Origin of the sequence: Terriglobus roseus, assembly GCF_900105625.1 — a bacterium.
In the GTDB taxonomy this organism is placed as follows: Bacteria; Acidobacteriota; Terriglobia; order Terriglobales; family Acidobacteriaceae; genus Terriglobus; species Terriglobus roseus_B.
Genome location: NZ_FNSD01000001.1, coordinates 1,554,232 through 1,611,902 on the forward strand (window position 1 = coordinate 1,554,232; position 57,671 = coordinate 1,611,902).

The 57,671-nt window shown below is 60.9% G+C and carries 48 protein-coding genes and 1 pseudogene (1 of these 49 running past the window's edge); 27 read left to right on the forward strand and 22 right to left on the reverse strand.

Annotation, left to right across the window (positions count from 1 at the left end; all coding sequences use genetic code 11):
• From BLW03_RS06330 to BLW03_RS06350, 5 genes are all read right to left on the reverse strand, one after another.
• Nucleotides 1–332 carry the 5' portion of a hypothetical protein gene (locus BLW03_RS06330; protein WP_074652844.1) on the reverse strand. Its footprint begins 805 nt before the window's first position, so 332 of the gene's 1,137 nt are visible here — the first part of the coding sequence; its start codon is at nt 330–332; the stop codon falls past the left edge of the window.
• Nucleotides 329–2,902: a M56 family metallopeptidase gene (locus BLW03_RS06335; protein ID WP_074652845.1), complete on the reverse strand. Its 2,574-nt coding sequence runs from the start codon at nt 2,900–2,902 to the stop codon at nt 329–331. The genes BLW03_RS06330 and BLW03_RS06335 overlap by 4 nt, the downstream gene beginning before the upstream one ends.
• On the reverse strand, nt 2,899–3,324 hold the full coding sequence (locus tag BLW03_RS06340; RefSeq protein ID WP_074652846.1) for a BlaI/MecI/CopY family transcriptional regulator: 426 nt from the start codon (nt 3,322–3,324) through the stop codon (nt 2,899–2,901). The genes BLW03_RS06335 and BLW03_RS06340 overlap by 4 nt, the downstream gene beginning before the upstream one ends.
• Before the next feature lie 158 nt (nt 3,325–3,482).
• Complete coding sequence (locus BLW03_RS06345; RefSeq protein WP_074652847.1) at nt 3,483–4,397, reverse strand: bestrophin family protein; 915 nt, start codon at nt 4,395–4,397, stop codon at nt 3,483–3,485.
• Complete coding sequence (locus tag BLW03_RS06350) at nt 4,394–5,068, reverse strand: carbonic anhydrase (RefSeq protein WP_074652848.1); 675 nt, start codon at nt 5,066–5,068, stop codon at nt 4,394–4,396. Before BLW03_RS06350 ends, BLW03_RS06345 begins: the two co-directional genes overlap by 4 nt.
• A 266-nt stretch (nt 5,069–5,334) precedes the next feature.
• Here BLW03_RS06350 and BLW03_RS06355 point away from each other — a divergent pair, with 266 nt between their 5' ends.
• Together BLW03_RS06355 and BLW03_RS06360 are read left to right on the forward strand one after the other, a co-directional pair.
• A complete protein-coding gene (locus BLW03_RS06355; RefSeq protein ID WP_074652849.1) occupies nt 5,335–6,252 on the forward strand; it encodes a ferritin-like domain-containing protein in 918 nt (305 codons plus the stop codon).
• A 63-nt stretch (nt 6,253–6,315) separates the two neighbouring features.
• A complete protein-coding gene (locus BLW03_RS06360) occupies nt 6,316–6,849 on the forward strand; it encodes a hypothetical protein (RefSeq protein ID WP_244501983.1) in 534 nt (177 codons plus the stop codon).
• A 65-nt stretch (nt 6,850–6,914) separates the two neighbouring features.
• On the opposite strand, the gene BLW03_RS06365 is transcribed toward BLW03_RS06360, so the two are convergent.
• Nucleotides 6,915–7,931 carry a M23 family metallopeptidase gene (locus tag BLW03_RS06365; RefSeq protein ID WP_074655814.1) on the reverse strand — a complete coding sequence of 339 codons (1,017 nt, stop codon included), beginning with the start codon at nt 7,929–7,931 and terminating at the stop codon, nt 6,915–6,917.
• Between the two features lie 202 nt (nt 7,932–8,133).
• Here BLW03_RS06365 and thiL point away from each other — a divergent pair, with 202 nt between their 5' ends.
• Nucleotides 8,134–9,111 carry a thiamine-phosphate kinase gene (gene thiL, locus BLW03_RS06370; protein ID WP_083350365.1) on the forward strand — a complete coding sequence of 326 codons (978 nt, stop codon included), beginning with the start codon at nt 8,134–8,136 and terminating at the stop codon, nt 9,109–9,111.
• On the forward strand, nt 9,108–9,695 hold the full coding sequence (locus BLW03_RS06375) for a hypothetical protein (RefSeq protein ID WP_074652852.1): 588 nt from the start codon (nt 9,108–9,110) through the stop codon (nt 9,693–9,695). The genes thiL and BLW03_RS06375 overlap by 4 nt, the downstream gene beginning before the upstream one ends.
• Before the next feature lie 513 nt (nt 9,696–10,208).
• Here BLW03_RS06375 and rsmD read toward each other — a convergent pair.
• Nucleotides 10,209–10,796 (reverse strand): 16S rRNA (guanine(966)-N(2))-methyltransferase RsmD, encoded by a 588-nt coding sequence (gene rsmD / locus BLW03_RS06380; RefSeq protein ID WP_074652853.1) that lies wholly within the window; start codon nt 10,794–10,796, stop codon nt 10,209–10,211.
• A 55-nt stretch (nt 10,797–10,851) separates the two neighbouring features.
• Here rsmD and BLW03_RS06385 point away from each other — a divergent pair, with 55 nt between their 5' ends.
• Both BLW03_RS06385 and rsmI read left to right on the forward strand, forming a co-directional pair.
• Entirely contained in the window at nt 10,852–11,973 is a 1,122-nt protein-coding gene (locus BLW03_RS06385) for a site-2 protease family protein (protein ID WP_074652854.1), read from the forward strand.
• Entirely contained in the window at nt 11,966–12,841 is an 876-nt protein-coding gene (gene rsmI / locus BLW03_RS06390) for a 16S rRNA (cytidine(1402)-2'-O)-methyltransferase (RefSeq protein WP_074652855.1), read from the forward strand. The genes BLW03_RS06385 and rsmI overlap by 8 nt, the downstream gene beginning before the upstream one ends.
• A gap of 187 nt (nt 12,842–13,028) precedes the next feature.
• Here rsmI and BLW03_RS06395 read toward each other — a convergent pair whose 3' ends face one another.
• Complete coding sequence (locus BLW03_RS06395) at nt 13,029–13,475, reverse strand: hypothetical protein (RefSeq protein ID WP_074652856.1); 447 nt, start codon at nt 13,473–13,475, stop codon at nt 13,029–13,031.
• A gap of 139 nt (nt 13,476–13,614) precedes the next feature.
• Here BLW03_RS06395 and BLW03_RS06400 point away from each other — a divergent pair, with 139 nt between their 5' ends.
• The 5 genes and pseudogenes from BLW03_RS06400 (at nt 13,615) to BLW03_RS06415 (ending at nt 17,824) form a co-directional block, all read left to right on the forward strand.
• Nucleotides 13,615–14,571 (forward strand): PLP-dependent cysteine synthase family protein, encoded by a 957-nt coding sequence (locus tag BLW03_RS06400; RefSeq protein ID WP_074652857.1) that lies wholly within the window; start codon nt 13,615–13,617, stop codon nt 14,569–14,571.
• A gap of 15 nt (nt 14,572–14,586) precedes the next feature.
• Nucleotides 14,587–15,015, forward strand: coding sequence for a M67 family metallopeptidase (locus tag BLW03_RS06405; protein WP_074652858.1), 429 nt, complete (start codon nt 14,587–14,589; stop codon nt 15,013–15,015).
• Between the two features lie 181 nt (nt 15,016–15,196).
• Nucleotides 15,197–15,454, forward strand: a pseudogene (locus tag BLW03_RS21325) (MoaD/ThiS family protein); the annotation flags it as partial.
• Nucleotides 15,455–15,505: 51 nt separating this feature from the next.
• A complete protein-coding gene (gene moeB / locus BLW03_RS06410) occupies nt 15,506–16,708 on the forward strand; it encodes a molybdopterin-synthase adenylyltransferase MoeB (RefSeq protein WP_432279823.1) in 1,203 nt (400 codons plus the stop codon).
• Between the two features lie 168 nt (nt 16,709–16,876).
• Nucleotides 16,877–17,824 (forward strand): hypothetical protein, encoded by a 948-nt coding sequence (locus BLW03_RS06415; protein WP_074652860.1) that lies wholly within the window; start codon nt 16,877–16,879, stop codon nt 17,822–17,824.
• A 6-nt stretch (nt 17,825–17,830) separates the two neighbouring features.
• On the opposite strand, the gene BLW03_RS06420 is transcribed toward BLW03_RS06415, so the two are convergent.
• A complete protein-coding gene (locus BLW03_RS06420; RefSeq protein ID WP_074652861.1) occupies nt 17,831–19,882 on the reverse strand; it encodes a TolC family protein in 2,052 nt (683 codons plus the stop codon).
• Nucleotides 19,883–20,168: 286 nt separating this feature from the next.
• On the opposite strand from BLW03_RS06420, the gene BLW03_RS06425 reads away from it, so the two are divergent.
• Entirely contained in the window at nt 20,169–20,627 is a 459-nt protein-coding gene (locus tag BLW03_RS06425) for a DsrE family protein (protein ID WP_074655815.1), read from the forward strand.
• Nucleotides 20,628–20,686: 59 nt separating this feature from the next.
• Here BLW03_RS06425 and BLW03_RS20580 read toward each other — a convergent pair whose 3' ends face one another.
• The 4 genes from BLW03_RS20580 to BLW03_RS06445 all read right to left on the reverse strand — a co-directional run bounded on the left by BLW03_RS20580 (nt 20,687) and on the right by BLW03_RS06445 (nt 24,370).
• Complete coding sequence (locus BLW03_RS20580; protein WP_074652862.1) at nt 20,687–21,109, reverse strand: transcription elongation factor; 423 nt, start codon at nt 21,107–21,109, stop codon at nt 20,687–20,689.
• A gap of 68 nt (nt 21,110–21,177) precedes the next feature.
• Nucleotides 21,178–22,476, reverse strand: a complete 1,299-nt coding sequence (locus BLW03_RS06435) for an alkaline phosphatase family protein (RefSeq protein WP_074652863.1) — start codon at nt 22,474–22,476, stop codon at nt 21,178–21,180.
• Nucleotides 22,477–22,580: 104 nt separating this feature from the next.
• The gene (locus BLW03_RS06440) at nt 22,581–23,882 is read right to left on the reverse strand and encodes a homoserine dehydrogenase (RefSeq protein ID WP_074652864.1); all 1,302 of its coding nucleotides are present in this window, start codon (nt 23,880–23,882) and stop codon (nt 22,581–22,583) included.
• A 2-nt stretch (nt 23,883–23,884) separates the two neighbouring features.
• Nucleotides 23,885–24,370 carry a nucleoside deaminase gene (locus BLW03_RS06445; RefSeq protein WP_074652865.1) on the reverse strand — a complete coding sequence of 162 codons (486 nt, stop codon included), beginning with the start codon at nt 24,368–24,370 and terminating at the stop codon, nt 23,885–23,887.
• Between the two features lie 38 nt (nt 24,371–24,408).
• Here BLW03_RS06445 and allB point away from each other — a divergent pair, with 38 nt between their 5' ends.
• The 8 genes from allB to BLW03_RS06485 are packed head-to-tail and all read left to right on the forward strand — an operon-like array spanning nt 24,409 to nt 32,143.
• Nucleotides 24,409–25,764 carry an allantoinase AllB gene (gene allB / locus BLW03_RS06450; RefSeq protein WP_074655816.1) on the forward strand — a complete coding sequence of 452 codons (1,356 nt, stop codon included), beginning with the start codon at nt 24,409–24,411 and terminating at the stop codon, nt 25,762–25,764.
• A gap of 55 nt (nt 25,765–25,819) precedes the next feature.
• Nucleotides 25,820–26,350, forward strand: a complete 531-nt coding sequence (gene uraD, locus BLW03_RS06455) for a 2-oxo-4-hydroxy-4-carboxy-5-ureidoimidazoline decarboxylase (RefSeq protein ID WP_074652866.1) — start codon at nt 25,820–25,822, stop codon at nt 26,348–26,350.
• Nucleotides 26,347–26,685 (forward strand): hydroxyisourate hydrolase, encoded by a 339-nt coding sequence (gene uraH, locus BLW03_RS06460; RefSeq protein WP_083350367.1) that lies wholly within the window; start codon nt 26,347–26,349, stop codon nt 26,683–26,685. Before uraD ends, uraH begins: the two co-directional genes overlap by 4 nt.
• 23 nt (nt 26,686–26,708) lie before the next feature.
• Complete coding sequence (gene pucL, locus BLW03_RS06465; RefSeq protein ID WP_074652867.1) at nt 26,709–27,554, forward strand: factor-independent urate hydroxylase; 846 nt, start codon at nt 26,709–26,711, stop codon at nt 27,552–27,554.
• A complete protein-coding gene (locus BLW03_RS06470) occupies nt 27,551–28,774 on the forward strand; it encodes an allantoate amidohydrolase (RefSeq protein ID WP_074652868.1) in 1,224 nt (407 codons plus the stop codon). The genes pucL and BLW03_RS06470 overlap by 4 nt, the downstream gene beginning before the upstream one ends.
• Entirely contained in the window at nt 28,771–29,520 is a 750-nt protein-coding gene (allE, locus tag BLW03_RS06475) for a (S)-ureidoglycine aminohydrolase (protein ID WP_244501984.1), read from the forward strand. The genes BLW03_RS06470 and allE overlap by 4 nt, the downstream gene beginning before the upstream one ends.
• Nucleotides 29,517–30,773, forward strand: coding sequence for a M20 family metallo-hydrolase (locus BLW03_RS06480; protein ID WP_074652869.1), 1,257 nt, complete (start codon nt 29,517–29,519; stop codon nt 30,771–30,773). The genes allE and BLW03_RS06480 overlap by 4 nt, the downstream gene beginning before the upstream one ends.
• A gap of 17 nt (nt 30,774–30,790) precedes the next feature.
• Nucleotides 30,791–32,143 carry an aldehyde dehydrogenase family protein gene (locus tag BLW03_RS06485; RefSeq protein ID WP_074652870.1) on the forward strand — a complete coding sequence of 451 codons (1,353 nt, stop codon included), beginning with the start codon at nt 30,791–30,793 and terminating at the stop codon, nt 32,141–32,143.
• A gap of 73 nt (nt 32,144–32,216) precedes the next feature.
• On the opposite strand, the gene BLW03_RS06490 is transcribed toward BLW03_RS06485, so the two are convergent.
• The 5 genes from BLW03_RS06490 to BLW03_RS06510 form a co-directional block, all read right to left on the reverse strand.
• The gene (locus BLW03_RS06490) at nt 32,217–35,081 is read right to left on the reverse strand and encodes a TonB-dependent receptor (protein WP_244501985.1); all 2,865 of its coding nucleotides are present in this window, start codon (nt 35,079–35,081) and stop codon (nt 32,217–32,219) included.
• A gap of 96 nt (nt 35,082–35,177) precedes the next feature.
• Entirely contained in the window at nt 35,178–36,470 is a 1,293-nt protein-coding gene (locus tag BLW03_RS20585) for a DUF5666 domain-containing protein (protein WP_170834981.1), read from the reverse strand.
• 205 nt (nt 36,471–36,675) lie between these two features.
• On the reverse strand, nt 36,676–38,439 hold the full coding sequence (gene treZ / locus BLW03_RS06500) for a malto-oligosyltrehalose trehalohydrolase (RefSeq protein ID WP_074652871.1): 1,764 nt from the start codon (nt 38,437–38,439) through the stop codon (nt 36,676–36,678).
• Nucleotides 38,440–38,513: 74 nt separating this feature from the next.
• A complete protein-coding gene (treY, locus tag BLW03_RS06505; RefSeq protein WP_348270835.1) occupies nt 38,514–41,240 on the reverse strand; it encodes a malto-oligosyltrehalose synthase in 2,727 nt (908 codons plus the stop codon).
• A gap of 159 nt (nt 41,241–41,399) precedes the next feature.
• A complete protein-coding gene (locus tag BLW03_RS06510; protein ID WP_139285123.1) occupies nt 41,400–43,283 on the reverse strand; it encodes a glycoside hydrolase family 15 protein in 1,884 nt (627 codons plus the stop codon).
• A 216-nt stretch (nt 43,284–43,499) separates the two neighbouring features.
• On the opposite strand from BLW03_RS06510, the gene BLW03_RS06515 reads away from it, so the two are divergent.
• The 7 genes from BLW03_RS06515 to BLW03_RS06545 all read left to right on the forward strand — a co-directional run bounded on the left by BLW03_RS06515 (nt 43,500) and on the right by BLW03_RS06545 (nt 54,648).
• On the forward strand, nt 43,500–45,647 hold the full coding sequence (locus BLW03_RS06515; protein WP_074652872.1) for a maltotransferase domain-containing protein: 2,148 nt from the start codon (nt 43,500–43,502) through the stop codon (nt 45,645–45,647).
• Nucleotides 45,644–48,883: a maltose alpha-D-glucosyltransferase gene (gene treS, locus BLW03_RS06520; RefSeq protein WP_074652873.1), complete on the forward strand. Its 3,240-nt coding sequence runs from the start codon at nt 45,644–45,646 to the stop codon at nt 48,881–48,883. The genes BLW03_RS06515 and treS overlap by 4 nt, the downstream gene beginning before the upstream one ends.
• The gene (locus tag BLW03_RS06525) at nt 48,880–50,133 is read left to right on the forward strand and encodes a hypothetical protein (RefSeq protein ID WP_074652874.1); all 1,254 of its coding nucleotides are present in this window, start codon (nt 48,880–48,882) and stop codon (nt 50,131–50,133) included. Before treS ends, BLW03_RS06525 begins: the two co-directional genes overlap by 4 nt.
• A 48-nt stretch (nt 50,134–50,181) precedes the next feature.
• A complete protein-coding gene (locus BLW03_RS06530; RefSeq protein WP_074652875.1) occupies nt 50,182–50,910 on the forward strand; it encodes a hypothetical protein in 729 nt (242 codons plus the stop codon).
• An 86-nt stretch (nt 50,911–50,996) separates the two neighbouring features.
• The gene (locus tag BLW03_RS06535; protein WP_074652876.1) at nt 50,997–53,312 is read left to right on the forward strand and encodes a xanthine dehydrogenase family protein molybdopterin-binding subunit; all 2,316 of its coding nucleotides are present in this window, start codon (nt 50,997–50,999) and stop codon (nt 53,310–53,312) included.
• Nucleotides 53,309–53,791: a (2Fe-2S)-binding protein gene (locus BLW03_RS06540; protein ID WP_074652877.1), complete on the forward strand. Its 483-nt coding sequence runs from the start codon at nt 53,309–53,311 to the stop codon at nt 53,789–53,791. Before BLW03_RS06535 ends, BLW03_RS06540 begins: the two co-directional genes overlap by 4 nt.
• Complete coding sequence (locus BLW03_RS06545) at nt 53,788–54,648, forward strand: FAD binding domain-containing protein (protein ID WP_074652878.1); 861 nt, start codon at nt 53,788–53,790, stop codon at nt 54,646–54,648. The genes BLW03_RS06540 and BLW03_RS06545 overlap by 4 nt, the downstream gene beginning before the upstream one ends.
• On the opposite strand, the gene BLW03_RS06550 is transcribed toward BLW03_RS06545, so the two are convergent.
• From BLW03_RS06550 to BLW03_RS06565, 4 genes are all read right to left on the reverse strand, one after another.
• Complete coding sequence (locus tag BLW03_RS06550) at nt 54,645–55,142, reverse strand: HNH endonuclease (RefSeq protein WP_074652879.1); 498 nt, start codon at nt 55,140–55,142, stop codon at nt 54,645–54,647. The genes BLW03_RS06545 and BLW03_RS06550 overlap by 4 nt on opposite strands.
• Nucleotides 55,143–55,190: 48 nt before the next feature.
• Complete coding sequence (locus BLW03_RS06555; RefSeq protein WP_074652880.1) at nt 55,191–56,249, reverse strand: alkene reductase; 1,059 nt, start codon at nt 56,247–56,249, stop codon at nt 55,191–55,193.
• A gap of 72 nt (nt 56,250–56,321) precedes the next feature.
• Nucleotides 56,322–56,885 (reverse strand): LOG family protein, encoded by a 564-nt coding sequence (locus BLW03_RS06560; protein WP_074652881.1) that lies wholly within the window; start codon nt 56,883–56,885, stop codon nt 56,322–56,324.
• 188 nt (nt 56,886–57,073) lie between these two features.
• On the reverse strand, nt 57,074–57,379 hold the full coding sequence (locus BLW03_RS06565) for a hypothetical protein (RefSeq protein WP_139285124.1): 306 nt from the start codon (nt 57,377–57,379) through the stop codon (nt 57,074–57,076).
• Nucleotides 57,380–57,671: the final 292 nt, after the last annotated feature.

The window sequence follows — 57,671 nt, forward strand, 5'->3', positions numbered from 1 at the left end:
TGCCATCCTTTTACACTCGGGCTGGTGACCGTCCATGCAGCGCCACCCTTCCAAGGCGGCGGCACGAGCGTGAAGATGCGGCCCTTCACACTGCATCTCTCCGACTGCGGGATGGCCAGTCGCCCCAGAGCAACGAGGGCCTCTTGCGACCCACCATTGCCGGCAACCGCAGTGAAGCCCGGTACCAGAACCGGATAAGCAGCCACCTCCTGCAGATGAACCGCAGGCGCCGCGCCCCCGTGACCGCGACCACAGCCGCCGAGCGCTAAGAAGCCTGACGAGGCGATCACTGCCATCGTCAAGCTCAGACCCTTGTGAAGAGTTTCGCTCACAGGATCGCGGAGTTCACTTTCACCAGAGTGTCCGTCGCTACGGGGACTCCGTTACCTACCGCAGGCCGGAAGGTCCACTGCTTCACTGCATCGATCGCGGCAGTCGACAGAGGCGGATCCGGCGACGTCATCGCCTGCACGGCATCCACCTTGCCCGTGCTCCCTATCTGAACGCGCAACGTCACCAGACCATCCGAGTAAAGGCGCTGACGTGCCTCATTCGGCATGACCGGGTCGACGCGCGTCAGCAGTACGGGAACTTCCCGCAGTGTCGATGGTCGGCCGGGCCAGACGACTTCTGCGGCAAACGAGAAGTTGACCGTGATGGTGGTCTCCACCGACATCGGCTGACCGTTCAACAGGTAAGGCCGGTAGGTCCACTGGCGGACAGCATCCAGAGCTGACTCTGAAAGATCCTTATCCGGCGAACTGATCACGGCGAGCTGCTCCACCTTACCCGTCTCGTCGATGATGGCGTGCAGCACGACCGCGCCAGAGACATGCGCATCCTTCGCACTCTGCGGATACTTCGGCTGGACCTTGTTGAGAACCTGCCCGGCCATGATGCCTGGATCAATCTTCCGAGGCTTGGTCGCATCCTGGCCGGAGGCCATTGCCCCGGCTGGCTCCCCGGACATCGGCGGCATCTCGTTTCGAGCCATCAAGCGCCTTGCCTCTTCCACCTGCCTGCGACCTGACTCGAGTTGTGCCTGGATCTTCGCCTTGAACTCAGGAGATTCGAATTCTGCGCGCATGCGCTCCGCCTCAGCGCGCTGCTTCTCAAGCTGCGCTTTGAACTCCGGCGATTCAAACTGTGCGCGCATGCGCTCTGCTTCCGCACGCTGCTTCTGCATTCGTTCCTTGAACTCAGGCGATTCAAACTGCGAACGCATACGCTCTGCTTCCGCACGCACCTTCTCCATACGAGCTTTAAATTCAGGCGAATCGAACTGCGCACGCATGCGCTCGGCGTCAGCGCGGATCTTCTCGGCGTCCTTCGGGTCGATCTTCAGATCCTTCAGCGCCTCCAGTTGTGTACGCAACTGCGGGTCGAGCTTTACATCTTTCAGTTCCGTCAGATTGAAAACGACCTGACGCGCAGCAGGGCCGCTGGCCGCCGCAAGCTGCTGCTCCGCGGTAGCGATCACCGCCTGCGCCGTTGCCAGCTTCTTACGCTCTACATCGGAAGATGCACTCTTCTGCGCATCGGCCAGTTGACGGCGCGCGTTCTGCAATTGCTGTTGTGCATGTTCCCCGCCAAGCAGGCGCGGTGCGTCCGCAGTCACAGTTGAAGCGAGTGGTGTCGCCTCCTGCGAGCGTGCCAGCGCGGGCTGCACCTGCACCATCGCTGCCGCCATCACAACAATCGCACCGAGACCTACCGCCGCAACGCCACGCAGGGCGCGCTTCGCACCGGTTTCCGGCGGATTCAATTTCATCATCGTCTGCATACGTTCCTCCATGGCTCCTGCCACGCCGAACAGTGGGAGGCCCGCCGTCGCAGGCCTCCTGCCGTGTTGCAGGCGACCGCCGCGAAGGGCCGCCCGGTATCCGCCACGGGGGCGAACTTCGCTGTCAAACAAACCCAATCCGAAGAAGCCGAGGCCGAACAGTCCTAGCCCCGCAGGCACACCGCTCAGACCACCGGATCGTTCCGCTACCTGCAGCAGTGCGTGCGCATAGCCGCTCGCCGAACCCAACCTCTCGGCCGCTTCCGCGTCGCACGCCATCTCACGCGTCTGTCGAACTCGTCGGGCTGTCCACAGCGCCGCAGGATGGAAGCCAACCGGCAACAACAACAACGAACACGCAGCATGCAACACGGGATCACCCCGCCGCAGATGCGCGAGTTCGTGGGCCAGGACTGCCTCGATCTCGGAAGATGACATCTCCGCCGCAGAAGCAACCGGCATCAAGAGCGTGGGCCGTAACACTCCCGCCAGTGCCGGCCCTGGAAGATCTGCCGTCAGAGCAGCAAGCGGCGCCTCACAACCGATCGCGTCGCACTGCCTGTGGAGTGCTTGCGCAATCGATGACGGTAATGGCTGCGTGTTTTCGGCACGAACCAGCGATCGCGTACGTCGCCATCCCATGATGAGACGCGAAGCAAATACCAGCAACACCACTGCGTAGACCATCGTGATGCTTCGCGCAATACGCGGTGAAAGCGTAAAGGCGAACGGCGTGCGCGATAAGATGTGTCGCTCAAAAGCCAGCTTCCACACGGGTTGCCGCTGCATTGGCGGCAAGTCACCGAACTCGACGCTGACACCATCGGTCACCACAATCGCCGTGGCGTCTCGTGAGGCAGCCACCGCAGCACGTTGCGCAAGCACCGTCGATGCGAACGGGACCAGGACGCACATGGCCAGCGTTACAACCCACAACACATGCGCCACGCGAACATGCGGCCGACCAATGCGAACAGCCATTGCCGCAGCGCACGCCAGTAATGGAACCTGCCACAACGCATGCAGCGCGAAGGCTGCAACGTCCTGCTCCATGGCAAATCCCACCCCCGTCCAAAAGGCGTACAGCAGATGCATCCCGCCCATATCCGGGCCGGTCATCCCCGGGCCTCTTTCGCCGCCGCCTCTGCATTCTTTTCTGCAGCCTGCAGCGCCTTGCGTGCGCGCTGAAGATCCTCCGCACCCACCTGCCCGGCGTCCACCATCGCCAGCAGCATCGCCTCAGCAGATCCGCCGAACATGCGCTTCACAAGATCACTGATCGCAGATCCTGCGGCGCGTTCGCGCGTCACCGCTGCTCGATAGCGATAAGCCCGCCCCTCCGCCACGCGCTTCACGCGGCCCTTGCGCAGGAGCACCTGCAGCATCGTCTGCACGGTGTTGTAAGCAAGGTTTCCAGCCAGTTGCGGCACCACCTCTGAGGCCGTGCTGGGCCCGGCCGACCACAAGACCTGCATGATCTCAAGTTCAAGCGGCGTGAGCGCCTGCTTATCGACTGACTTACTTACGGTGGCTGCAGACATAAACGGAGCGACCTCCTAAGACTTTAGGAGTACATTGCGCCTGCGCCCTGCCCGCTGTCAACTAAAACTTTAGGAGATCTTTTCCCCCGGAGAAAGTTCCACTGTGCAAAAGAAAAGGGGGCGTGACCGAAGTCACGCCCCCTTTGCAACAACTCGACCTACCAGAGAACGCCCTGCACCGGCTGCAACGGCTCCGGCAGCGAACGTTCTCCCAGCGCCTGGCGCAGGTTGATTTCAATGGTTCGCGACATCGAACTCAACGGAATGTCGTAGATAGTGTTCTCAAACGGGTCCTCAAGATCGCGGCCGATCTTGTCCAGCGCAAGGAAGATGAAACCGACGAGAGTCGATCCAAGCGGCGTGAACCAGCCCATGCTTTGCACCAGTCCCAGTGGGAGCAGAAGGCAGTAGATCTTCACAAAGAGCTGCGGGTAATAGTCGTACTGCTTTGGCATCGGCGTGTTCTTGATGCGTTCCGAGCCTCCCTGCAGATCCCCAAGATCTTCCAACGACCGGTCGAGCGCGGACCACTGCAGACTGTCGATCCAGTCCTTTTCCAGGGCCTCGCGTACCAGGTTGCTCTGCCAAATGCTGATCGTAAGCGGAATGCTCTTTTGCTGCTTCAGGGTGACCAGGTCTTCCTCTTCGAGCAGACCATGCAACTCGTCCAGCGGAGGCAGGCCACGCAGTTGCTGGCGCAGCGCGTGGACCCAGGCAATCTGCAGGTGCACCATGCGGCACTGCATCGTCCGCACCGCCTCAGCATCTGCAGGCTTCTGCGGCGCAATCGCAGTCAGCACCTGGCGCGTCCAGGCGCGTGAGTTGTTCACGATGCCACCCCAGATCGTCCGGGCCTCCCACCAACGGGCGTAGCTGCTGTTGTTTCGGAAGGCCACGATCAGGCCGATTGCCGATCCAAAGAGAGCGAGTGGAATATGTGGCAATGCCACCCAGTTCCAGTGCAGGACCTTGAACAGAAAAACGATCGCGAGGTCGTAAAGGAAGAGCGTCAAGAGTGGCAGGCCAACGTAGCTGATCAGGTGGCGGATCTGTGGTCCGCGTGGCACGATCATGCTAGCTTCTCCTGATTCACAGGTGCTGTCGCGGTATCGCGTACAGAGACAAACTTGTTTTCCGCCTCATCAAAAATACGAACGTCGCCGCTCGCAATGTCATAAACCCAGCCGGAGATCGAGAGGGCTCCGCGAGCAAGCGCACCAGCGACCGAAGGATGAGTGCGCAGGTGCTGCATCTGCAGCAGGACGTTCTGCTCTGTCATGGTTTTCAGGGAGGTCGGACCATCATCCACGGTGGACGCAACGCGCTTTGCAGCATCTGCATTGCGCAGCCAGCTCTTGACGGTGGGCATGGCATCCAGACTGCCGGCGTCGGCCAGGATGCCCTTCATGGCACCGCAGTCCGTATGTCCGCAGACGACGGCATGACTCACCTGTAGTGCGTCGATCGCGTACTCAATCACGGCGCTGACGCCGCCCATCATCTCGCCATACGCGGGCACCATGTTGCCCACGTTCCGCGCCACGAAGATCTCTCCGGGGCTGCTTGCAGTCAACGCTTCCGGATCGATGCGCGAATCTGCGCAGGTGATCAGCAGCGTGTGGGGTTTCTGCGGATGTGTCGCCGCGTACTCGTATTCAGCCTGCCGCGCGGGATAAGTCTCACGCTGAAATTGCAGGATGCCCTCTCTGAGTTTGTCCAGGGTGTGGTCGTTCTTCTCGGCCATGCGTGCTAATCCTCCGAAGTCTCCAATGACTCTATACGCCCGCGGGTAGCCGCGCGGGGGGCAAAAGATTCGTTCAACGGATCGTCTCACCGGGATCATCTGCTCGCCGCCCGGGACACATCCCCCTGGAACCTTTGACGTTCCCAGCAACATTCGGGGCAGTTTCGTCTTCTAAGTCCCCAACGGCCCTGCCCGGTAAGACGCACGAACGCTGCCTTTGCGCGGTGTCTGTTCCCTGTCCGCAGTCCGTAAGGAGAGAAGCACCCATGGCCGCACTTGACCAGACGACACCGACCGCCACGCCCGACCAGACGCCCGTAGGCGGCTACAACCGCCGCCGCTTCCTGACGGCTGCGGGTGTTGCTGGAGCGGTGGCCGCAACAGCCAGCGTCATCGGCTGCAGCGACGCGACCACTCCCTATGTCGACGCAGCGACGCAACCGGAGATCGACGTTCTGAACTTCGCCCTGAACCTGGAATTTCTGGAGGCGACCTTCTACAGCTACATCGTCACGGGCAAAGACCTGGACAGCAGCCTGACCGGCGGCGGCCCCGCACCCACGGGCGCACCGGCGCAGATCACCTTTCCCAACGCGCAGATCAACGACCTGTTTGCCGAGATTTATTTCGACGAGTATTCGCACGTCGCCGCGCTTCGGACCGCGTTGGGCGAGCTTGCCATAGCGCGGCCGCAGCTTAACCTGGCGGCACTGGCTACCATTAATGCCTCGAACTATCTGCAGGTTGCACGCCTGTTCGAGGATGTGGGTGTTACGGCCTATGCCGGCGCGGCTGCCGGCCTGAGCGGCAACAATCTCACGGCCGCCGCGCAGATCCTGGCCGTGGAAGGCTTCCACGCGGGTGCGCTCCGGCTGCTCGCAATTCAGCAGAACGCGGCCTATCCCAGCACGCTTGCCGGCTATGTTCCGGTGGACGGCTTTGACGTGAAGCCAGCCGATCCCGGCACTGTGGCACTCGCCGAAGCCGGCCCCACGACCGCCAAGGGAGGCTTCTTCGCGACAGCCGCCAACGGAACGCCCGGTCAGACGAATGCCTACCTGGGGTTCGCATTCAAGCGCACTGCCTCGCAGGTCCTGGCAATTCTCTACGGCAACAGCACCACCGGCACCGCCAAGGGAGCATTCTTCCCGAATGGTGTGAACGGAAACATTACAACCGTTTAGATAGAGTAAGAATTCCGTGGATTTCCTTTAAAACCCAGCGATTGGATTGATATCCTTGTGATTGTGCGTATCTCTGCTCTTCCCCTCATCCTCGCCCTTCCGCTTGCCCTGACCGGCTGCAACTCGAAGCCTGTGAATGCCGCGGCAGACGCGCGACACATAGATGAAGAGATGAATGAAGCCCGTCAGGATCTCAGCAAGATTCCGCCGCCTTCCAAGAATCTGTACATGTCCGTGTCCAGCATGAATGAGTGGCAGAACCCGTCACTCACCGTGCAGGAGAGGATGATCTCGATTCATGTGCTGATGCCCGATGCAAACCCGTCCGACCTGGGCAAGGGCACCATGCTGCGGCCGGAAGCCGCACGGAAACAGATCTTGAACATCGATCCCGCCAACCTGGCTGAGGCGCTCAATGCAATTCCGAAAGACGCGTGGCCTTACGGCCGTGTCGTCGCGATCGAAGAGGCGCATGACGCCCCACCGAAGGCTCGCGCGCAGTTGCGCCGCAACATCGAAAAGGCGATCGACGTACTGGGCAACATCGGGGTCGTTGCAGACGAATGGAACGGCGGCCGACCGGTTGGTGTCCGCTAAAAGATTCAGACCAAAGCAAGAGGCCGCTCCCCAGGGGCGGCCTCTTGCTTTGCCTGTTACTGGATCTATCGGCTGGCGAGCTGAACGTCCGTGGAAGTCGAGCGCAGGTATTTGTGCGGATTGACTGCGACGTTCCGTAGACGCACCTCGTAATGCACATGCGCCCCCGTCGTGCGCCCCGTCATACCCACGTAGCCAATAACCTGTCCACGTACTACCTGCTCGCCGGGGGAGACGTGGAAGCCGGACATGTGAGCGTACGCAGTTTTCACTCCGCCGCCGTGGTCGATAACCACTTCCTTACCGTAACCATTCCCGATGCCGGCCATCTCGACCATACCATCGGCGGTCGCATGAATCGGCGTTCCGTAAGCCGCGGAGATATCGACTCCCTTGTGGAATTCCCCTTCACCGGCACTCAGTGGGTCTCCACGGCCGCCAAACGGTGAAGAGACCGAACCCATCACCGGCCAAAGCGTCGGGAGATTTCCACCCACACCCAGGCCCGCCGGGAGTTCCAACCCACCCAGCGACGCGCCGCCGAACGTGTTGCTCGCGAGAGCGCGCGTCGCCGTTCCGTCCATCGCAGTGTTGCGCAGAGCATAGAAATTCTGCAGAGACTTGTAGTAGCTCGCGTTTGAGAAATTTGTGTCCGAAGTGGTCTCGGCGATGACACCCGTCACCGGCTGCGGCCCGGAAGAGCGGTGCAGGCTCTTGCCGAGGAGCGCGACCCCACCCTGCGTTCCGCTGACGATCCCCTTTGCCGTGATGCCATACAGCGCAGAAACCTCGCTGGCCAATGCACCCAGGGATGCCGCCTGGACTTCCTTCTCATGCTCACGTTTCTCAAGCTTGGCGTAGTCGCCTAGAAGCGTGTTGTGCTCGCTCCGTAGCTGGTTGAAACGCTGCGTTTTAAGCAGCATCCGCGAGTAGGATCCGGCCAGGCCGGCGACCGTGAAGAGGCCGATGACCGCGGCGCCCACGAACGCCCACGCGAATTTTAGTGGCACCGGCACACGGCGGAGAGAGCCATCCTCATCACGCGACACCAGGACCACATAAAAACTTTTCTTGTTCTTCAAAACTGGTATTTCTGCTTTCCAGCGGTTAGGCGCGCGGCGAATGCGATTCGTCGATGCCCATTCCGATATGCGAGTTGCCAGCGTGCGACTCATCCAGTGTACCGGGCCACCTATCACTCGTAAACCCTGCAAAAGCCAGCCAAACGCACGTTTCCCGCTTTGGGCGCCGATGCGGCCACGCCAACGCCGTTATGCTCAAAGTGTGGCAAACACAGGCGAACTGGCCCTGATCCAGCACATCCGCCAGCGCGCGGCGCGGCGCGGCGGCACTGTCCGACTGGGCATCGGCGATGACTGCGCCGTATTGCGCCCGCCCGCGGGTCAAGACCTGCTCATAACGACAGATTTTTCGCTGGAAGGCCGGCACTTCCGGCGCGACTGGCACTCGGCCAACTCAGCCGGGCATCGCTGCCTGGCGCGCGGCCTTAGCGACCTGGCAGCCATGGGCGCGAAGCCAATGGCTGCGTTTCTCTCACTTGCGCTGCCAGCGGGCCTGACCAGAAACGCCGCCGGACGCAGATGGGTCGACGACTTCTTTGCAGGCCTCATGAAACTGGCCGACGCCACCGGCACGCCGCTGGCGGGGGGAGACACCGCAACCGCCCCGGGGGATGCGGTGCTGGCCGACATCGTCCTTCTCGGGTCCGCGCCGCGTGGCAGCGAGATGCGGAGAAGCGGCGCCAACGCAGGCGACGCGCTTTATGTCACCGGCTCGCTGGGTGGCTCATCCGCCGAACTTGCAGCACTCTGTGCGACACCGAATCGCTTCCGCCGTGCAATCGCCGACGGCTCGCATCCCCACCTCTTCCCCGCGCCGAGGCTCGTCGCCGGACAGCGATTGCGACACGTTGCCACCGCTGCCATCGACCTCAGCGACGGACTCTCGACGGATCTCCATCACCTCTGCGACGAATCCGGCGTGGGAGCCATCGTGGACGCGGCCCTGCTGCCAATCCATCCGCTTGCTCTGAAGTCTGCATCCCCATTGGGCGCAGCCCTGAACGGCGGCGAAGACTACGAACTCCTGTTTACCGCACCCGCCGCTTCCCGCATGCCGAAGCTGATCGGCGGCGTCGCCATCACACGCATCGGCCAGATGACACGCGACAGCAAAATCCTTCTGATCCATGAGGGAAAGAACAAACCGCTGCCCGCAGGCGGTTGGGAGCACCGCATATGAGCCCTGAAGTAACCCACACCGAAGGCTTTTCAGAAAGCTGGAGGGCGCGCATTCTGCCGGCAGCGCCCATGATCGCGCCCTCACGACAGTTCGTCTTTCCGCAGGCGGTTCCCGGGGAAGAGGACGCGCTGGCGCGTGGCGCCATGTGGATCGAGATCAGGCCCGCGGCCGGCGGCACCTTTCTCGCACAATGTGCCCTGGGATTTGCGGGCAAAGGCGTCGCAAGCGGCGCGTGGAGTACGCCCAACGCGTCGTTGCTGCTCGCCGTCGCGGGCGGCTACGGGTACCTTATCGACACAACCGAGCCCGACCGGACGGAACTGCTGCCTATGCGCCCTGTGGTCTCGGTCCACCCCGCTCCGCAGGCGGATGCGCTGGTTCTCATTGGCTTCCACGCGGCCTACATCCTCACCGGAGGCGAAGCCTGGCAGAGCCCAAAGCTAAGCTGGGAGGGGATCGGCGTGACCGGCATCGAGGGGGAGGTACTCCACGGCACCGGCTGGCACATGCCATCGGACAAGGAACTGCCTTTCACCCTGAACCTCCGCACTCGCGAACTAGTAGGCGGCGGCTGCCAACCGTAGATCCGGGGCAAGTCCGGAGCCGGATGACCTGCCGCTTGCAGAGGGTCTTGCGAAGGGCTTTTTCCTCTCGATCGCGCCCTTCCGATTCTTAAACTTGGCAGAGCAGAGCCGATCCATACGCTCGGAAGGGACAGCAAATCCCTGCGCTAGGAAGGGACAGCCATCCCTGCGCTCGGAAGGACAGCCAAATTCCTGCGTTCACAAGGACAGCTGATCCTACGGCCGGAAGGACAGTCGATCCGTCTGCTCAGAAGGGCACGCTTCAGCTGTGCCATGAACTCCGATTTGAACTGGGCTTTAGCCCCTGAGGTCCGCTTTTCTCCTGCAGGGGCAGGAAAGCGTTTCTCAGCGGCTAAAAGCCGATCCGACTCAGGCACTTCGCGGCACCGCTGAAGCTGTGTCCTTCCGAAGGCCGCGTTCAACCCACCAGGCAGACGAAGGCCGTCGCAACCTCAGGAGTGTCGATCGGCACAGCCGACGCTGTACCTGCCAGGACCAATCGTGGAGGTCCAATTAAACGATGTCCGGCAAGGGCTCCGGCTCAACCTCCGGCACGGAGTAGAACGACAGAGCCGCATCGCCCTGTAGTCGCGTCCGCGTCCTTCGCAGCGCCCCATACTCATCGAGCAGCGGATGCTTCCGTGTGTGCTCTGCGATCACTACGGCATCCGCAGCGAGCAGGTTGTTTGCGGGCGCGCCCAGGGTCGTCAGCGTTCGGCGATACTCCTCCGCGTCGTCGTACGGCGGGTCGAGATAGACGATGTCCAGCGGCTTGCCCGACAACCACTTCAGCAGGCCGGCCGTCCCGCTGCCCTCAATCTGATAACCGCCCGGAACCTTCAGTGTCCGCAGATTCGCGCGGATAGCTGCCAGTGCTGCAGGACTCTTTTCCGCAAAGAAGACCTCCGCTGCACCGCGAGAGATAGCCTCAATGCCGACAGCCCCCGAGCCCGCGTACAAATCAGCGAATCGCGCTCCCGGAACCCGGGTCGCGACGACATTGAAAAGCGTCTCGCGCAATCGGTCGCTGGTGGGCCGTGTGTCCATGCCGCGCGGCGCTACAAGAGGACGGGAACGATAGGTGCCTGCAATGACGCGCATCCCTCCATTCTATCGAGGGAAAAGAACCGCTCTGCCAACCACTACAATCAGACGCATGCGTGGCTGGTCACTTTCCCTTGGCAGATATTTCGGCGTGGAGCTAAGGCTTCACTCGCTGTTCGTGCTTCTGCTGCCGGCCGTGATCATGCTTTCTTCCGTCATCAGCAACGCGCCCTTCCGCGGCGTTGGACTTTGGCTGCTGCTGTTGCTCGCTGTGGTGGTCCGCGAGGTGGGACGCGGCCTGGTGAATGCCACCATGGGCATCCCCGTCACACGACTCGTCCTGCTGCCGACCGGCGCTGTGCCGCCCGCGGATGAGACCGCCAGTCCCCTTTCCCCCTTGGGAGAGCGGTTTCTGGCGATGGCCGGACCGCTGGCAAACTTCGCCGTCGGCATCACCATGGCGCTGCTGATGTACACCGCGACTTCGCGTGTGAATTTGTTCGAGCGGCCCTGGTTTGGACCGCTTCACCTTCTGCGCTCGGCCATCTGGGCGCAGGTGCTGCTGGGTGGCCTCAACCTGCTGCCCGCGTTCCCTCTGGACGCCGGCCTCATGCTCCGAGGCCAACTTCGACGCTTCCGAGGGCAGGCAGTCGGAACACGAGCGGCGGCGGGCATCAGCCAGGGAGTTGCCACTGTTCTGGTTCTCCTCGGAGCTGCCACGCTGAATGCCTGGCCCGTTCTCATGGGAGTCTGCATCCTGCTCTCAAGCCGGTCGGAATCGGTCTCGACCATGGCGACCTCCGCGGCCGAAACCGTCACCGTCGCAGAGGTCATGCTGACCGAGTTCACAACACTCGCCGCCTCCGAGACACTGGAAGAAGCACTCCACCGAAGCGTGCAATCGTTGCAGAATGTCTTTCCCGTGGTCCGCGGATCGGTCATGGTCGGTGTCATCAGCCGGGAAACACTCAGCCAGGCGTTGCGCACGGGTGGCAATGGCTACGTGCAAAGCGCCATGACACGCACGGTCGACACCGTCGAATCCGACGAGCTTCTGCTGCCCGCCCTGCGCCGCGTTCAGCACACGCCCGGTACGCAGCTTCTGCCTGTGATGCGCCATGGTGGCATCGTCGGCATCGTGACACCCGGCAACCTGTCGCAATCCATGGCGTTACTGGGCCGCGCCCGCCGTGCACGCAACGTCAGCACCGCTCGGGCGGACCGCAATGGCTGACGATCAACCTCTCGCACCTGGCCTCTATCTGGTCGCGACACCCATCGGAAATCTCGAGGACATCAGCCTGCGCGCGCTCCGCGTCCTGCGCAGCGCGGACCGCATCGCCTGCGAAGACACCCGGCAGACAGCGAAGCTGCTGAACTACTTCGAGATCAAGACACCGACTGTCAGTTACCACATTCACAACGAGCGCGAGCGTGCCGAGGAGCTGGTCGCTGCTTTGAAGAACGGCGCGCGTGTCGCCGTCGTCAGCGACGCCGGTATGCCCGGAATTGCCGATCCCGGCGAAGAGATCGTTCGCCTCGCCGCCGCAGCCGGCATCCCGGTTTTCCCGGTTCCCGGCGCGAACGCCGTACTCAGCGCCCTTACTGCCAGCGGCATGCCCGCCGAGCGCTTCGCCTTCCACGGCTTCCTGCCCTCCAAGCCAGGCGAACGCCGCACCGCACTGGAAACCCTGCTCGCTGAGATGCGGTCGGTTGCAGCGCCCACCACGCAGATCTTCTACGAGACGCCGCATCGCATTGTCGACGCGCTCGCCGATGTCATCGCAGTCTTCGGTGCTCACCATGCCGTCACGGTCGCGCGAGAGATCACCAAGCTCCACGAAGAGTTTCTCCGAGGTCCTGTCTCGGAAGTCCACGCAACACTCGCCGCACGCGAAAACGTCCGCGGCGAAATGGTGCTGCTGCTCTCCGGCGCACTTGCGGCCGAAGACGCCGCAAAAGTCAGCATCGCTGAAGCAGTCCGCCTGCTCATCAAGTCCGGATTGGAAGAAAAAGACGCGCTGAAACAGGTAGCCCGCGAGCGCAACATCGGCAAGAGCGACGCCTACCGCGAATGGCAACGCGGCAAATCCAAGCGCTGATCAGGACGTCCGGGGTGCCCGCAAGCTGGATGCCCCATGCTTAGCAAGGCGAAGGGTGCGCTAGCGCACGAAGCGCGAAGCTTAGGTCGGTGGATGACTCGCAGGTTCGCGCTGAGGCGCGAATGCCCCACCCTTTCGCAAGGAAACCGCGAAAGAATGGGGCACCCAATTCACAGACTTCAGGCGCTTAGTGGCCGTGGACTTCGCGTCCCGCGACACGGTCGTACAGGTACTCGTCACTCGTCGTGCCAAGGCTCTCGTTGTAGAGCATGGTCGCGCCAGCGGCCTCATCCAACTCTTCCTGGAACTTATGAATGGCGCGCAGATGGTCTGCGGTAGCAACGATCTCGAGCTTTCCGGCCTTTAAAAACTTCTGGTAGCCCTTATCGACCAGGCTGGCGATCTGGCCGTTCAGCAGGAAGCCTGCCTTGGCGGCAATCTCCGCCGGTGCGGGCACGGGAAAGATCTTTTCGCCCAAAGCCGGATTCGCCTTGATCTCTGCCGCACAACCGTACTTCGACACCCGATAGGTGCCTGAACCCGCCGTGCCTGCTGCAACATCAAACTTCTGCGCGCCCAGGGCCGTCAGAACATCGTTGAAGCTCCGCTTCTCGGTCTTCTTCTTAAAAAACATACGGTCGGCCTGGCCCCTGGAGAAAGATGCGCAACCGGGCGGAAAGCCCGGCCGGGTTACGATTTACTTTCGCACACTCTCGAAGGTGAGAGCTACCCCTCGGCCACTAAAGCCGCGGGCGAGACACAGCAGGAGAGGCATGGCAACGGCAGCGGTGGCGACAAAAACGAAGCTTGGCAATGAGGTTGTGGACCGCATCGGCAACACACCCATGATCCGGTTGGATCGCATTGTGTCCCATCTGCCGGGCATCACGCTGCTCGGCAAGGCTGAGTTCGCCAATCCTGGCGGATCCGTAAAGGACCGCCCGGCGCTGTCAATCGTGCAGGCCGCCATGGCCGCTGGCGAACTGGGCGACGCCCGGCCCGAACGCTCCCTGCTGGATGCAACCAGCGGCAATACCGGCATAGCCTACGCCATGCTCGGTGCTGCGCTGCAGTTCCCTGTCACGCTGTGCGTGCCTGCCTCCGCCAGCCCCGAGCGTAAGAAAATTCTGCAGGCCTACGGCGCGCAGGTCATCTTCACGGACGCCGGCGATGGCTCGGACGGTGCCATCCGCAAGGTGCGCGAGCTCTACAGCGAGCACCCGGAGCGCTACTACTACGCCGACCAGTACGGCAATGACAACAACTGGAAGGCCCACTATCGCACCACGGCCAACGAGATCTGGGCGCAGACCGAAGGCACCATCACGCACTTCATAGCGGCCATGGGCACCAGCGGCACATTCATGGGAAACACTCGCCGGCTGCGCGAGCTGAACCCTGCGATCCAATGCATCAGCATGCAGCCGGATTCACCCTTCACGGGGCTGGAAGGACTGAAGCACATGCCGACAGCCATCGTTCCGCCCATCTACGACCCGAATCTTGCCGACCGGAACATATGGGCCGAGACGGAACCTGCCTACGCCATGTGCAAGCGACTCGCGCGTGAGCTAGGTATCCTCGTCGGCGTGTCGGCCGGAGCGAATGTCGACACCGCCCTCCGCATCGCGCAAGAGGAATACGACGCTGGCCGCGAGGCCGTGATCGTGACTGTCCTCTGCGATGGCGCAGAGAAGTACATGAGCGAACGCTTCTGGACGGAAGACTAGGTTTTAATAGAGACGATGCTCAAGCTGACCCAATCCGACTACGAGACCCTGCGCGCCCACGGTGAGGAGACTTACCCCAACGAGTGCTGCGGCATCATGCTCGGTCATACGGGCGACTGCAACCAGGTCGTGGAGCTTATGCGTGCGGGTAACACACGCACCGACTCCGCGCACAACCGATACCACATCGCGCCGCAGGAGCTCATCAAAGCCCAGCGCGAAGGACGCAAAAAGGGCCTGGACATCGTCGGCTTTTACCACTCGCACCCGGACCATCCGGCGCAGTGGTCTGCCACGGATTTTGCCGAAGCACACTGGTTTGGTTGTAGCTACGTCATCACGGCCGTCGCGCAGGGCAAGGCCGAGGTGACGAATGCATTCCTTCTGCGCGGCACCAGTGAAGACGACAAGACCTTCGAAAACGAAGAGATCCTGGTCGGCTAGCGACAGTCTTCCTCCCGACCGACGGAAGGACCAGGCGGAGCAGTTAGGGTCGGTTCGAAGGCAAATTACGAATCAGCATCCGAACTGAGCGCTACATAATCTAAACAACGCAGACGAGCCTTCCCGACCGTCGGGAGGGCCACGCGAAGCAGTAAAAGGGCGTGTGAACGCCAAGGACGTTATGACGATTCTGATTCCCACCCCGCTGCGCGCCTTCACCGGCCAGAAGTCGACCGTTGAAGTAGACGCCGCCAATGTTAAAGAAGCCCTCGCGAAGCTGACTGAGGCGCATCCTGCGCTGCAGCAGCACCTCTTCGGCGCTGAAGGCAAGCTCCGCTCGTTCGTGAATGTGTACGTCAACGATGACGATATCCGCGACCTGCCCGAGAAGGATCTGACTCCTCTGAAGGGCTCCGATGAGCTGTCCATCATCCCGTCCATCGCCGGCGGTAATTTCCCCGGCATTGCGGAAGCTGCACTCGCCGAGCCGCTGACCAAGGAACTCCCGAAGCTGACCAACGAAGAGATCGCGCGCTACTCGCGCCACCTGATCCTGCCGGAAGTCGGCATGGACGGCCAGCGCAAACTGAAGGCCGCCAAGGTCCTCTGCGTCGGCACCGGCGGCCTCGGTGCGCCGCTCGCGCTGTACCTTACCGCCGCGGGCGTGGGCACCATCGGCCTCGTCGACTTCGACGTCGTCGATGAGAGCAACCTGCAGCGCCAGGTCATTCACTCGCAGCAGACGGTCGGCATGCTCAAGGTCGATTCCGCCGAGCAGATGCTGAAGGGCCTCAACAAGAACGTCAACATCGTCAAGCACAACACGATGCTGACCTCCGCCAACGCGCTCGAAATCTTCAAGGATTACGACGTCATCGCGGACGGCACCGACAACTTTCAGACACGCTACCTCGTCAACGACGCCTGCGTGCTCACCGGCAAACCGAACGCCTACGGCTCCATCTTCCGTTTCGAAGGTCAGGCCAGCGTCTTCGCTACCGAGGAAGGCCCCTGCTACCGCTGCCTGTACCCCGAACCGCCGCCGCCGGGTCTCGTCCCCTCCTGCGCGGAGGGTGGCGTACTCGGCATCCTGCCCGGCCTCGTCGGCGTCATCCAGGCGACCGAAGTCATCAAGCTGATCCTCGGCATCGGCGAGCCCCTCATCGGCCGCCTGCTGCTGGTTGACTCGCTTGCCATGGGTTTCCGCACGCTCAAGCTGCGCAAGAACCCGGCCTGCCCCGCCTGCGGCACCCACGAGATTAAGGAACTGATCGATTATGACCAGTTCTGCGGCATCCAGAAGCCCGCCGAGGTTGGCCCGCTTGAGGTCTCAGCACACGCAGCGGTCGCTGCCGATCTGCAGGAAAAGGACGGCATTCCGCAGATCAGCGTCGAAACCCTTAAGGCTAAGCGCGACGAAGGCAAGGCGTTCATCCTCGATGTACGCGACCCGCACGAGGCGCAGATTGCCACCCTCGGCGCGCCGATGATCCCGGTGGGCGACCTCGAGTCGCGCATCGGCGAACTCAAAGGACGCGAGAACGACGAGATCCTCGTTCACTGCCGCAGCGGCGCACGCTCGCAGAAGGCCGCGCTCATCCTGAAGTCGCACGGCTTCAAGAATGTCTCGAACGTCACCGGCGGCATCCTCGCCTGGGCCGACAAGATCGATCCCAGCATGCCCAAGTACTAGCGAACACGCTCCTCAGCCAAAGGCCCGGCTCTCGCCGGGCCTTTTCTCTGCGGCGTGGGATGACGTGTCAACGATTCGAATCGGCAGTCGAGTGAACGAATTCCAGTCTTTCCTGTGTCATCGCGCATCCAATTTTCAGCTTTCCTTAATGTTTGGAGAAATATCCAAGTGCAATCCTCGTTCTGGGCGCACCCTCGCGTGCTGCCCCTCTCCGCTGGCCTGATCCTGGCAGCGACCATCCCGGCCATGGGCCAGAGCCTAAAGCAGATCGATCTGCCAGACGCCCCCTCCGCATTGCTCACAGCGAAGGCCGAAACTGGGCCTCTGCCCGACATCGAAGCCCGCAGAGCGGACACTGCAGGGTTCATGAGCGATGAGTACTTCGGCACGTCTGCGGGATTCTCCGGCTCCCAGCAGACCAGCCCGGACCAGTCCGCTGCTGACGCTGCGCGCCAGTCGGATCACCGCAAGGATGAGCCCCAGATCCCCAAGGGTCAACAGCAGCAGCAGCGTATCTTCGGCGTCCTTGCTAACTTCCAGTCAGTCTCTGCCGGCGCCAAGCCGGTCAAGGCAGGCTGGCGTACCGATTTCAAGATTGCGAACAAGTCGAACTACGACTACACCGCGCTGGGCTTCGTCTTTGTAACCTCTGCACTTGCCTACGCACAGGACTCGCACCCGTCGCTCAGCACTGTCAACGGTGGCGACGCGGTCTACTGGGCATATCTGTGGCGTGGCTTTGTAGACAAGACGGACGGCAGCTACCAGGCGCAGTTCCTGTTCCCCGCCCTGCTGCACGAGGACGTGCGCTACTACGCCATGGGCCACGGTTCCAAGGTGCACCGCACGCTGCATGCGATGTCCTCCATCGTCGTGGCGCACACCTATTCCGGCCGCCCTATCCCAAACTTCGCCGGCATCGCCGGCAAGGTGGGAACACAGGCTGTCTCAACCACTTACTACCCGTCCGGCTCGCAGGACTTCGGCGTGCTGGCAACAAAGTTCGCGTACGCCTGCATGCGCCAGGCCGGCTTCGCGATCCTGCGGGAGTTCTCGCCCGATCTGAAAAATCTGAGCGATCGCCGGCACCGGCACCAGGCGGCAGACACACCATAGCCTGACCTATCGCGGCGGGACGGGCGCCGCGACAGGTGCGGCGGTGACGCCCGGCACCGTTACCGGGTGTGGGATGACACCGGCAGCAGATGCCTGCACATCGAAGCCATACAGATCGAGCGTCTTGCCTGACAGTTGCAGCAGCGCAGCGCGATCTCTCGCATAGGCGGCTGTTGCCGAGAGCAGGCTGTTGGCCGCGATTGCAAGGTTGCGACGCTGCTGCTGCACGTTCGCTGGCGTCGATGTTCCAAGCTCATACTTTCTCTGTTCGGAGTGCAGGCTCTGCTGCGCATACTCCTTTGCAGCCTGTGCCGCGGCAACCTGTGCACGGTCGTTCGTCAGAGCATACTGCGCGTTGGTCGCCTGTGTCTCAAGCTGCGTGTAGAGCTGATCCAGCCGCATCTCAGACTGCTGATACTCCATCTGCGATCGTGACTGGTCGGCCTGCGCTGTGCGGTTCCGCAGGTTAATCGTCACATTCACGCCGACGCCCTTGTCCGGCGCGCTATTGTTGAACAGGTTTCCAAAGGCAGTCCCATAAGACACCGGCGGAAAAGTGCCTGGAGCATAGGGCGCACCCGTGCCGAAGTTCAAAGCATTGACACTCTGCGCACCCGCAAGCGCAGAGCCTCCGTAGAAGGCCACCAGATCCACCACCGGCAGCAGGGCGTTCTTCTCTGCCTTGATGGTGATCTGGTTGTTCTTCATATTGAGCACGGCCTGCTCGATCTGAGGATTGTTCTTGATGACCTGTCCGACGAGATCGTCCGTTGGCATCTCTTCTTCCTGAACCGGCTCAAGGCTCACGCGATCTGTGGGCACAATCGGAATCTTTGCAAGGCTGCGGTCACGCAGATTCCTGACCAGCGCCTGCTTCATCACCAGCTGCTGATACTGCAGGTTCGATTGCGATGCGACGAGTGCCTGCTTGTCACTAGCGGCGCTCGAATCGGCATTCACGATTTCAATGCCTGCCATGGTTCCGATGTCCACCTGCCGCCGCGTCTCTGCGGCAAGCTGGGCAGACTGCTCGAGAGCTGCGGCCTTGTCCTGCGTATCTTCGTAGGCGCTGACCAGTGCCCAGTACAGGTTCTCCACCTGATTGACGGTATAGAGCACCTGCTGGCGGAAAGACGAGTCGGTGATCTGGCGATTGTTCTCTGCCTGCACGATGAGCCGTCGATTGATGCCGCGGCCAAACCCCTGCAACAGATGTTGCGTCGCCGTGATTCTCGTAGTCGCCGTGATGTTGGGACTGAAGGTGGTGAAGGCGTTGTTCGTCGTTACGCGCGAGTTGTTGTAGGTCACACCAAGCAACGTACCCGTAGAAAATCCTTGCTGATAGCCGAAGTTGAAGGTGCCGGTATTGGTTGCAACGGTCGAAGCACCTCCACTGAAAAGCAGGTTTGACTGGGGAGATACCGCAGCCTCATATTGCATGTTGCCGGTCAAAATGGGGTCCATCGCCTCCGGCGTCGGACCGCTGCCATTGGTGCTTAATACAAGACCATTGGCGCCGGTACCGCCGCCGCCCGATGCGCTGGAGGTACCGCCCGGGCCTCCGCCGCCCGTGATGGTCGATGTGGTGCCACCAAGAGTGTTCGTCACCAGGCCGGTGGAGACACCGCGCAGCGACGAACCGGCGCGCGCACGCAGGATATCTGTGTCTGCGATGTCCAGATTGATCCGCGCGATCGCGATGTCGTAGTTATTCTCAAGCGCCAGCGTGATCGCGTCCGACAGGCTGAGGTAGATCTTCCCATCCCGCTGCATGTTCGCAAGGCTCAGGCCGCCATCATTGCGCGCCCGGACGTACTGTCTCGCCTTGTACGGTCCGAACGGATTGGGCAACAACTCCCGGCTCTTTCCGTAGTCGACAAGCGTTGACCGCAGGTAAAGCGGCTGAGTCAGCAAGGGAGCGGGTTCCTGCGGCAGATCGGTCGCCGGAGCGCCCAGCGTCTGAGGTGTGGGCTGGCCCTTCTGAGCTACCAGCGCCTGGGCGAATAGGCAGGAAAAGCTGAGAGTGCAGAGGGCGACACGGAATCTATCTCGGGACATTGCGGAATTCCTTTGAACTACGTTGAACGTTGCCATCCCTGCACGTGGTAGCGCGGCCTTCGGAGCGGCGTGAAGCGATCGTGCGGGGTACCCAAAGCCTAATCGATGACCGGCGAAATTGGAGGTTGAACGAGGATGTCGCGGGATGGGATGGCGAAACCCTCCATCCAGTGGAAGGAGCACACGACAGTTCGTGCAGGCCGAAGAAGCTGCGAGCGACTCTGCTCGTCGAGTATTCTGCGAGAGTCCTCACGATTTCAGCAGCCGTACGAAGGAGCATCACTTCATGACCCGCAGCAACTGGATCTTCAGCCTCTGTTCCCCACTCTTGATCTCCTCCAGCCTGATGGCACAGACGGCTGCGCCGGCCCCCGCGCCGACCATCCCGGCCAACCGCATCCTTATCCATGTCTACTCGGATAAGCCCGCTGATTGGCAGGGCGCTGTCACCAAAGCGAACGACTACATGTCCAGCGCAAAGCCGGGCACCACACTGGTCGAGATTCTCGCCACGGGCGATGGCCTGAAGCTGGTCGACAAGGACAACCCCATGCAGGCCGAGGTCATGGGTTCGCTGAACAAGGATGTCAGCTTCGTCGCGTGCCACGCGTCGATGAACGCGCACCACATGGGCATCGACCAGTTGCACAGTGGCGTGGGCACCGTCCCTTCGGGCGGCCGCGAGATGGCACAGCGCAAGGCAGAGGGCTGGACCATGCTTGAGGACAAGACACCCGCGAAGTAAGACAGTGGAGCAACAAGAAAGGCCCGGCGAGCGCCGGGCCTTTCTTCGTCCTGTAGCCTTTACGCGGCGTTATGTACGTGCAACCCGCGCTTCCGCGCAGAGCTCTTTGCCTGCTTGGACAGTGCCTCATGGCTCACGCTCGACTTGGGTTCGTGCTTCATCGCTTTCAGACGGGCACGACCGCGCTTGGTGGTGCCATCCTCACCGGTCTGCGGGTCGGTGGCACCCTTCGCAGAGTCCTGCGCAGCCTTTCGACGAACCTCAGGGGACGTGTTTTTGGCAGAGGGTGGTCCCAACGGGATCCCGGCACGCCGCGCCTTGCTGAGACCAATGGCGATTGCCTGCTTGGCATTCCGAGCTCCATGTTTGCCCTCGCGAATGTGGTCAATCTCTTCGCGAACAAACTCCCCAGCCGCCGTCGACGGCGATTTCCCTTCGCGCAGATCTTCCTGCGCCGCTTCCATCGTGGCTTTATCCGGCATGGTGCCACCTCCCAATGGAAATGCGATGCGGGCAGGCGGGCGTCGGGTGGCATCGCCTTGCCGCCCGGCTATCTTTTTAGCGCGGCCTTCAACGGTCCGACTTCGCCATCCGTCCTGCCCGGATTCAGATCGAGGAGCTTCGCAATAAAGCTGTAAACGTCGACGTTGTCGAAGCTTGGCAGCTTCACATCCTTCCGGATGTCAGGACCGATAGCAAGAAAGAATGACTTCATCTGGGGTACCTTGGCGACGTCATACCCGTGGTCAGCCAAGTCGGCCCTCGCTACGCCTGTCGCGGAGGGATGCACGATGATCGGTACGTTTGCAACGATGACGGGATCGCCAATCCGCGGATTACCGGTGTAGTGCAGGCGTTCGGGAACATCCTTCTGCCGGTATATCTCGAAGCGCTTATCGGGATGTGCCTTGAAGCTCTCGTAAACCTTCTCTTTTTCCGCTTCGGAATCCGGGTACATCAGCCATTCGGAAGTAACGGTGTGAGACAGGTCTGCGTACTGGTCCAGGTTGACCCAGTCATTGTCGTTTTGCACCATACCGTGATCCGACACGATCACCAGGTCGACCGGCAGGCCCGATCGGTCGAGCCGCGAGCGCAACTCACTCATCAAGCCATCGACCACGTGCACGGCCTCATGCTCCTGCTCGGAATCCGGGCCATACCAGTGGCCGGCGTGATCTGTAGCGCTGAGGTACAGCGTCATCAGGTGAGGACGCTCCGCCGCGGGCAGTCGCAGCCACTTCGATATCTGATCGAGCCCGACGTGGCCGTCCAGGTAGTCCTGGAACTTCGCATACATCGTGGGCCGATGGCCGGCGACCTCTGCCTCCGAACCAGGCCACATGAAGGTTGCCGCACGCATTCCCTGCTGCTCCGCCAGAGACCATAGCGGCACTCCCCCGTACCAGCTTCCGTCGCTGTTTGCGACGGGGTCCGTATAACGGTAGCTCTGCTTCCGTTCCGGGTCATAGAAACTGTTCCGTACCAGGCCGTGATGCTCGGGATACAGCCCCGTCACCAACGTCCAGTGGTTGGGAAAGGTCAGAGACGGGTACGCCGGAATCATGCCGTCCGGAGCGGTCGCGCCCTGCTTCATCATGCCCTGCAGGTACGGGGCGCCGTGGTCTTTCGGGTAGCTGTACCGGAATCCGTCCAGCGATACCAGCACAACGTAGTGCTGCTTTAACGCATGGGCGTCGTTCGGGGCGCCACCCGTATCCACAATCATGTCCGGCCTGGGGGTGACCGAGCCATAGGCAGTGTGCTGCGCGACGGCCTTCAGAGGGAGGAACGAACCGGCAATAACTCCAGCAAGAATGAAAGACCGAACGCAGGAAACAAAACTCAACGGGGATCCTCAACCGGGGAGATCGCCGCCTGAAGAGGACGGCAGATACAGGATGCCGCGATCCGCTGAAGTTTCGATGAACCCGGCGCGGAAAGTCGCGACGTTTAGTCCTCTGCTCTGTCGCTCTCGGTCAGCATCTGCAGGCATAGCGGCTTCTCCAGCATCGTGTCCATCTTCGCGATCAGGCGAACCGCCTTCTCGACCGTGGATGTCAGGCAGGGCTCCGTTGTGACGACAAAGGGCAGTGCGTCCTTGGGATAGCCCGGGCGCTGCAGAATGCTGTCGATGTTCGCGCCAACCTTCGTCAGCGCACCGCTGATGGCGGACACAATACCGGGTTTGTCTCTCACGATGAAACGCAGGTAGTGCGGCGCAAGAAACTCGCCCGTCACAACCTTTCGGCGCACCGGCAGCGACACCGAGTTGCTGCCATGGACCACGGCGAGCAGATCGCTCACGATTGCCACGGCCGTCGGATTCCCACCTGCACCATGTCCGCTGAAGACGACGTCGCCACCGAAGTCGCCAGTGGTGACGACCATGTTTTGCGTGCCGTGGGACCACGCAATGGGCGAGGTCTTCGGCACCAGCATGGGAGCAACACGAGCATGCAGCGTGGTGCCGATGTACTCGGCGCGGGCTATCTGCCGCACCGTGCAACCAAGCTCCTTCGCGTACGCGAAATCAATTGCCCCGACGTTACGGATCGTCTGTGCCGGCACCTCATCGGGGCTCATGCCGAACTGCATCGCCGCGCGCACCAGGATGCAAAGTTTCGCACGCGCGTCAAATCCGTCGACATCCGCGGAGGGATCGGCCTCCGCATAGCCCGCTGCCTGCGCCTGCTTCAATACATCCGCATACTCTGCGCCCTGTTCCATGTGCGACAGCATGAAGTTGCACGTTCCATTAAGGATGCCGCTGAGACGCGTGATGCGGTCCCCCTGAAGGCCATGGAGCGTCGCCGGAATTACAGGCACGCCACCGGCAACGGCAGCGTTGTAGACCAGCACACGCTTGTTATCGCGAGCGAGCCTGGCGAGTCCCGCTCCTTTGTACGCAATGAGCTGCTTGTTCGCTGTCACAACGTGCTTGCCGCTCTTCAGCGCGGTCTTCAGCCAACCCTCGATCGGATCGATCCCGCCGATGGTCTCGATGATGACGTCAACCTTTGCGGAGAGGACGTCCTTAATGTTCTCTGTCCAGACGATGCCTGCGCCGAGTCCCTTGGCCGTGGCCCCGGTCCGCTTACGCTCCACGTCGCGGTTGTAGATATGGGTGAGCTCGATGCCCGCGAAGCGCTGCGCACGCAGCAACTGCGCGACAGAGGAACCAACATTGCCAAAGCCAAGGATCGCCACACGCGTGGTCTTCGTTGTTGCTACCTTCTTCGCTGTCGTTGCCATGCCTAGTAGTCGATCCTTTCGCTGCTCTGCTTCCAAACGTCGAAGGACTCGATCGCCTCATCACCCAGCACCTGCTGGAATGGAATGCGTCGCTCCTCGATGGGCCGCTTCACTTCGTCATAGAGAAAACTATCGTCGAAACCCGCTGCTGCAGCGTCCGACTTTGTGTTGCCGTAGAAGATCGTCCGGCATCGTGACCAGTACAGCGCTGCCAGGCACATGGGGCACGGCTCACACGAGGTATACACATCACACTCGTCCAGTTGAAACGATTCAATGTTGCGACACGCCGCGCGAATTGCGTTCACTTCGGCATGCGCCGTAGGGTCATTGGTGCTGGTTACGGAGTTCGCAGCGGCTGCGATGACTTCCCCGTTCCGAACCACAACCGCACCGAACGGACCACCTTTGCCGGATCGGACATTCTCTGTCGCAAGGTCGATCGCCATACGCATGAACTTCGGGTCGGGCTGCACTGTACTTGCCATCACCGCAAGTATCGCAGGGCTGCGCGATAATGGCGAGCATGCAACAGGCATGGATCTCGCAGCGCGTCGTCACCCCTATGGCAGAGCATCCCGGCGCCGTGCTGGTGGAAGACGGCATCATCGTGGACGTGTGCGGCATCAGCGCCGTGCCCAGTGGCATGACTGTGCACGACCTGGGCGAGCTCACGCTGATGCCGGGGCTCGTGGACTCCCATGTCCATATCAATGAGCCCGGCCGCACGGATTGGGAAGGCTTCGAGACGGCAACACGCGCTGCTGCTGCCGGTGGCTATACGACACTGATCGACATGCCATTGAACTGCCTGCCGGAGACGACAACCGTCGCCGCGCTTGAGGCAAAGCGTGAAGCTGCGCAGGGTCAGTGCCGCGTCGATTGGATGAGCTGGGGCGGCGCGGTCGATGGCAACGCAGCTCACCTGCAACCACTGGCCGATGCCGGTGTGCCTGGCTACAAATGCTTCTTGGTGTACCCCGGCTGCGAAGGATTCACGAGCATTGACGCGGCGAATCTGGAAGCCGCGCTACCCGTCATCACGCAGACGGGACTGCCCCTGCTGGTGCATGCGGAACTGCAGGCGCCCATCGACGCTGCTGCGACTGCCTTGCCCCGCGCAGACGATCCGGCGTGGCGACAGTACGCAAACTATCTTGCATCGCGTCCCGACGAGGCAGAGCTTGCGGCGATCACCATGCTGCTTGATCTCTGCCGCCGCTATCGCTTCCGGCTGCACATCGTGCACCTTGCGACCGCGCAGGCCGTGGAGATGCTGCGCTCCGCCAAGGCCGAGGGTCTTCCCGTCACCGTTGAGACCTGCCCCCACTACCTGCACCTGTATGCCGAAGCTATCCCCGACGGCGCCACCGAGTTCAAGTGCGCTCCCCCCGTGCGTTCCAAGGCAAACCGCGAAGCGCTTTGGAAGGCCCTTGCCGCCGGCGTGATTGATCTCGTCGCAACAGACCACTCACCGTGTCCGCCCGCCATGAAGCGCCGGGAAGATGGACGCTTCAATGTGGCATGGGGCGGCATTGCGAGCCTGTCGACTGCGCTGCCCGTCATGTGGACCGAGGCACATGCGCGCGGCTTTACGCTACGCGATCTGGCTCGATGGATGAGCGGCGCGCCGGCCGCGCTCGCGGGTCTGCGACATCGCGTAGGCGGCATTGAACCGGGCCGCGATGCCAACTTCATCGTCTTCGATCCGGAGGGAGAAACCTTCGTTACAGAAGATGCGCTGCACTATCGCCACAAGGTTTCGCCGTACATGGGCGAACGTCTGCGCGGTCGCGTGCATAAGACAGTGCTGCGCGGCCAGACTGTTTATACCAATGGCTCTTTTCCGGGTCCCAACGTCGGGACCGAATACAAACGATAAGTACCTCGAACAATGCAGCGATGTATGCTGCTGCCAATAAGCGTGTGGGGTGCGGATGAGTTACCTGGACGAATGGAACGCAATGAGCGCCGACTCTGCTGCCGATGCAGCGCTACCCTGCTGCGGATCGCAGGCGTGGGCACGCGGACTTGCATCGCGACGTCCGCTCAGCACGCTGCCTGAGTTGCTGGCTGCAAGCGATGCTGCGTGGTGGTCGCTTCCCGCAGTCGACTGGCAGAAAGCCTTTGAGACCCATCCACGCATCGGCGAGCAGCATGCACAAACCGCAGTTATGGACACGTCGCTGCAGTGGAGCGCGGGCGAACAGAGTTCTGCCATGCTAAGCGATGATGCCGCGAAGGCGCGACTCGCCGAAGGCAATCGCGCCTACGAGGCAAAGTTTGGCCGTATTTATATCGTGTGCGCGACAGGCAAGAGCGCGCAGGAGATGCTCACGATCCTGGAGCGTCGCATGCATAACAACGCCGAAGACGAACTGCATGAATCCGCGGAGCAGCAGCGGCAAATCACACACATTCGTCTTCGGAAATGGCTGACGCAGAAGGAAGAGGAGCAGACCGCGTGAGTATCTCAACGCACATCCTGAATACGTCCACCGGACGCCCCGCAGTACATGTCCCGGTTGAGTTGGACTTCATGCTCGAAGGCGAATGGGTCACCATGAACGCCGCGCATACTGACAATGATGGTCGGGTAAAACATCTGCTGCCCGAAGGTGAAGCCATGCTGCCGGGGATTTACTGCGCACGCTTTGCAACCGGTATCTATTTTGAGCGCGAGAATGTAAAAGGCCTCTACCCGTATATTGAAATCACCTTTTTTGTCATGCCCGATCAGGTTCACTACCACATCCCGCTGCTCCTCACACCCAACAGTTACACCACGTATCGCGGCAGCTGAAGTTCTGAAGACCTAGGAGAGCCATGGCCATTCTGCAGGAGAACAAATACGGCAAGAGCGGTGTCCGCTTGGTAAAGGTGATACGCAATGGTGCGGTGCATCGCGTGCGCGAGTGGACTGTGCGCGTGTTGCTGGAGGGCGATTTCGAGACGGCACACACTGCCGGTGACAACTCGAAGATTCTGCCGACCGACACCATGAAGAACACCGTGTACTCACGCGCCAAAGAATCGAAGGCGGAGTCGATGGAAGAGTTCGCTCATGAATTGATCGACTTCCTACTCCGCCGCAACGCGCAGGTCTCTGCTGCAGAAGTACACATTGAGCAGGTGATGTGGAAGCGTCTCACCATCGATGGAGATCTGCATCCGCACAGCTTCATGCGGGGCAGCGATGAGTTACAGACGACCACCATCCGTCGCGCTAAAAACGGCGACCAATCGCTCGTCAGCGGCCTCTACAACATGATTGTCCTTAAGACCACGAAGTCAGCCTTCGAGGGCTACATCAAGGATGATCTGACAACTTTGAAGGAAGCCGCCGACCGGCTCTTCGAAACATCCGTGACTGCATCATGGCTCTATCGCGGCAATGTCACGGACTACGAAGCGAAACGCACGAACATCCGCGAATCGATGTTAAGAACCTTTGCAACGCATGATTCAAAGTCGGTTCAGCAGACACTCTTTGCCATGGCGGAAGGTGCGCTGGCTGCGGTCCCGGAACTGCTTGAGATAACCCTCACGATGCCGAACATCCATAACATCCCGGTGGACCTGAAGGTCTTCGGCCAGGAGAATGCCAATGAAGTCTTCATGCCGATCAGCGATCCGTCCGGATACATCCACGCGCGGGTGACGCGGGATTGAACGACGCAACTCAAGTGATTGCGCGTTGCCGCGAGCTTGCTCGCATCACCGACGTTGAAGGCGAAACAACGCGCACGTTTCTCTCGCCCGCAATGCGTCGTGCGAATCAACTGGTCGCGACGTGGATGCGAGAAGCCGGCCTGACCACACGAGTGGACGCGGCAGGAAATCTGCGCGGATCGCGTCCCTCTCCACACAAGAACGCAAAGACACTCATCCTTGCATCGCACCTGGACACGGTACCGAATGCTGGCGCGTTCGATGGAGTGCTGGGCGTCATGATGGCACTGGCGGTCGTTGATTCTCTTCAGGACACAGCGCTGCCCTTTCACGTGGAAGTCATCGCATTCTCCGAAGAGGAGGGTGTGCGGTTCGGCGTGCCCTTTATCGGATCGCGCGCGATCGTTGGATCGATGGATGATGCGCTCCTAGCACGCGAGGATCTGACCGGTACCAGTGTGCGTGCGGCGATCCACACATACGGGCTGGACGCTGCGCAGTTACCGGACGCTGTTGTGCCGGACGCGCTTGGATACCTTGAGTTTCACATCGAACAGGGGCCCGCGCTTGAGAGCGAAGGCCTGCCGCTGGGCGTGGTGGAGACAATCGCTGGGCAGAGTCGGTATGAGGTTCGGTTCACCGGCGTAGCGAACCATGCCGGCACGACGCCGATGCCGTTGCGACATGATGCGATGAGCGCAGCCGCGCAGTGGATCACAGAAGTTGAAACGTATGCCAGGGCGACGCGCGGGTTGGTCGCAACCGTCGGGTCGGTCGTGACGATACCGGGCGCTGGCAACGTCATTGCCGGGGCGGTGCATGCAACGCTCGACGTGCGTTCCGCGAATGACAGCGTGCGCGATGATGCGATAACGCATCTCCTGAACTTTGCAAAGTCTTGCGGCGACTCGCGCGGTGTTGCGGTCGCGTCGACGCAGCGCTTGGCGCAGGCTGCCGTGCCGATGGATTTTGACTTACTGACCCTGCTCGAAGATGCGGTGGATGGCACCGGCAATGTCATTCGCAGGATGGTGAGTGGAGCCGGCCATGATGCGATGATCGTAGCTCCCTACATACCAGCGGCAATGTTGTTTCTGCGGACTCCGCGTGGCCTCAGCCACCACCCGGATGAGGCGGTGCTGCCTGCCGATGTACAGTTGGGTCTGGATGCGGGAACCGCCTTTGTGCGGCTGCTGGCCGCACGGGAGAACGCTCGATGAGCATGCACAGACTGGGTGAAACGCGGAGCCGACGCGCGCTCGATCACCTGTTGCAGACACCCGACACCTTCGTGTGGTCGCCGCTGCCCGGCATGGTGAACGCCACGGCATGCGTGCATGCTGCACCGGCCCTGGGTGCAAACTTTACGCAGTACACCGCAAGCTTCGAAGCAGGTGGCTCACTTGGCCCGCATGTCGGATCGCGCTTCGTCTTTGTGACGGAAGGGTCGTTACACTTTGCCTCGGAAGGTCACAGCGCGACCCTTGGGATTGGGGGGTATTGTTACCTCCCGCCCGGCCTCACACACACCATCACTGCAGACGCGGCCGCACGCGCACAGGTAATCGAGAAGTCTTATGTACCCCTCGACGGAGTGGCCGCCCCGCAGTTATTGCTTGCGAGTGAGGGAAGCATTCCAGGAGCACCCTTAAATGGTGACGATGCGTTGCAGGTACGTGCTCTGCTGCCGCCGGATGTCGCCTTCGACTTCGCGGTGAACACCATGGAGTATCAACCCGGCGCATCGCTCAGCCTGGTAGAAATCCACGTTATGGAACACGGCCTGACGATGCTCGAAGGCGAAGGAATCTATCGGCTCGGCGAAAGCTGGTACCCCGTCACCAAAGGCGACTTCATCTGGATGGGACCTTACTGCCCACAGTGGTTTGGGGCGCTGGGCAAGCAGCCCGCGAAATACCTGATCTACAAAGACTGGAACCGGCATCCGATGGCGGTGAAGCGATGAACCTGTCGGTAAACGCCGCACGATTGCAGCAGGAGATGGACACGCTGGCCGGCTTTACGCAGGTAGAGCAGACAGGCCGCGAAGGGGAACGTGCCGTGACACGTGTCGTCTTCACCAACGATGACATGCAGGCCCGAGCCTGGCTGAGAGTGCTCTACGAAGAAGCAGGCCTGCAAGTCCGTGAAGACGCTGTTGGCAATACCTTTGCGCGCTGGGTAGGTTCTGACCCAGGCCTACCGGCGGTAGGCACCGGGTCGCACACCGACGCAATTCCACACGCGGGCATGTACGACGGAACATTGGGTGTACTGGGCGGCCTGGAAGCGATACGCACGCTGCAACGAGTAGGCGTGAAGCCCCGGCGTTCCATCGAACTCGTGATGTTCACGTCGGAGGAGCCGACACGTTTCGGTATCGGCTGCCTGGGCAGTCGCCTGATGGCCGGAACGCTGGATCCCGCACGCGCCGATGCCCTGCTGGGCAAGGATGATCTAACTCTGCGTCAGGCGCGTGAGAACGCTGGATTTCAAGGCGATCTCGCGCAGGTAAAGCTGCCCGTCAGCTACTACAGCGCGTGGGCCGAGCTGCATATCGAGCAGGGTCCGCTGTTGGAACGTGATGGGGTCCAGATCGGCATTGTCACGCATATCGCCGCGCCCGCCAGCTATCGCTTCACCATCGACGGCTTGGGCGGTCACGCGGGCGCACTGCTGATGCCGGACCGTCGAGATGCTCTATGCGCGGCTTCGGAGATTATCCTTGCGATCGAGCGGGCAGCGCTTGGCACGGGCGTGATCGACACCGTGGCGACGGTCGGGACGGTCAAGGTGCATCCCGGCGCGGTGAACAGCGTGCCCAGCCGTGTCGATCTGGAACTGGATGTCCGCGATACCGAACCTGGTCGGCGTGACGAAGTGATGGCACATATTCGGTCGGCTATTGCGGAGATTGAGGCGCGTCGTGGAGTCAAGGTCAGCGAGACAGAAATCAATGCGGATGCACCCGCAACGTCTTCCGAGGCGATCGTTGAATCGATTCAAAAGGCATGCAAAGATCTCGGCCTAACGAATCGACGGATGGTCAGCCGGGCTTATCACGACTCACTTTTCATCGCGCGTGTGGCACCGGTTGCCATGATCTTTGTCCCCTGCCGCGACGGTGTCAGTCACCGTCCAGACGAGTTTGCTACGGTAGAGGCGATGCGGGATGGCGTGAGCGTGCTGGCAGAGACGCTGCTCGACCTGGCCCGGTAACGCGTACCCTGAGGAAGATGCCACTGCAGTCGATCAACCCGGCCACCGGCGAGGTCCTTCGGACCTTCAGCATGCTCTCAGACGACGCCCTGCGTCTCCGCATTGGACAGGCGGCAGAGGCCGCCGCCGTACAGCGAGCCTTGCCGCTGGAGCACCGCACACTGTATCTGCGGAAGCTGGCCGCGTTGCTGGATGAGGAAGGCGATAACCTGGCTCGCACGGTCACGCTTGAGACGGGTAAGCCTTTGCGCTCTGCCCGAGCAGAGATTGCTCTCTGCGCGGATGCAGCGCGCTTCTATGCCGAGCAGGCCCCTCGGATGCTGGCTCCAGAACTGCTGCAGAGCGAGAATGGGCAATCCTATGTGCAATGGTCGCCGATGGGCGTTGTTCTGGCTGTGATGTCGTGGGAGTCGCCCATTTGGCATGTGCTGCGCTTCGCCATCCCTGCGCTCGTCGGCGGGAACGCTATCCTTCTGAAACATGCAGCCAGCGTGCCCCAGTGCGCGATGCAGCTTGAGGCGCTGATACGCCGCGCCGGCTTCGGACGCGGCACTCTCAGTGCCCTTTTGATCGATAGCGGCACCGTAGAGAGAGTGCTGGGGGAGGAACGGGTAGCAGCCGTTACCGTCACGGGATCCGAGTCAACGGGCCGCGCGGTCGCCGCGCAGGCGGGATGGCTGTTGAAGAAGTCCGCCCTGCATCTACCCGGGAGCGACCCCATGGTGGTCATGCCGTCCGCTGATCTTGAGGCGGCGGTCGCAACTGCGGCGAGAGCACTTGCGAGCGGTAGCCAGACCACGCGACTCGTCGTCTCTTCGAGCATCTTCAACGACTTTCAGCATCGGCTTGTCTCCGCCGTGGAGGCACTGAAGGTCGGCGATCCGCTCAAGGATGGGACGGACGTCGGCCCCCTGGGTACAGCGGAAGCAGTCAACATTCTGGCGGAACAAGTGGCTGCAGCCGTGACTTCAGGCGGCCGCATTGTGACGGGCGGCACGCGACTGATCGGCAGCGGTAACTTCTTTGAACCGACGATCCTCAGCGATGTGCCGCGCACTGCGCCGGTCGCTCGCGATGCTCTTGCTGGCCCCGTGGCACTGCTCTTCCGGGCGAATGACCTGGCAGATGCCATGGCGATCGCAAACGATACGCCCTTCGGACGATCCGCTTCTTTGTGGACGAAAGAACCGAGCGAACAACAGCAGTTGATTGCGGGTATCGAAGCCGGCTCGGTCGCCCTGAACGGCCTGCAGGTGGACACGGCGCGAGCGCCGGTCGGAGGCACCAAGCGATCAGGTTATGGCCGTGAGCTGGGCGCAGCAGGCCTCCGAGAGTTCATGATTGCTAAGACGGTGCTCATCGGCCAGTAAGGCTCGCAAGAACGACAACGGCAAGGGGCGCACCACCGCGGTGCGCCCTTTGCTTTTTCCCGTGGTGCCGCAACTAGAAGTTAAAGTTTAGCTGCAGCGTGACAGTACGGACTGCGGACCCACTGTTGCCCATGCCGCCGGTAAGGGACTGCGACTTACCGAAGAGCAACGGCGAACTGAGCGAGGCGTTTGGTGTGGAGTAAGGCACGTAGTTAAACAGGTTCTGAACCTGCACACCCGCGTTGAAGTTGTACTTGTGCCCGGAGCTGACGGAGCGGCCGCCACCGCCACCGCCACGTGCACCACCACCGCCACCGCCACCACGTGGGCCTCCACCACCGCCACGCGGGACGCCGGCGCCCAGGTCAGGACCTGCTGCTGCAGCATCCGCACCAGCGGGACGTGTGCGCTTGCCGAAGCCAAAGGCCTTCACAAGGCGCAGGTTGAATTGCACGTTTGCCGGACCGGTGCAGTAACCGGGAGGAACACGGTTGGTCGAGCTTACACTTGCCGTGAAGTCGGTGTAGGTCCTGCAATTGCCGGAAACGCCGTTGGCAAAGCCCGCGCGGTCGTTGTTGACGGTATCGCCGTTCAGATCGCTGCCGGCCGTCACGTTGTAGTAGCTGCCCGTGTTGAAGACCATGAAGGGCGAGGCGTTGATGCCAAAGGGTGCCTGCCAATTACCGAAGAACGTGATGCGGTGCTTCTGCACAAACAGTGCACGACCGTAGTCCGTCCTGGAATTGAGGCTGTCCGTCGGGAAGGCTGAGGCACCGTTCGCGTTCGACTTCGCATAGTTCAGCGCGTAAAAGCCTGTGAGAGAGAACTTGGTGCCGAGCTGGGTACGGAAGTTGACGATGAACTGGTTTTGGCGGAAGACACCGCCGGACTGGTAGGAGTACAGCTTGTTCGTGCCCGTAGTGGGCAGCGACCGCGACAGGAACTGGTGAACACCAACGTTGCTCAGGTAATTGAAGGACAGTGTGGAGCGCTTGCCCACCTGCTGGTCAACGCCCACGACGGACTGCATGTTATAGGCACTGCGCAGATTCGGAGCCAACTGGTAGATGGTCTGCGAAGACGCACCGCCCGTTCCGCAACCAGCGGTGTTGCCGGGAGCACAGACGCCCGTTGGATTGCTGTAGATCAGCGCGATCTGGTTGACGCCATTCTGCTGGTAGGAGTTCAGTACCTGGGCGATATCGAACCGGTCATAGAAGATACCGAAGCCCGTGCGCAGGACCGTGGTGGGATTACCCTTCTTGCGCGGGATACCAAAGGAAACAGCGAAACGTGGCGCAATGTCTGCCTTGCTGTTGATGTCGCTCTGCGCCTCGTAGCGGACACCATAGCTCACCGTCAGATTCGGCCTCGCGCGCCAGTCGTCTTCCGCGTAGATGCCAATATCTGAAAGGTAACCATTGACCTTCGGCGTCGCGATCGACATGACGCGGTATTGGAATGGCTTGTTCGCGATGTAGTTGGCGGCGCTGGAGTAGGAGAACGTTCCGTTTGACCCACCGGTGGCGTACTGAGCATCGCGGTAAATGCGCAGACGCATGCCGGCGCGAATGAAATTCTTCTGCAGCGCGACCGAAGTGTAGTTCTGCAATTCCAGCCGGTCGCTTGTGGTGTTCGACGTTCCACCACTGGCGCCACCACCGCTGAAATAACCGGAGAGAGAGACGGTTGGTGCGAAGCTCTGCGGCAAGGAAGAGGCTTTGGCACGCACAAGCGCGAGTCGTGTCTCATTGATGATGCGCTGACTCAGGATCTGCGTATCGCTGATCTGGATCTGGTTTTCGTTGTTCGAAGTGTTGCTCGCAACGCTGCTCAGGGACGTTGAGCCAAGACCTGCATTCGTCGCGCTACCATGCTCGAGCTGGTAGCGGATGGTGAGCGTGTTGCTCTTGCCAAGCGCCAGATCGATGCGCGGTGTGAAGTCATAACGCGTCTGCGGGTGGAAGGTCGCGCGGAGTGATTCCGGCAACGGATTCAACGAGCACGCCGGGTTGCCGGGAGCACACAAAACGCCGGAGTCAGGACCGGTGCTGATGATGGACCCGGCGAAGATGCTGTTGTCCTGAATGGTACGGTGGCTTCCCGCAAGCGAGTACGAACTCGTCCTAGTGAGCGGGCCTGTCAGTGACGCGATGAAGAAGAGCCGATGATAACTCGGCTGCTGGTTCGCGGATCCAAGGAATGGACTGGAGGTGTTAAAAACCTTGTCATTGAACTGGACGCTGGCCGTACCGTGATACGTGTCGGTGCCCGGCTTGGTGAACACCTCCACGCGGCCAAAGCCCTGCTTGTCGAACTGCGCGGAGAAAGGATTCTGGTTTACGCGAATTTCGCGAATAGAGGACTTTGGCGGCAACTGGCCGCCTGTGAAGCCATCTACATAAATCTGACCGCCGTTCGGTCCCGCGCTCGGGCCCGCAAGGGCCGTCAATTCGTCGGAGAGTTCATCCGGATCATCCGACAGGGCTTCCAGGTCCTTGTCCTTCAGGACGACGGCGCTGCCATTGGAGTCCGGGTCCACTGAGACCGTGTTGCTCTGCGTTGTTACATCGATTTCCGTATTGGCAGACTGCACAGCCATGGCGGTGTTGATCGTAACCGTACTGCTGTTGACGCGAACCCCCTGCCGCACGAAGGACGCGAAACCCGACATGCTGACAGTGAGGGAATAGGTGCCTGTCGGAACACCACGGAAGGTGTAACCGCCATCTGCGCCTGAGGTGGTCGTGAGTGCTGCGCCCTTTGCAGGCGTCAGCGTGACAGTGGCGCCCGGGATGGCCGCCTGGTCCGGATCAAGAACGAAGCCAGTGACCGTGCCGGTGCTGGCGGTCTGCGCCATGGCATGGGGAGCGGTGAGGTTGACCGTTGCAACGGAGCCAAGAGAGAGCAGAGCAATCGACAGGTTTCGTCGAGTCAAGGTAAGGCAAAAGTTCATCAGGACCCTCAAGGGAAGGCGGGCTTGGTGCCGTGGCACGTTCTGTTCTTGCTTCAAGAGAGACGAATTACGAAAGCATTATTCCGCTGCGCCGCCGCCGCCACCCTCACCAGCGCCCATGCTCCACGGCGAGATCGTCATCTCGCTGCCCGCAGGCCCAGTCAACAGGGGCTCAACACCGCTGAGGACGGTGATGGCTGTGTAGGGACCAGCGCCACCGCTACCGGACGCGACGATCATCAGTGCCTGGCCAGACTTCAGGTCGGCAACCGTTGTCTTCGGCAGACGGGGAATCATCGTGGCGAGATCAGCCGCACCACGACCGCCAGGACCACCGGGACGTCCACCAGGGGCACCGCCACCGGGACCGCCAGAGCCGCCGCCATAACCACCGGGACGTCCACCGCCAGCAGCGGCAGCATCGCCAGCGCCGGCAGGAGGCGTACCCGCTGCAGGGGCGGCGGCACCCGCAGGAGCACCGGCTCCAGCAGCGGCGCCGCCCGCCCGGCCAGCGAATCCACCCGCACCCGCAGCACGCGCGCCCGCGGGGGCGAACCGTGCTGCCATCTCAGGCGGCAGGTTACGCAGATCGGAGGCGTCACTAATGGAAACCGTCTCGTTCTTCTTTGTGGCGAGGTCCTTGATGACCAGCGAGTTCGCTGCCAGGTTCACGGAGACGATTGTCCCGGAGAGATTCTTGAAGGAGCCGAAGACAATCTCGTCGGCCGTAATGCTTGTGCCATCGGGCGATTTGTCGCCCCGTACGCGCAGCTGGTCCCCGGCCTGAATCTCCGCCAGGGTGCCGGGCTTCGCATCTTCAAACTTCACCGAGCCGGGCGCGTAGCGGCGATAGATCGTCGATCCGGTCGTGGTCACTGTGACGTCCTTCTTACCAGAACTGATGGAGATGGTGTTATTCGCGGGCGCTACCGTCTTCACGATGCCGCCTGATCCTCGACGGTTCCAGTCGGCCTGGGTCGCTGCGTTCCGCTGTGCGATAGCGGTGGACTTGATCATGATGACGCGCGTCGCAGTCAGCGTGGTCGCGTCGCCGGTGCCGGTCGCCAGGACACGGTCCCCTACGGCCAGCAAGTCGAGCGTGGCCGCCGACACAGTCTTCAGGTCCGCGCTCTGCTGCACGCGTGCGCCGTCAGCGACCGTCACGGTGCTTATCGCCCCCGTGCCGTCCGCCGCGACGATAAGCGTGTTGCCGGAGATCGACTTCACAGTACCGAGTACCCGAGGCGTAGCCGCGGCCTGCGCGGCGGCCACGCCGGTCAACACGATGGGCGCGATTGCGACGCCACACAGCACACCCGCCAGCGCCACGCGCTGCGAAATCATCCAAACGCCTGCGATTCGATTGCTCACAATTCTGCTCCCAAGGTGTGCGGCGCGTGCCGCGCGATACGTTGCGGCCGCCAAGCGGCGGACAACCTACACAATGGTACGAACCACGGGCGCGAAAGTTTCTCTCCCGCTGCTGATTTCCGCCAAATCGGGACATCGCGGCAGCAACGCAAACGGCGAAAGCGCCCCTCGCAGGGCGCTTTCGCAGATCGAACCATGTTCGCCTTTATTCCGGCGGATCCTGATCCAGCGGCTGCGGCGGCCAGTGATAGATGGCCACGCTGCATGGCGGCACCATGACGCAGTCCCCATCGCGCGCCGGGGCGACGTCGCTGCTGAGCAATAGCTCCGAACCGGGCTCCACGGCGAACGCGGTCGGGTTCTCAGAGAAGTTGATCATGGTGCGAATGTTGCCGCGGTCGGTGTAAAGCCAACGTCCCTCTTCGCTGTGCTGCACCACCATACGGCTGAAATCGCCGAGGTTTAGCGCCAGCGTTCTGCGACGCAGGTGGATCAGATCGCGATACCACTGGAACATCTCGTGATGCTTCGGATCCTCAAGTTCGCTCCACTTCAGCTTTGACGCCTCAACCGTAGCAGGGTCCTCTGGACTCGGCACATTTTCCGACCAGCCGAAGTGCTGGAAGTCGCGCTTGCGTCCTTCGCGCACGTTCTTCCGCAACTCCTCTTCCTGGAAGTCTGCGAAATACATCCACGGTGTCGCCGCAGCCCACTCCTCCCCCATGAAGATCATGGGCAGGAATGGCGCCGTCATAACGACGGCCGCTGCAAGCTTCGCCTTCTGCATGCCAACCAGATGTTCCAGGCGCTCGCCGTTCGCGCGATTGCCGATCTGGTCATGATTCTGGATGTAGCCAAGGAAGCGGTGATAGCTGATCTTATGCACCTCGCGCCCATGATTGTGCTGGCGGAAGCGGGAGTAGCGGCCGTCGTAGAGAAACACCTGCCGAAGCGTGGTGGCGAGCTGCTCAATGGTGCCGAAGTCCTGGTAATAGCCGCTCTGTTCCTTGTGGATCAGTGTGAACAGTGCGTGATGGAAGTCGTCACTCCACTGCGCATCCAGGCCGAATCCATTCGCCTCACGCGGCGTCACGAACTTGGGATCGTTTAGATCCGTTTCGCCGATCAGGAAGAGAGCCCGCCCCAGTGCAGCCGAAAGATCTTCCACCTCGCGTGAAAGCTGCTCCAGGAAGTGCATGGCGCTCCGGTCGATGAGCTCATGCACAGCGTCGAGTCTCAATCCATCGAAGTGATATTCGCGGAGCCACATCAATGCGTTGTCGATGAAGTAGCGGCGCACCTGGTCGCTGCCACCCTCTTCGAAATTGATGGCGGCGCCCCATGGCGTGTGGTGTCGTTCCGTAAAGTACGGACCGAACATTTGCGTGTAATTACCGGCTGGGCCGAAGTGGTTATAGACCACGTCCAGGATGACGCCAAGCCCTTTCTCATGGCACGCATTCACAAAGCGCTTCACAGCATCCGGGCCGCCATAAGACTCGTCCGGAGCGTACGGCGCTACACCGTCATAACCCCAGGAAAACTTACCTTCGTAAGAGGCGATTGGCAACAGTTCGATGTGCGTGATGCCCAGATCACACAGGTAGGCCAGCTTCTCAATAGCACTGTCCAGCGTGCCGCCGTCCGTGAAGGTCCCGAGGTGCATCTCGTAGATGACGGCAGAGGGCAGCGGGCTTGGACGAAACTTTTCGTCCGTCCAGGGGAACCTGCCGTGATCCAGCACGCGCGACAGGGAATGAACATCCTTCGGCTGCCAGAACGATCGCGGATCTGGGTAGGGCTTCGTGTCATCGTCGAGCAGGAAGCCGTAGTCGCTGCCATGCTCGGCTGCTTCGACATCGGCCTTCCAGAAGCCGCGCTCCGATGGCCCTTCCATTGGATACGCGACCCCATCGACCTGCACTGAGACCTTTCGCCGCTGTGGTGCCCAAACTGAGAAATGATGCATGTTCCCGTCCTCTCCCTTGCGACTCTGTGGGCCGCTTGCCGATCCTGCCTTTGTGGTTGGGCGAGCTGCGTTCGCTACGCGGCTGCCTGCGGCGCCTCTGCCCTGCGTACGTCCTCACCCGCGGTCCTGTCACTGTCGTGCACTAACAGCGCAACGGGAAATCCATCCAGCAAGGTGCTGATACGAATCATCGATCCGCCCTCATGTACCTGGCCGCTCAAGCGGTCGGTCCAGCGGCCAACTGGCAGTTGCAGAGAGGTACCGCTCCAGTTGTCCGTCAACAGATGCGGGAATCGCGGGGCAATCGCAATCACGTCTCCGGACCGCCGATAGGCAATGACGTGATCTGCCTTTGGCCCATGTACTTCCATCGGAGAGTAGCTGCCACTGGCATCGAAGGATGTGGGCCGCTCCAGCCGCAGCTTCAGTGCCTGCGTGATGAGCCAAAGCTTCGGCGAGCCCTCCTCGAAGTGCTCGACCGCGTACTGCGCTGCGTCGGACCAGTTGCGGCTCGTGAGTTCTGCAAGCATCGCTCGTCGCAGATCGTAGTCCACGGGTCGGCGGTTATCCGGATCGACAAGAGAGTGATCCCAGAGTTCGCCGCCCTGATAGAGGTCGGGCACACCGGGAGACGTGCATTTCAGCAAGGTCTGCGATAACGAGTTGATGCGGCCGTCGCGCTTGATACGCTCAACGAATCCCTGAAGCTCACCAACGAATGCACCGTCTTCCAGGATGCGTTCCATGAAGGCATTCAGCGCGTCCTCGTAGTCCTTATCGTTATCGAGCCAGGACGTGATGCGCTTCGCCTCGCGCATCGCCTTCTGCATGTAAGCCTTTAGGCGTTCGATATCGATGGGCCACGCGCCGATCAACGTCTGGTAGAGAAAATATTCCGTGTTCGCATCGGGGTACTTTCCGGTGCGGTACTTCGCATTCATACGGGACCACCGCTTCAACACGGCGGCCCAGCGCGCGGGGACCTCGCTCAGAACGGCAAGGCGTGCTCTGACATCATCGCCACGCTTCGTGTCATGCGTGGACAACGTAAGCATCGTCGTTGGGAAGGTGGTCTGCATGTGCGCGTTGTAGCTGTGAAAGTCTGCGATGGTGATGCCATTCAGACCGGGATCGCCGCCGACTTCATTCAGCGACGTCAGACGGTTGTAACAGTAGAAGGCCGTGTCTTCCACGCCTTTCGCCATCACCGGCGAAGTGAACTGCTGGAACCGCGCAACGAATTCCGATTCCTTGTCGCCGGTGACCTTCAGGGTCAGCACGTCGCGCATGAAGTCGAACAGGCCACCATCGATATCGGGCTTGCGGCGCTTCGCTTCTTCGATGGCTTCATGGATGTGAGTAAGGTCTTCGTCGTTGACGGCCATCGCAGGCACAACGTATGTCCGGTAGATCCCGAAGCAGGCTGCAACGTTGCGAATGGCACGGCGAATCTGTGCACGGGTGTAGTCGCGACTGTTGCGGTTCGATTCGCAGATCGCTACGAAGAGGCTCGCCAGCCGATTGACATCGCTGGCGAGCGTCTCCTTGCTGATCTTCGTTTTCTTCTCGAAGGCGATGTCGTGGAAGCTCTCGCTGTCGCGCGCGAATTCACTGTAAATGGCTGTGAGTTTGCGCATGCCATCCGGGTGCACCAGCAAGGCGTTGCACTGGTTCATGTAGTCGTAGCCGCTGGTTCCCTGCACCGGCCAGTCGGCCCGCAGCCACTCGCCGGGCTCCAGAATTTTTTCCGCGACAATCCACGCATGCGGTGCGCGTGCACGCAGGCGTTCAAGGTACTGCTTCGGATCGCGCAGACCGTCCGGATGGTCGATGCGGACACCATCCAGAACACCCTTATCCAGCCAGTAAAGAATCAACTCATGCGTCTCTTCGAAGACGTATTCACGCTCCATCCTGAGGCCGATGAGAGAGTTCACATCGAAGAAGCGGCGATAGCCCAACTCCTGGTCGGACGTCCTCCAGAACGCGAGCCGGAAGTTTTGAGCGTTCAGAAACTCATCCAGAGCATCGATGTTTCCATTCAGTTCTTCAAGAGCTGCATCGATTGAGCGACAGACAGCCTCCTGCTCCGAGCACAGCCGTGTGAGAAGGCCCAGGAGCACCTGCTTGTCGCGATGCCGTGCAAGCTGCACGCTGCGTTCCGTGGAGTCCGGTGCCGGAAGTCGCGCGAACGAGACCGCTAGAAAGTTCAGCGTGTCCGACGGCGCCATCTCCGCGGCGCGCGACAGCAGCGTGGAGAGCGAGCGAGGCGCTACGGGGAACGCCTGCTCGCCATACTGGACGAGGAAGTCCGTTCCCTCACGCACGATTTTGATCTCGCCATTGGAGAGGATCCGGCCATACTGATCGCCAAGCACAGGCATCAGCACCTTATCGCGGAGTTTCTCTTCAGCAGAGTTCCAGTCGATATCGAAAAATGTGGCAAACCGGCTGGATGGACCATTCTCCAGCACGTCCCACCACATACGGTTCTGTCGGTCCACAGACATATGGTTCGGCACGATATCCAGCACCTGTCCCATATGTAGCTCGCCTAACCGTTTCGAGAACGCCGCATGGCCGGCCTCGCCCCCCAGTTCGGTATTCACACGATGGTGGTCGACCACGTCATACCCATGCATCGAGCCTTTACCCGCCTGAAGGTAGGGCGAGCTATAGACATGCGACACGCCAAGGTCTCGGACGTAATCCGCAATGGCACTCGCCTGCGCGAAGGTAAACCCTGCGTGCAGCTGAAGTCGGTAGGTGGAAAGCGGCGTTCGTTGCATGGTCTCTCTCATGCGCAACCCCCTGCACACACAACGCCGCATTAGCAGCGTCGAGCGGCAGAGAGAATGCGGTATCTCTGGCTTAGGTGCGAGGGTCCACAGGTAGGTTGTTCGCCACGCCGCTCTGTGCGCGATGCACTAAGCCCGCACATGCCACTCTGCGCCGCTCTTTCAACAGCGCTGATTTGTGCCGGCGTCCTCGGTCCATGGCCCCTTGGCACCGCTTAAAATTACCGCCGCATGGGCCATCGTAAGGTGGGTAAACGCCTGCGGGTAATTACCGACCTGCCGCTTTCCGACCGAATCGTACTCTTCTGCGATCAGCCCCAGCGGGTTTCGCAACGCAAGCAGTTTTTGGTAGAGCGCATGTGCCTCGTCGCCACGTCCGCTGAGATAGAGCACACTCACCAGCCAGAAAGAACACGCCAGGAAGGCCCCCTCACCAGCGGGTAATCCATCCGAACCGTCCGATGTGTCGTAGCGCAACACCAGGCCATCCTTCACCAGGCGTCCTTCGATCGCAGCGATCGTTCCCTGCACGCGAGGATCGCTCGCCGGAAGAAAGCCCACCAGTGGGATACGCAGCAGGGCGGCATCGAGCGCTGTCGAACCGTAGGCCTGAACAAAGCTATTCAGCTTCTTATCGAAGCCTTTTTCGCAAACGTCCGCGTGGATCTCATCGCGCACCTTGCGCCAGTTTTCAATGCGCTTCTCGATCTCCGGATCCTCCGGCTGATCGCTCTCATCATAGGACCTGATGGCCCGCTCGAAGGCGACCCACGCCATCATCTTCGAGTGCACAAAGTGCTGCTCCGGCCCGCGGACCTCCCAGATTCCGGAGTCCGGCTTATCCCAGATCTCAACGAGGTGGTCTAGCATATTGGTCACCAGGGCGCGAATCGCTGGTGACCACAGATCGTCGTCTCCCACGGGCACGCGCGCCAGCGCCGAGATCACCTCGCCATAAACATCGAGCTGTATCTGGTTCGCAGCCTTGTTGCCGATATTGACCGGCTTGGAGTCCTCATAGCCCCGCAGCCAATCGGCAGTCCACTCCGTGAGTTGGCGCTCGCCGGCGATGCCGTACAGCGACTGGATCTGCTGCGCGGAACCGGCGATGGCGCGCAGCAGCCAGCCGCGCCAAGCCAGCGCTTCCTCAGTGAAACCTTCGTGCAGCAGCACCAGCAAGGTGAAAGCGGTATCGCGCAGCCAGCAGAAGCGATAGTCCCAGTTGCGCTCCCCGCCGATCAGTTCCGGCAACGACGTTGTCGGAGCCGCGACGAGACCTCCTGTGGGTCGATACGTTAATGCTTTTAGCGTGATGAGCGAGCGCTCGACACACTCGTCATACTGTCCGCGATACTTGCGTTTGTCCGTCCACTCCAGCCAGAACTTCTCCGTGTCCTCATATGCACCGTAGGCATCAAAGCTCGCCGGATCTTCCTCGAGGGACGAACCATACGAGAGTACAAAGCAGATGCTCTCGCCTTCATGCACTTCGAAGTCGCTGACGGTGCTGAGATCTTCCCCGTGCAGCGGTGCTTCCGTGCGCAGCACGACGAGCTCAGGCCCGGCGATGGCGCGCACGTGATGATCGACACGCTCTACCCAGGGGATGGTGCGTCCGTAGTCGAAGCGCAGCACCAGATCCATACGCATCTTTACAGTGCCACGGATGCCGCGCACAATTCGCACCACGTCTGAGTGCTCTCCGCGTGGCGGCATGAAGTCTGATACCAGCACCTCGCCGTTCTGCGTCACCCATTGCTTTTCCACAATGAGGGTGTGCGGCTTGTAGCGCCAGTCTTCCCCTGTAATCGTTTCTTCATCTGCCGGCTTGATCTTGAAGTAGCCGTTGTCCGCCGTTCCCAAAAGCGCCGCAAAGCAAGCACCGGAGGAAAAGTTGGGCCAGCAGAGCCAATCCACGGAACCGTCCTTGCAAACCAGAGCGGCCGTCTCACAGTCGCCGATGAGGGCATAGTCTTCAATACGTGCGGCATGGAGCGGCGCGGCGTCGATTCCAGTAGTGGGCGCTTTCTCGGGAGTCTGGTTCAACGGGAACATCCAGTGCCGGAGACACGAGGAACGCTGCCGGACGCTGTCGTTCTGGTGCGGGCAAACGCCGCTGGTCTATCCCGCATCTGTACGACTGCGCTTGTCCGCATTCGTTTTGCTGTCCTGCAGTCGTGCATTGTGTCACTCAGGGTCATACCGGCTTGGATGCGCGCCGATGTCACGCGGACGTGACGGATCAGCGCGAAGGAGAATCGTTTGAAGCCGAACGACGGTCGTAGCCGTGTTGTGATTGAGGATGTGAAACCGGAGATCGATTGCGGTCGCCATGCCGCAAAACGAGTTCTGGGAGACCACGTCCGCGTAACAGCGGTCATGTATTCCGACGGGCACGACCACGTTGCCGGGCGGCTGATGTACAAGCGCGCCGACGAACGCACGTGGCGCTATGCTCCCTTCCGTGAGCTCGGCAACGACATCTGGGAGGCCGGGTTCGACGTCGATGCGCTGGGCCCCTGGACCTACACGGTGCAGGCGTGGGTCGACCACTTCGGTACATGGGTGCATGACCTGCACAAACGCATCGACGCGCAGGAAGTCCCCGGTGTCATGGATGCCGCCGATGGCTCGCAGGCTGGCGGCGCGGAGCAGAATGAGGGAGTCAACGCCGTCGACCAGAACACGGTCGCTGCCCAGCAGTTATCGGGCAAGCAGCCAGGGAGCAACTACGGCTCCAGTGCGCGGCCCGAGAGCGACGTTGCGCTTGCCTTGCGCACCGGCGCGGTCCTGCTGGACCAGGCCTCAGCACGTGCACGTGACGCCGAGGCGCGCACGCTCAAGGGCACAGCCAGCACGTTGCGTTACATGGCTGAGAAGAATTCACTCTACTACGACTTTCCTCTCAGCGAAGATTGCATCCGGCTCTGCCTGGAGTATCCGGACCTCAGCTTCGCAACCACCTACGAACGTGAGTTACCACTCTGGGTCGATCGGGAACGTGCTCGCTTCTCTGCCTGGTACGAATTCTTCCCGCGGTCGGCGGGCGCGCCGGGTGTTCACGGAACCTTGCGTGATGTTGCATCACAATTGCCGGAAGTGGCGAAGATGGGCTTTGACATCGTCTACATGCCACCCATTCATCCCATCGGCACCGCTTATCGCAAGGGCAAGAACAACTCCGTCAAGGCTGAGCCCGGCGATGTGGGCAGCCCCTGGGCGATTGGTGGATCCGACGGCGGCCATAAGGCGATCCTTCGAGAGCTGGGGACCTTCGCGGATTTCGCCGCACTCATGGAAGCCGCGCGGGCCAACAATCTTGAGATTGCGCTGGATATTGCCTTCCAATGCGCACCGGAACATCCGTGGGTAAAGGAACACCCGGACTGGTTTAAGATCCGGCCGGATGGATCGATCCAGTACGCCGAAAACCCTCCGAAGAAGTATCAGGACATTTATCCGATCAACTTCGAGTCTTCCGACTGGCGCGCATTGTGGAAGGAACTCTACTCGGTCTTCGCGTTCTGGATTGATCGTGGAGTGAAGGTCTTCCGTGTGGACAATCCACACACCAAGGCATTGCCGTTCTGGGAATGGTGCATCGCGGAAGTGCGCAAGGAGCACCCCGAGGTTATCTTCCTGGCGGAAGCCTTTACGCGGCCGCACGTGATGTACGGTCTGGCAAAGATGGGCTACACACAGAGCTATACCTACTTCAGCTGGCGTACAGAGAAGAAGGAGCTCACGGCCTACATGACAGAGATCACTACGGCTCCGGTTAATGAGTTTTTCCGCGGTAACCTATGGCCGAATACGCCAGACATTCTGCCTGAGTTCCTGCAGACCGGCGGACGTCCCGGATTCGCTCAGCGCGCAATCCTTGCTGCCACCCTCGGCGCGAACTGGGGTGTATACGGCCCCGCATTCGAACTCTGCGAGCATGAACCGGCTAAGCCAGGCAGCGAGGAGTACCTAAACAGTGAGAAGTACGAGTTGCGTGTGTGGGATCGTGACGATCCCAGGAGTCTGGCACCGCTGCTGACGCAGCTGAACCAGATCCGAAAGGCGCATCCCGCGCTGCAGCGGGACGACACGCTTCACTTCCACAACATCAGCAACGACCAACTTATCGCCTACAGCAAACGACTGGGCGACGACATCGTTCTGATGATCGTCAATCTGGATCCGCATAACCTCCAGACAGGTTGGACTGACCTTGACCTCGCCTCCCTGGACCTGCCGATCGCCGGTGCGTATGAGGCAGTCGATCTGCTCTCCGGCGAGATTTATCAGTGGCAGGGAACCGGGAATTACATCGCGCTCGACCCGGAAAAGTCGCCGGCACACATCCTCGTACTACATCCGAAGCATCTCTCCGAAATGACAGCCGGGGAGAGCACGGAAGATTGAGCGCAGCCATTACACGTCCGAAGCGGAAGAAGCCAGGTAGCGCCACAGACCCGTTGTGGTACAAAGACGCGGTCATCTACGAGTTGCACGTCAAGGCCTTTGCCGACGGCAACAACGATGGCATCGGCGATTTTCCCGGCCTGCTGACCAAGCTGGACTACCTGCAGGAGCTGGGTGTTACCTGCATCTGGCTGCTGCCATTCTTTCCTTCGCCTCAGCGCGATGACGGCTACGACATCAGCGACTACCTGAATGTCAATCCTGCCTACGGCACAATTGATGACTTCAAGGCATTCCTTGCGGCGGCACATGTGCGTGGCATGCAGGTGTTGATCGAACTGGTGATCAACCACACCAGCGACCAGCATCCGTGGTTCCAGGCGGCGCGAAACTCTCCTAAGGGATCACCTGAACGCGACATGTATGTGTGGAGTGACACGGACAAGTTGTACGAAGGCGTCCGGATTATCTTCACCGATACGGAGAAGTCGAACTGGACATGGGATCCAGTGGCCCAGCAGTACTACTGGCATCGCTTCTTCTCACATCAGCCGGACTTGAACTTCGACAATCCGCGCGTGATGGAAGAAGTGCTGAATGCCATGCGCTTCTGGATGGATATGGGCGTCGACGGCCTGCGTCTCGACGCGATTCCCTACCTCGTTGAGCGAGATGGCACCAGCTGCGAAAACGTTCCCGAGACCCACGTAAAGATCAAGCAGATCCGCGCCGCGATCGACGCGGAGTACGAGAACCGCCTGGTGCTGGCCGAAGCGAACATGTGGCCCGACGACGTTCTGCCCTACTTTGGCGACGGCGACGAGTGTCAGATGGCGTTCCATTTCCCGCTGATGCCGCGCATCTACATGGCGCTGCGCCAGGAAGATCGCTTGCCGATTACGGAAATCATGGCGCGCACGCCGCCCATTCCGGACAATTGCCAGTGGGGTCTTTTCCTTCGGAACCATGACGAGCTGACGCTGGAGATGGTTACGGACGAAGAGCGCGATTACATGTATCTGGCCTACTCGGCGGATCCGCGTATGCGCATCAATGTCGGCATCCGACGTAGACTCGCACCGCTTGTCGATAACAACCGCCGTCGTATTGAGTTGCTCAATTCGCTTCTGCTGTCATTCCCGGGTACGCCGATCCTCTATTACGGCGATGAGATCGGCATGGGCGACAACATCTACCTGGGCGATCGCAACGGCGTTCGCACGCCCATGCAGTGGAACAGCGATCGCAATGCCGGTTTCAGCCGAGCAGTGCCGGCGCGCCTCTACTCGCCCGTGATCATGGACCCCATCTGGGGCTATGAAGCGATCAACGTGGAAGCGCAGGAGAGCGATACCTCGTCGTTGCTGCACTGGACCCGCAACATGATCGCCCTGCGTAAGCTCTTCCAGGTTTTCGGCCGCGGATCGCAGGAGTTCCTGAAACCCGAGAACCGTAAAGTGCTCGCCTATGTGCGCGAGTACGAGACGGAACGCGTGGTCTGTGTCGCGAATCTTTCGCGCTTCGCGCAACCGGTCACACTGGACCTGTCACGCTTCGCCGGTATGGTACCGGTCGAGATGCTGGGATATGTCCCCTTCCCCAAAATCGACAGCTCACCCTACGCCCTGACACTTGCGCCCTACGGCTTCCTCTGGCTGGAACTCCAGCCGGCACCCGATGTGGATACGGAGGCCGCACCACCGGAGATCAAGGACACAGAATTGCTGATTCCTGCCGCCGACCTTGCCGGTGCCGTGACAGGTGCCGGAGCGGAGTTACTGCAGGAGACCTTCCTGCCGAAGTTCCTGCAGTCGCAACGCTGGTTCGGTGCAAAGTCGCGCACGGTGAAAAATGTCTGCATCACCGATGTGCTGCCGATCGATGACATTGATGCTGCCGTGCTCCTGCTACGCATCGACTACACCGAGGGAGACAGCGATCTCTACTCAGTCCCCGTCGCTGCAGTGAGTGGCGACCATGCTGAGGACCTCCGCGCTGAAGCTCCTCTCAGCATCATCGCCGGCATGCAGATGGGCGCGAACCACGCGGGTGCACTCGTGGATGCACTGGTCATCCCGCAGGTGCGGGACGCGTTGCTGACAATGATCGGCTCTGGCGAAGAGAAGATAACGCGCTGCGAGGGCACACTGCGCGGTGAGGCCAGTTCCGCGTTCTCATCGCTGCGTGGCGAAGGGGAGATTCCGTCACGTCGCGGCTCTGCGGAGCAGAGCAACACTTCACTGCTGTATGACGGCAAGCTGATCCTCAAGATCTTCCGTCGCCTGCAGACTGGTGAAAACCCTGACGCAGAGATCGGTCGCTTCCTGACAGAAGTTGCTCATTTCGAACACATCGCACCCTTCGCGGGACAGTTGGTGTACACCGCAAAGGATAGCGGAGAGACCACAACCATCGGCCTGCTGCAGGGCTTGGTGCCGAATGACGGCGACGGATGGGAATGGACCCTTGCACAGATTGAGGAGTCGAAGCACGGCACCTCAACCGGATACATTGAAGCAGCAAAGCTGCTTGGACAGCGCACCGGTCAGATGCATGTCGCACTGGCTACATCGACAAAGAATCCTGCCTTCGCCTGCGATGGTACTGACGCGGCGGCATTGGATCGCGATGCGACACGACTCGAAGCCCAGATTGCCATCGCAATCAATGCCGTCAAGAATCGCTTTGCGGCATTGCCAGACGAACTGCTGGGACCCGCGGCAACATTGCTCAGCAAGCGAAAAGACATGCTGGCGATGGCGGACCGCTTACGACGCGTCGCTGGTGCGCAGGCGGGCATACGGATCCGCATCCACGGGGACTACCACCTGGGCCAGGTGCTTCGGACCCAGGACGACTTTGTCCTGCTGGACTTTGAGGGTGAACCCGCACGCTCGTTGGAAGAGCGCCGGGCAAAGCAGTCGCCGTGGCGTGATGTTGCCGGTATGATCCGCTCTTTCTCTTACGCGGGTGCCGCTGGTTTCGGCACTGGAGAATCGGATGACCGCACGGACTGGGAGCGCGCCGCGTCAGACGCCTTCCTGCAGGGCTACCGCGAGGGTGCCGAAGGCATTCCCGCTGCGGAAGAGGCAGTCGCGAAAGAATTGCTGCGTGCTTTCCTGCTGGAAAAGGCGCTGTATGAGATCGTGTACGAAGTGAATAACCGTCCAGACTGGATTGCGATTCCGCTCACCGGCATCCTGGACCTGCTCGGCACGGCTGGAGACGAAGCATGAGCACAGCCCCAACAGGCGTAACTGCAGAGTTAGAGACGCGCAACGAAGAGCGCGCGGCCAACACAGCCGCGGCCATCGAAGTCGTGGTGTGCCTTGGCCCCTGGTACGAAGATGCACCCGGCGAATCCCTGTCACCATTGCTTCAGACCCTTAGCCAGGCACTTGGCGAACGCGCATCGAGCGCGATGATTGCCTACCCGGCTTCCGACTCTCATGCTCGGTCCTGGCAGCAGGAGGGTCTGCTACTGCAGCCCTATCAGCCGTCGACGAAGATGCGCGAACTGGCGATGCAGACCGCAACCAGCTATCTCAGCCTCTACGAGATCATGCGGGCGCACGAGAGTTTCTGCGGGCTACTGCTGGGAGCGGAGGCGCAATCGCTGCAACCGGCAGCCATTCACGGCATGGTGGAAGCAATTTGCGATCGGGGCGCGGACGTTGCGATTGCACGCTACGACCTCACGCCGAACGAAGGCCTGGTTAACGCGTCCATTCTTTACCCCTTAACGCGCGCAGTCTTTCAGGTGAAGGCCACTTTTCCATTAGCACTTGACCTGGCAATGTCGACCCGCATGGCGGAGCGCATGGCAACAGCAGCGCAGCGGTGCACTACGACCGGGCAGCTGGAGGGGCTGGTATGGCCGGCCGCAGAGGCAGCCACCGCCGCCTTTACCCTTGCAGAGGTAAGCGCTGGTGTGCGGCAGTTGCCACATCCCACCGGCGGTGATCTGTCATTCATTCTGAACACGATTGCGTCATCCCTCTTCTTGGATATCGAGGCGAAAGCCTCTTTCTGGCAGCGCACGCGTCCCACATTACCGCTGCTGGCGATTGACGCAGTTCCCACACAGACGCCTGCTGCGGATCCGGTCGGCCCGGAAGAGATCAAGGAACTTATTGAAGGTTTCCGCATCGCGTACGGCAACCTGCACGAGATCTGGTCGCTTGTGTTGCCGCCGCAGACATTGCTGGGCTTGAAGCGCCTGTCGCGCTTGCCGGTCGAGGAGTTCACCCTGCCGGATGCACTGTGGGTCCGCATCATCTATGACTTTGTACTGGCGCACCGTCTGCGCACCATCAACCGCAACCACCTGATGGGTTCGCTGACACCGCTGTACCTGGCCTGGGTTGCGTCGCATATCATCGCGGGCGCGAATGGGTCGTCACTTGACTCACTTGCTCGCGCCTTTGAGGCAGACAAGCCTTACCTGGTTTCACGCTGGCGTTGGCCAGACCGCTTCAACCCGTAGAGCTTTCGTCCTTTTGGGCACGACCGCACCGGACAGGAGACCCGCATCATGTTTTCGCAAGTCAAGTACGCACTCTCAGATTCGTTCAGCCGCGTGCTGACCAAGTTGGCCGTGTTTCTTCCCGGCCTGCTCGCGCTCATCGTCGCAGTTGCCCTGCTCACACTCATCGGCGCCGGGCTTGCGTGGGGTATCCGCGCCATCCTGGTCCGCATGAAATTTGACGAGCGTGTGGCACGCGATAACTCAGCCGGCGTAACCGATTGGGCCCCATCGCACAGTCCCACGCTCCTGGTGAGCCGAGTTGTGTTCTGGGCCTGTGTTCTGCTTGGTCTCGCGATCGGCATCTCAGCCTACGACGCCGCAGGTACCAGCGACCTCGCACCCTTCCTTTTGCCGTATCTGGCTCACTCGGTTGGCGCCTTCATCATCCTCATCGCCGGCACCATCGTGGCGCGCTACCTCTCGCGCTCCGTGCTGATCAGCGCCGTCAATGCCAAGCTTAACTATGCCCGAGCGCTGTCGCTGGGTGTTAAGTGGTTAGTGCTCGTGTTCACGGGCGCCATGGTGCTTGACCACCTGCAGATCGGTGGCCTGATCGTCGAGCTCGGCTTCGGCATCCTCTTCGGTGGAATGGTTCTGGCACTGGCGCTCGCGTTCGGCCTCGGCTCACGCGACCTTGTCGCGCGGTCGATCGAGCGCACAGCCGACCGTGCCGTCCCTATCGATCGTGCAACAGAACGTACGACCGAAACTTCCCGCACACTGCGCCACTTCTAACCTCTGCATCACCACCACAGCGCGCGGTCGCGATATGCGACCGCGCGCTTTGCTATGCTTGAACAACTTTTCGTCCAGGTGTCCGCATGTCCTTTCCACTCACCGCGCAGACCTCTACAGCCCCCGTGGGCAAGAACGTGGTGCGCAAGGAAGGCATGGGGAAGGTGCTGGGCCGCGCACGGTACGTGGACGATCTGGTGCTGCCGAACATGCTGCATGGCGCCACCGTTCGCAGCAGCATCGCACGGGGCCGCATCACGAACATCACCTTTAGCGACGCGATCGACTGGAACGAATTCGTGATCGTCACGGCGAAGGACATTCCCGGCAAGAACACCATCGTGCACCTCGCAGAAGACCACCCCTGCCTCGCCGATGGCTTCGTCAATCATCCGGAAGAACCAATCCTTCTAATCGCGCACAGGGACAAAGCTGTGCTGCACCATGCTATTGCGTCTATCCAGATCGACTACGAATCCATGCCCGGCGTCTTCACCGTTGAAGAGAGTGAAACGCAGGAGACGATCATCTGGGGCGAGGACAATACTTTCAAGAGCTACCTGATGGAGAAGGGTGACGTCGACGCTGCCTTCGCCACAGCGGACTTCATCGTCGAAGGCGAATACCGAACCGGTGCGCAGGAACAGCTCTACATCGAGAACAACGGCTGTATCGGAGAGTGGAGTGACACCGACGGCATAACCGTCCATGGCAGCATGCAGTGCCCGTATTACCTTCATCACGCATTGATGCTCGCGTTCGATCTGCCTGCGGAGAAGTGCCGCGTGATTCAGACAGAGACCGGCGGCGCCTTCGGCGGGAAAGAGGACTTCCCTTCCGTCATTGGCACGCACGCCGCACTTCTCGCGAAGAAGGCCGGCCGCCCTGTGAAGATCGTCTACGATCGCGGTGAAGACATGGCCGCAACCACCAAACGGCATCCTTCGCGCACACGTCATCGCACGGCTGTCAGTAAAGAGGGCAAGCTCCTGGGCTGCGAAATTGATTTCGCGATTGATGGCGGTGCGTACATGACGTTGTCACCCGTAGTGCTTTCGCGTGGCACCATCCACGCCGCGGGCTGTTATCACTGGCCCGCAGTGCGTATTCGCGCCAAGGCTATGGCCACGAACGTACCGCCACATGGTGCCTTCCGAGGCTTCGGTGCACCGCAATCGCTCTTTGCTCTTGAGCGCCACATGGACAAGATCGCGAAGGTCGTCGGCATCACGCCTGAAGAATTGCGCCGACGTAACTTCCTGCATACCGGCGATGAAACCGCGACCTGCCAGGTGGTAAAGGATCCCATCGATCTTGACGCGATGCTGACGAAGACGCTGTCTGCCGCGGAATTCCATCCGAGGCAGGCTCGCTTCGCGATCGAAAACAAGACATCCCCTATCAAGCGCGGCATGGGCTTTGCAAGCTTCTTCCACGGTGCAGGTTTCACCGGCAGCGGCGAGCGCCGTCTCAACTCTCTTGTAAAGCTTGAGGTGGATCACGAAGGTCGGGTCATCCTGCTCGTCTCCTCGACGGAGTTCGGTCAGGGCACCAATACGATCCTTTGCCAGGTCGCCGCGCAGTCGCTGAACATCCCCTATGAGCAGGTGCTGATCGCGCAGCCGGACACACATCGCGTACCGAACAGCGGTCCTACCGTCGCATCGCGTACGGCCATGATCGTCGGCAAGCTCGTCGAGAATGCCTGTGCCAATCTGCTGGCGACACTGCAGTCAACGCCCGATGGCTTAGGAGAGACGTACTCGCCGCAGCAGTTCTGCGCGGCTGCCCTGCACTATCGCAGCAAGCACGGGTCACTCGAAGCGGAAGCACGCTACAAGTCGCCGGGCGACATCTTCTGGGACGACGAGAAGTACAAGGGCGAGGCATATCCCGCATTTGGCTGGGCGATCTATGTCGCCGAAGTCGCCGTCGACACGCGTACGTATCAGGCTACGTGCACAAACTTCTGGGCCATGCAGGAGGTAGGGAAGGTACTGCATCCCGTGCTGGCCGCAGGTCAGATCGAAGGTGGCGTCGCCCAGGGCATCGGCTATGCCATCTACGAGAAATGCGAGTGGCGCGAAGGCGCTCTGAAGAATAATCAGATGACGAACTACATCATGCCTACCAGCGCGGACCTGCCGAACATTCATGTGCTCTTCGAAGAGATCCCCAGCATTCATGGGGCCTTTGGCGCCAAGGGTATCGGCGAACTACCGATGGACGGGCCTGCCCCGGCAATCCTGAACGCCATTGAGGACGCGCTTGGCATCGCCTTCAATGAGTGCCCACTGCTGCCCGAAGATATCTTCGAACGCATGACGCGCACGGACGAAGGTGGCAGCGAAAACCTTGAGCCAACCGTTGCCGGTCCATACTTCAGCGAGTCCAACGCATGAGCGCCATCACCCTGAAGATCAACGGCGAAGAGCATCGCATCGACGTCCCGCCCATGCGGCGCCTCCTCGACGTGCTGCGCGAAGATCTGCAGCTCACCGGTGCGAAGGAAGGCTGCGGCGAAGGCGAGTGCGGCTCCTGCTCCATCCTGATGAATGGCAACCTGGTGAACAGCTGTCTGGTTCCTGCGATACAGGCCAGTGGCGCGGAGTTGATAACTGTGGAAGGCATGGCTCGTGAGGCGCGTCTCAGCCCGATCCAGCAGTGCTTCCTCGAAAAGGGCGGGGCCCAGTGCGGCATCTGCACGCCGGGCATGATGCTTGCCACGCATCACCTGTTGGAGAAGTATCCGCACCCGACGGAAGAGCAAATCCGCGAAGGACTGGCCGGTAATCTGTGCCGCTGCACGGGTTATATGCGCATCTTTGAGGCTGTGCGCGAAGCCGCCAACTTTGTGCCCACCACGAGCCTCACCGCATGAGGTCGAACGCCGCAGAGTATGAAATCATCGCGCCCGGCTCGCTGGACGCCGTGCTCAATGCCCTGGCGTCAGAGAGGTTGACTCCGATTGCCGGCGGCACAGAAGTTATGGTGGCGCTGGGTGCTGGCAGACTTGCGCCGAAGAGATTCATCAGCCTGCACAACATCTCCGAACTGCGCTTTATCGATGACTCTGCGCCGATGTTGCGCATTGGTGCCGGCGCAACGTTTACCGACATTCGCCGCAGTCCCGTCATTGCAGAACAGTTCCAGTTGCTGGCGCAGACCGCAAGTTGGACCGGCTCCATCGCGAATCAGAACCGCGGCACCCTTGGTGGCAACATCGCCAATGCATCCCCTGCTGCCGACACCCCGCCTGCGCTGCTCGCCTACGATGCAGAGCTGGAACTGATCTCGATACGCGGCACACGCATCATGCCATACAGCGAATTCCATCTTGGATATAAGCGAACCGCCCTTGCGCCGGACGAGTTGATCTTCGCTGTCCGATTGCCGTGCCGCTATGCAGGCCATACGCAGTGGGGGCGCAAAGTGGGCACGCGGAATGCGCAGGCAATCTCAAAGATTGCGCTGGCCGCAGTCGCGAGGATGGAGAACGGTCTCTTCGCGGAGATTGCTCTCGGCGCGGCAAGCCTGCGTGATCGTCCGTCGCGCCTGCCGGCAACCGAGGCAGCGCTGCTGGGCTGTGATCCACGCGATACTGCAACCGTGGCAACCGCGAAACAAGCACTAGCGACCGAGGTAGCTCCCATCGATGACATCCGCTCGACCGCGCGCTACCGCTCGGCGGTGGCGGCAAACCTGTTAGAGGAATTGCTGCTCCACTGCGGCGCTTAGGCTGCACGTTCAGCTTCGAGCATGGCTGCAACCTTTGCCTTGCGAAGGCGCTCACGAAGCGCAGCCGTGGCCGTCCGGTGGCAGCGCAGGCAGAGTGTGCGAATGTTAGCAAGGTCGCACTCCCCGCCACCTTCCACCACCGGGACGATGTGATCGGCATCCCAAAGGCTCTTGCGGATGCGCGTCTTGAAGCCCCAGTGCCGCATCAGTTCTTCCCGACGTGGCCCGCGGGAGCGCTTCAGCGATCGTAGCGCCGACATGGTGTCGATGCCGCATCCGCAGCAGCGGCCCTTATCCCTTTTGTAAACGTGCTCGCGCAGATAGGACGGCTGCGAGCGCAGCTTCCACTCATGTACGCAGAAGTCGCTGCAGAAGGTGAAGCGCCGCTTCGGGACCTCGAGGTTGCACCAGCGGCACAGACCGCGACCATTAGGACCGCGCGGATGATCCTTGCGATCAACCCATCCACCAACGATCGTGCGCGCAGTACTCACAGAACTATTTTGCCCTGCAAGCACTGCGCGCCAAGAGTGACCAGCTAGCTACGCGAGGGCCGGGTAATCGGTGTAACCTGCCGCTTCGTGCGAGTAGAACAGGTCTGGCTTAGCCGCATTCAAAGCTGCACCCTCGCGGAAGCGGCGTACGAGGTCGGGGTTAGCGATGAACGGCACGCCGAAAGCAACAGCATCCGCATCGCCGCGCTCAAGGATGGCGCTTGCACTGTCCTGGGTGAAGCGCTCATTGACGACGTAGACACCGCCAAACTGCTTCTTCAATTGCGGCCCGAGGCTGTCCGGGCCTTCGGCTTCACGCGCCATCAGGAAGGCAATCTTGCGTTTGCCCAGTTCCGTGGCAACATAGCCGAAGGTCTCCGCACGATTTGCATCGCCCATGGCATGCAGGTCGGCCCGAGGTGCCAGGTGCATACCGACACGGCCGGCGCCATAGACAGCGATCGCAGCATCCGCCGCTTCAAGCATCAGGCGAGCCCGGTTCTCCACCGACCCGCCGTAGGCATCCTCGCGGGCATTGCTGCTCGTCTGCAGGAACTGATCCAGCAGATAGCCGTTGGCGCCATGCAATTCGACACCGTCGAAGCCGGCTGCCTTCGCGTTCTCCGCAGCGCGGCCAAACTGCTCCACTACGCCCTGCACCTCTCCGTGTGTGAGCGCGCGCGGCTTCTCGAATGGCGTCAATGGACGCACCAGGCTTACGTGCGGCATGTCTGGCGGAAGATCGCTGGGCGCCACGGGTAACTCGCCTCCTAGAAAGCTTGAGTGAGATACGCGGCCCACATGCCAGATCTGGGCGAAGATGTGGCCGCCCGCCTGATGCACGGCCTCCACCACTGGCTTCCATGCCTCTACCTGCTCGGCCGACCAGATTCCGGGAACCTGCGCATACCCCACGCCGAACGGATCGACCGGGGTGCCTTCGGTGATGATCAGTCCTGCTGTGGCACGCTGCGCGTAATACTCTGCCATCAGGTGCGGTCTTGGCACGTGCTTTTCGGTGCCGCGGAGGCGGGTCAACGGCGCCATAAAGATGCGATTCGGCAAGTCAAGATCGCCAACGCGGATAGGGTCAAACAAATTCGGCACTAGGAAAACTCCAGACTCTGAATGAGAGCAACCTGAGTTGGATGGTTCGATCGGTGTCGAAGATTCAGGCGCCTAAGCGGTGGCGTCTCGCAGCGCCGCGTCGATCTTCGCCAATGCCTCATCCACGGTATCCGCTACCAGCAGAATCCTGCGAGCTGCTGGCTTCAGGACTCCCTCTGCAACGCAGTGGTCGAGAAAGGCGAGCATACCGTCGTAGAAGCCATTCGTGTTCAGCAGACACATGGGCTTCTTGTGCAGACGTAATGTCTCCCAAGCCAGCACTTCGAAGAGTTCCTCGAAGGTGCCATAGCCGCCCGGCAAGATGAGGAACGCATCCGACTTCTCGCCCATGAGCGCCTTCCGGGTGTGCATGGTGTCAACGACGTGGAGTTCGGTGCAACCGTGGTGCGAAACCTCTTTGTCGACCAGCACATGCGGAATCACACCGATCACATGGCCTCCACCGGCCAGCGTCGCGTTTGCAACGGCGCCCATCAATCCGACCGTGGCGCCGCCATAGACCAGGCCAACGCCAAGAGCGGCAAGCTTGCCGCCGAGTTCCAGCGCGGCTTCGCGGTACGCGGGACGCGCACCGTCAGCAGAAGAGCAGAAGACACAGAGTGTGCTGAGTGACATGCACCCAGAATAATTGGGTCGAACCGATCAGAATGTTGCCTGCAAAACAAAAGGACGCGGCACGCGATTGCAGCGAGTGCCACGTCCATCTCGTGTTGAAGGTTATCCCGGGAAGAGTCTAAGGGGCTCTCGGCGGGCGAATAGTACGAGTTTAAGGGCGTTGAAGCGGCCCTCGCGCTGCGTGCTCTTTAGCGGAACGAAGCTACCGCGCCGTTGTACTCCTTGACGATGGTGAGCTTGACCGAATTGTCCGCGCCATACACCGTGGTACCCGCGGGCGCTTCCACCTTGTACTCCTCGTTCGCGGCAAGCGAGACCGGACGGCCCTGAATGATCAGGTTCTGGGTCAGGTTGCTGCGGTTCTTCAGGGTCACATGCACCATAGGTGCCTTGCCCTGTGAGATGTTCGAGTTGTTGTCCATGGTGGCGGCGTACGATGCCAGCGGTGCGAAGGTGCAGGCAGCAAGGACGAGAGCAGTGAGATTACGGTTCATGATGACTTCTCCGGTGGTGCTTGTGTAGCTGGCGAAGTCCCACTGCAATTGAAACTTACGTCGCGCATTGAGTTATACGCCTTCTGAGTAAGAAAAGTTATCTCCGCACGACCATTTTTCTTATTTTTTTGTCACGGTTTGTAACGACCGTTTGGGTATTTGTCGCTGCTATTAATTTGCGAGTAATTCTGAGCCCCGGAACCCTTAAATAAGTTACGAATTCGCTTCCACCAATTGACAAGTCTTAGGTAAATCTGATCAAGCGCCCCGCCCGTTTAGGCGATGCGCTTTA

Excerpts from the sequence above, each read along its gene's own strand:
- allB (WP_074655816.1), top strand. The coding sequence starts at position 24,409 with ATGCAACAGGCATGGATCTCGCAGCGCGTCGTCACCCCTATGGCAGAG.
- BLW03_RS06350 (WP_074652848.1), bottom strand. The coding sequence starts at position 5,068 with ATGGCCGAGAAGAACGACCACACCCTGGACAAACTCAGAGAGGGCATC.
- rsmD (WP_074652853.1), bottom strand. The coding sequence starts at position 10,796 with ATGCGCGTCATTGCAGGCACCTATCGTTCCCGTCCTCTTGTAGCGCCG.
- BLW03_RS06545 (WP_074652878.1), top strand. The coding sequence starts at position 53,788 with ATGAGGTCGAACGCCGCAGAGTATGAAATCATCGCGCCCGGCTCGCTG.
- BLW03_RS06425 (WP_074655815.1), top strand. The coding sequence starts at position 20,169 with ATGACCCGCAGCAACTGGATCTTCAGCCTCTGTTCCCCACTCTTGATC.
- BLW03_RS06375 (WP_074652852.1), top strand. The coding sequence starts at position 9,108 with ATGAGCCCTGAAGTAACCCACACCGAAGGCTTTTCAGAAAGCTGGAGG.
- allE (WP_244501984.1), top strand. The coding sequence starts at position 28,771 with ATGAGCATGCACAGACTGGGTGAAACGCGGAGCCGACGCGCGCTCGAT.
- BLW03_RS06420 (WP_074652861.1), bottom strand. The coding sequence starts at position 19,882 with ATGTCCCGAGATAGATTCCGTGTCGCCCTCTGCACTCTCAGCTTTTCC.
- BLW03_RS06340 (WP_074652846.1), bottom strand. The coding sequence starts at position 3,324 with ATGTCTGCAGCCACCGTAAGTAAGTCAGTCGATAAGCAGGCGCTCACG.
- BLW03_RS20580 (WP_074652862.1), bottom strand. The coding sequence starts at position 21,109 with ATGCCGGATAAAGCCACGATGGAAGCGGCGCAGGAAGATCTGCGCGAA.
- BLW03_RS06405 (WP_074652858.1), top strand. The coding sequence starts at position 14,587 with ATGCTCAAGCTGACCCAATCCGACTACGAGACCCTGCGCGCCCACGGT.
- BLW03_RS06535 (WP_074652876.1), top strand. The coding sequence starts at position 50,997 with ATGTCCTTTCCACTCACCGCGCAGACCTCTACAGCCCCCGTGGGCAAG.
- rsmI (WP_074652855.1), top strand. The coding sequence starts at position 11,966 with ATGGCTGACGATCAACCTCTCGCACCTGGCCTCTATCTGGTCGCGACA.
- BLW03_RS06540 (WP_074652877.1), top strand. The coding sequence starts at position 53,309 with ATGAGCGCCATCACCCTGAAGATCAACGGCGAAGAGCATCGCATCGAC.
- BLW03_RS06355 (WP_074652849.1), top strand. The coding sequence starts at position 5,335 with ATGGCCGCACTTGACCAGACGACACCGACCGCCACGCCCGACCAGACG.
- BLW03_RS06345 (WP_074652847.1), bottom strand. The coding sequence starts at position 4,397 with ATGATCGTGCCACGCGGACCACAGATCCGCCACCTGATCAGCTACGTT.
- BLW03_RS06560 (WP_074652881.1), bottom strand. The coding sequence starts at position 56,885 with ATGTCACTCAGCACACTCTGTGTCTTCTGCTCTTCTGCTGACGGTGCG.
- BLW03_RS06335 (WP_074652845.1), bottom strand. The coding sequence starts at position 2,902 with ATGACCGGCCCGGATATGGGCGGGATGCATCTGCTGTACGCCTTTTGG.
- BLW03_RS06480 (WP_074652869.1), top strand. The coding sequence starts at position 29,517 with ATGAACCTGTCGGTAAACGCCGCACGATTGCAGCAGGAGATGGACACG.
- treY (WP_348270835.1), bottom strand. The coding sequence starts at position 41,240 with ATGAGAGAGACCATGCAACGAACGCCGCTTTCCACCTACCGACTTCAG.
- treZ (WP_074652871.1), bottom strand. The coding sequence starts at position 38,439 with ATGCATCATTTCTCAGTTTGGGCACCACAGCGGCGAAAGGTCTCAGTG.
- BLW03_RS06385 (WP_074652854.1), top strand. The coding sequence starts at position 10,852 with ATGCGTGGCTGGTCACTTTCCCTTGGCAGATATTTCGGCGTGGAGCTA.
- BLW03_RS06565 (WP_139285124.1), bottom strand. The coding sequence starts at position 57,379 with ATGAACCGTAATCTCACTGCTCTCGTCCTTGCTGCCTGCACCTTCGCA.
- uraD (WP_074652866.1), top strand. The coding sequence starts at position 25,820 with ATGAGTTACCTGGACGAATGGAACGCAATGAGCGCCGACTCTGCTGCC.
- BLW03_RS06530 (WP_074652875.1), top strand. The coding sequence starts at position 50,182 with ATGTTTTCGCAAGTCAAGTACGCACTCTCAGATTCGTTCAGCCGCGTG.
- BLW03_RS06440 (WP_074652864.1), bottom strand. The coding sequence starts at position 23,882 with ATGGCAACGACAGCGAAGAAGGTAGCAACAACGAAGACCACGCGTGTG.
- BLW03_RS06445 (WP_074652865.1), bottom strand. The coding sequence starts at position 24,370 with ATGGCAAGTACAGTGCAGCCCGACCCGAAGTTCATGCGTATGGCGATC.
- BLW03_RS06485 (WP_074652870.1), top strand. The coding sequence starts at position 30,791 with ATGCCACTGCAGTCGATCAACCCGGCCACCGGCGAGGTCCTTCGGACC.
- pucL (WP_074652867.1), top strand. The coding sequence starts at position 26,709 with ATGGCCATTCTGCAGGAGAACAAATACGGCAAGAGCGGTGTCCGCTTG.
- BLW03_RS06395 (WP_074652856.1), bottom strand. The coding sequence starts at position 13,475 with ATGTTTTTTAAGAAGAAGACCGAGAAGCGGAGCTTCAACGATGTTCTG.
- BLW03_RS06525 (WP_074652874.1), top strand. The coding sequence starts at position 48,880 with ATGAGCACAGCCCCAACAGGCGTAACTGCAGAGTTAGAGACGCGCAAC.
- BLW03_RS06400 (WP_074652857.1), top strand. The coding sequence starts at position 13,615 with ATGGCAACGGCAGCGGTGGCGACAAAAACGAAGCTTGGCAATGAGGTT.